The following is a 42,651-nucleotide window of genomic DNA, read 5'->3' on the forward strand; positions in this document are numbered from 1 at the left end:
TCTGGAAAAAAGAGCCCGAACGGTTCAGACTCGACCCGGTCCATCAAATGCCGGGACTAAACACCTAGGGTCTGCGCCGCGTCGCTGCGCTCCTTGCTTCGCCCTAGGATGACGAAGACAAAAACAGCCAAGCCAATCGCGGATGTTTTAAGTTTGGCGGTTGCATTTTGAAGACTTTGCAGATTGGCTGAAACAAACCTCACTTCGTCATCCTAGGGCGGAGCAGGAGCGGAGCTCCGTCGCGAAGACCCTAGGATCCATGCCGCGACATCAAAGCGTCTCGACTCTGAAGGCCACGCCGTCTCGAGCAGTTATGAGCCAAGTACCGTTGACCCCGGACGCCATTCGTCCGAATTGTGTCGTCCATGGCCACGCGCGACGCTTCAAAACCCACCGAGACCATCACCTTCGCGGTGCTGGTGTTTCCCGGCTTCCCGATGTTGGCGTTCAGCTCCGTCATCGAGCCGCTGCGCGCGGCCAACATTCTGGCGAAGAAGGAATGCTACCGCTGGATCATCGTCGGCGGCACGAAGGGTTCGGTCGAGGCCTCGAATGGCGTCGTCATCCAGCCGGGCTTTTATGCCGAGGATGCGCCGAAGGTCGACCGCGTGGTCGTCTGTTCGGGCGGCGATGCCGATCATCTCGTGGCCGAGGATGCGGCAAGCTGGATCCGCCGCAGCCTGCGCGGCGGCGCCCATATCGGCGCCGTTGCCGACGCGGCGTTCTTCCTCGCGCGCGCCGGCCTGCTCGACGGCCATGCCTGCACCTTGCACTGGACCAGCCAGGCCGCCTTCACCGAGGCCTTTCCCAACATCGAGCTCAGCCGCGATCTCTATGTCATCGACCGCAAGCGTTTCACTTCGGCCGGCGGTGTCGGCAGCCTCGACATGATGCTGGAGATCATCACCCGGGATTACGGCGCCGAGCTTGCCGCCGGCGTCGCCGAATGGTTCGTGCACAGCCAGCTGCGCTCCAGCGTCGACCGCAAGCTGATGCCGCTGCGGCTGCGCACCGGCGTTCGCAACGAGCTGGTGCTGTCGGCCATTGCGATCATGGAAGACGCCGTGGAGGAGCGGCTCGGCATGGCCGAACTGACCCAAAAACTCGGCGTTTCTTCTGACAAGCTCGAACGCTCCTTCCGTTCCGAACTCGCCATCTCGCCCAACGGTTACTATCGGCGGCTGCGGCTGAAGCGCGCCGCCGATCTTCTGGCGCATTCGACGCTCGCCGTGCGCGACGTGGCGCTGGCCTGCGGCTTTGCCTCGATGTCGAGCTTTGCCCGGGCATTTCGGGAAGAACATGGACATCCGCCGAAGCTGGCGAGGCGACATTAGGTGCCTTCGGATGCTGGCGGGACAGCGCGCCCCTCTGTCCTGCCGGACATCTCCCCCGCAAGGGGGGAGATTGGCCGTTACCTCCGCCTCCACCAACTCCGACCGTGAGGACATGAGCGCGGCTTCCGAAGCTGCCGATCTCCCCACCTGTGGGGGAGATGGCCGGCAGGTCAGAGGGGGGGCGCGTGAAGGATCTCGATGGAGCCGTTCGCCAGCGGCATCCCGCACAACACACGCGGTTTTTCGCACAATCCTTTCGTCGCTCCTGCGCCATGGTCTCGGCTAGCAACCCACCCAAGGCCAGGCACCATGAGCATCGTCGTTTTCGAACCGGACAGCACCGAGGACGTGGACTTCAAGGACCGCATGCGCCATCCGGCGGCGGCCGATCCTGCCGGCGGCATGTGGCTGTCCGACACCGAGCCGTCCTTCATCGATGCCGACGCGCTGCGCAAGGGCCGGCTTGCCAAGCTGCGCGGCTGGATGCGCGAGGCCGGCTATGGCGGCGTCGTGCTGTTCGACCCCTATAACCAGCGCTACGCCACCGGCTCGCGCAACATGTTCGGCTACTTCCTGCGCAACTCGACCCGTTATTTCTTCATCCCGACCGAAGGGCCGATCGTGCTGTTCGAGTATCCGCAGAGCTACCATGTCTCCATGGTGCTCGACACGATCGACGAGGCGCGTCCTTCCAAGCTCGTCTGGTCGTCGGTCTCGGGCCGCGACGACGAGACCGCCGGTCCGTTCGCCGACGAAATCGCCGAACTCCTGAAGAAGCATGGCGGCGGCTCGATGAAGCTCGGCCTCGACCGCTGCAGCCATCTGCAGGCGCTGGCGCTGGAAAAGCGCGGCTGCGAGGTCCGCGATTGTCAGGGCGAGATCCTGGCGGTGCGGGCGGTGAAGACGCCGGAGGAGGTGAAATGCCTGCAGGTGTCGATGGCCGGCGCCGAGGCGGCGGTGGCGGCGGTACGCGAGGCGATCAAACCCGGCGTTTCCGAAAATGACCTGTTCGCCATCATGTATGGCGAGGTGATCCGGCAGGGCGGCGAGTTCATCGAGACGCGGCTGCTGACCTCGGGCCAGCGCACCAATCCCTGGTTCAACGAGGCCAGCGGCCGCAAGATCCGGCCGGGCGAATTGCTGGCGCTCGATACCGACACGATCGGCTGCTACGGCTATTATTCCGACTTCTCCCGCACCTTCCGCTGCGGGCCGGGCAAGCCGAGCCCTTACCAGAAGTCGCTCTACCGCATGGCGCATGACCAGGTTCAGCACAACATCTCGATCGTCAAGCCGGGCATGGCCTTCCGCGAGATCGCCGAGAAGGCGTGGAAGATCCCGGACCGCTTCGTCGACCAGCGCTACACCTCGGTGATGCACGGCGTCGGCATGCATGGCGAGACGCCGTTCATCGCCCATGCCATGGACTACGAGACCTATGGCCGCGACGGCCATATCGTGCCAGGCATGGTGGTGAGCGTGGAAAGCTATATCGGCGAGAAGGGCGGCCGCGAGGGCGTCAAGCTGGAGGACGAAATCCTGATCACCGACACCGGCACCGAACTTCTGTCGCGCTTCCCCTATGAGGATGAGTTCCTGGAGAAACAGGTTTGATGCTGGGTCCGTCTCCGTTGGCAACCAGATGGAACGCCCCGCGCTTTCGTCATCCTAGGGCGAAGCAAGGAGCGCAGCGACGCGGCGCAGACCCTAGGATCCATGCCGTGACGCCAAAGCGATGCAACGGCTACGGAATTCTGCTCCGCTGCATTATTCGATCAACGTCACGGCATGGATCCCAGGGTCTCCGCGACGGAGTTGCGCTCCTGCTTCGCCCTGGGATGACGACATGGGGGGGGCGCCGGCCAATCGCAACGGCTTGCGCCAGATCGCTGGACAGGGCGACGCCGGCGTTGAGCCAAGGCTCCTCCGCATGAAAAGTCCCATCTCCATCAAGCGCGGTTCGGTGGCCGCCGTCTTCATCGACCTGCAGGAAGAGCACCGGCAGGACCGGCGCTACCTGGTCGAGGGCTTTGAAAAAATCCTCGCCAACGTCCGGCGACTGCAGGCGGCGGCACGCGAGAACCATGTGCCGCTCCATCACTGGGCCTATATCGTCGATCTCGACAAACAGGAGCGGCCGTTTCATCCGCTCGATGCCAACGGCAAATCGGCCTTTTCCGACAAGAGCGACCCGCTGACCGAGATCTGCCACGAGGTGGCACCGGCCAGTGGCGAGGCGTTGCTGATCAAGGCCGAGGCCAGCGCCTTCCGGTCCGGGCCAGCGGCCGATCAGCTCAAGGCTTCGGGCATCGAATGGCTGGTCATATCGGGCGTGTGGACCGAGGCCTGCATCGATGCCACCGTCAAGGATGCGGTGGCCAAGGGTTTTCGCGTGCTGCTGGTCAAGGATGCCTGCGGCAGCGGCAGCGCGGCCATGCACCAGACCGGCATCCTCAACCTTGCCAACCGGCTCTATGGCGGCGCGGTCACCGATACCGACGGCGCCTGCCGGCTGCTGGCCGGCGAGACGGTCACCGCCTGGCAGGTCGAAGGCTCGGTGCCGCTGCGCTTCAGCTTCGACAACGCGGCCGAGCTTTATGCCGAGCTCTGATGCGCCCGGCCGTGCAGACTGACATGACCAGCCGCGGCAAGTACGAGACCCGGCTAGACCCGGCCCTGTGGGCGTATATTGACAGCGTCAACGCCTGGTACCCGCAAGAGATCGTCGGCCTGCCTGTCGACAAGCAGCGCGCGGTCTATAACCGGATGTGCCGGGCCTTCCGCCAGGGGCGCCCGTTGGGGGTCAAGACCCGTGACGGCCTGATCGCCGCCGCCGATCATGGCATTCCCGTTCGGCGCTACCAACTCTCGGGCCAGGCCGCGCGAGCCCTGGTCGTCTACTATCATGGCGGTGGCTTCATCCTTGGCGGACTCGACAGCCATGACGACATCTGCGCCGAGATCTGCGCCGGCACCGGCTTCGACGTGCTGTCGGTCGACTATCGGCTGGCGCCGGAGCATGTCCACCCCGCTGCCTTCAACGATGCGCTGGCCGCCTTCGAATGGGCGGCCGGGACGGGCAGCCTGCCGATCGTGCTGTGCGGCGAGAGTGCCGGCGGCAATCTGACGGCGGCTGTTGCGCAGGCAACGCGCCGGCACGCCCGCGCAGCGATCGGCCAGGTGCTGATCTATCCCGGCCTCGGCGGCGACGAAAGCTCCGGCTCCTATATCGAGCATGCGGAGGCACCGCTGCTGTCGGTCGGCGATATCGCCTTTTACCGTGATGTCCGCTCCGTCAGGCGGCAATCGCCCGACGATCCGACCTTCTCGCCCTTGCGCGACACCAACTTTTCCGGCCTGCCGCCCACCGTGGTCATCACAGCCGAGTGCGATCCGCTGTCCTCGGATGGCGAGACCTATCGCGACCGTATCGTGGCCGCCGGCGGCAAGGCGTGGTGGCATGAGGAGAAGCGCCTGGTGCACAGTTTCCTGCGCGCCCGCACCACGGTGCCGGCCGCGGCCGAAGCTTTCGCGCGCATTATCGATGCGGTCGCGGCGCTGGGCCGGGGCGAATGGCCGTATTGAGGTTCGTCCTTGTTTCTTGACACAATTCCGGACGGAGGCCCGTCACTTCTCCCGGAATTGCTTACGACGCCGCCGCGGCACTTGCTTCGGATGAAGTGGCTTGCAGCCACAGTGCCTTTTCGCCGAGCGTGGCGACCATGGCGGCATGGGCGGCGCGATCGGCTTCGGTCAGGCGCGGCCGCAGCGGTGCCGGTCGTTCGGCGACAACGATCTCGATCTGGCGGACATTGTCGCCGCCCTGGGAAGGGCCGGCCACGCTGTCGAGGATGAGGGCGGCCTGCTTGCCGCCGATCAGCTCGATATAGACTTCGGCCAGCAGTTCGGAATCGAGCAGGGCGCCGTGCTTGGTGCGCTTCGTGTTGTCAATGCCGTAGCGCCGGCAGAGCGCGTCGAGCGAATTGGGGCCCATCGGGTGCTTGCGGCGCGCCAGAGCCAGCGTGTCGACGACAAGCCCATTGTCGACCGGCGGATGACCAAGCCGGGCGAACTCGACATTGAGGAAGCCGATATCGAAGGTGGCGTTGTGAGCGATCAGCTTGGCGCCTTCCGTGAACTTCAGCCACTCCTCGGCGATTTCGGCGAAGGTCGGCTTGCCGGCAAGATCCGCCGCGCTGATGCCGTGCACCGCCTGCGCCTCGGCGTGGATCGCGCGGCCCTGCGGGTTGATGTAGTGGTGGAAGGTCTTGCCTGTCGGGAAGCGATTGACCAGCTCGACGCCGCCAAGCTCGATCACGCGGTCATCGCGCGAATCAAGGCCGGTGGTTTCGGTGTCGAAGATGATCTCACGCATCGAATCAGTTGCTCCAAGGGGCAGAATCGCGAGACCGGAACAAAATGGCAATGGGCAATGCCGACAGCATGCCGTCAGGAGGGGGCATTGCCGGAGTTATCCCCGGAGAGTTCGGCAATGATGGCGGCGACGGCATCGCGGGCGGCATCCAGCCCCTGGCCAGTGTCGATGACGAAATCGGCCATGTCGCGTTTCTCCGCGTCCGGCACCTGCTTGGCCAGAATCGATGCCAGTTTTTCCTCCGTCATGCCCGGCCGCGCCAGCACGCGCTGACGCTGGATTTCGGCCGGCGCGGTGACGACCACGACCTTGTCGACGCGGTTGCGGCCACCGGTTTCGAACAGCAGCGGAATGTCGAGCACGGCGATCGATTCGCCGGCGTTACGATGCTTGGCCAGGAAGGTGTCGGCGTCGGCACGAACCAGCGGGTGGATGATGGCTTCAAGCCGCTTCAGCGCGGCGGCGTCGCCGAGCACACGGGCCGCCAGTTTCGCGCGGTCTACGCCTCCGGCGGATGTGGTTCCGGGGAAAGCGGCCTCGACCAAAGGCGCCGCCTTGCCGGCGTAGAGGCGATGCACGGTCTCGTCGGAGTCGTGAACCGGTACGCCCGCCTCGGCGAATATCCTGGCCGTCGTCGACTTGCCCATGCCGATCGAGCCGGTGAGACCGAGCACGATCATGCTTTCGGCACCAGATCGGCGACGATGATCGCGCGGAGCTCAGCCGTAACCTTTGGCCTCACCCCGAACCAGCGTTCGAAACCGGGCACGGCCTGGTTGAGCAGCATGCCGAGGCCGTCGACCGTCTTCAGCCCCCTGGCGCGGGCGGCAGCCAGCAGCGGCGTTTCAAGCGGCACATAGACGATATCGGTAACGATGGCGTGGTCCGGCAACAGGGCCGGATCGGCGGAGAGGCCTTCATTGCCGTGCATGCCGAGTGCCGTGGTGTTGACCAGCAGGCCGGCATCGGCAAGCAGCTCGTTGGTCGCAGCCATGCCGTGTGCCGAAATGCCGGTGTCGAAACGATCCCGTAGTTCCTGCGCCCGGGTAAGCGTGCGGTTGACGATGCGGATGTCGGCGATGCCGCGTTGCTTCAGCGCCTGGATGATGGCGCGCGACGCGCCGCCAGCGCCGAGCACGACCGCGGGTCCGTTGCTCGCCCAGCCCGGTGCGTAGTCGTCAAGATTGGCGGCAAAGCCGTGACCATCGGTGTTGCCGCCCCACAAGACGCCGTCCTCGAACCAAAGCGTGTTGACAGCGCCGATCTCTTCCGCCGCCTGGTCGTGGCGCTCGGCCAGCGCGAAGGCTGCCTCCTTGTGCGGAATGGTGACATTGCCGCCACGAAAGCCGGCCAGCCGCAAGGTCGCGACGAATTCGGCGAAGTCCTGCGGCGCGACGTCGATGGCCTCGTAACTGCCGTCGATGCCATGGGCGGCCAGCCAGTAACCATGGATCTTCGGCGAGCGCGAATGCTTGACCGGATGGCCGGTGACGAAGGCCTTCTTGGTCGCTTCAGCCATCGATCGCTCCCAGCGTGCGCAGTTCCGCCAGCAGCGGCAAAAGCGGCAGGCCGACAATGGTGAAATGGTCGCCCTCGATCTTTTCGAAGAGCTGGATGCCTTCACCCTCGACCTGGTAGGCGCCGACGCTGGCCAGCGCCTTGGCGCCGACACGGGCGAGATGGCGGCCGATGAAAGCGGGGTCGAGCTTGCGCATGGTCATCGAGGCGATGCCGACATGCCGCCACCGCACCTTGCCGTCACGCACCAGCACGGCGGCGCTGTTGAGCAGGTGGGTCTTGCCCGACAACGCCAGGAGATGGCGGCGCGCGCCTTCCATGTCGGCCGGCTTGTGGAACACCTCGTCGCCGAGCGACAGCGTCTGGTCGCAGCCGAGCACCAGAGCGCCGGGCCTGCGCTCGCTGACTTCGGTGGCCTTGGCCTCGGCGAGGATGAGGGCGACATCCTCCGGCGAAACGTCGCTGTCCTGCAAGGGCGCCTCGAGCGCCCGCTCGTCGACATCGGCGGGAACCGCTTCGACGTCGACGCCGGCGTTGAGAAGCATCGCCTTGCGGAACGGACTGCCTGAGGCAAGGATGATTTTTTCGGTCATTTTTCAACACAGGCGCGGACACAGGCGCGGTTGGAGTACGGGGCTTATTCAGTGAAGCCGGCGCCGCCCCTCATTGTCCTGCCGGACATTTCTCCCCGTATAGGGACGGGGAGAAAGGAGCGGTTTCAGCGCATGCGCTCTTTCCGGCCACGTTGACGATTGGCGAAACCATCAATGACAGCGCCCCTCTCCCCGTCCCTATACGGGGAGAGGATGCCGGCAGGCAGGTGAGGGGCAGAGCCGACTTCCGCAAAACCAACTCTTCGCTCATCTATCTGTTCTTCCCCCGCAGGGCAACGATCGCCGCCGCCGTTTCCTCGATCGAGCGGCGGCTGACGTCGATCATCGGCCAGCCGTGCCTGGTGCAGATCTGGCGGGCATAGGCGAGCTCCTCGTTGATGGCGGCGCGGTCGACGTAATCTGTCGGTACGTAAGAACTGCTGTTGCCGAGGATGCGGTTCTGCCGAACATGCGAGATGCGCTCGGCGGTGGCGATCAGCCCGACGACCAGCGGCGCCTTGGCGTTGACCAGGCTCTCGGGCACTGGCACGCCGAGCACGATCGGGATGTTGGCGGTCTTGATGCCGCGATTGGCGAGATAGATACTGGTCGGTGTCTTGGAGGTGCGCGAAATGCCGATCAGCACGATGTCGGCATCGTCCATATTGGCCGGCAGCTGGCCGTCATCATGCTCCATGGTGAAATTGAGGGCATCGATGCGGCGGAAATATTCGGCGTCGAGAACATGCTGGGCGCCGACGCGGCGGCCCGCCGGCGTGCCGAGATAGGACTGGAAGACGGTAAGCACCGGCTCCAGCACCGAGACACAGGGCAGACCCATGGCCGCGCAACGTTCGTCTATGCCGCGCGCCAGCTTCTGGTCGACGACCGTATAGAGAATGATGCCCGGCTCCTCCTCGATGTCCTCGAACACCTTGGCCACCTGTTTTTCGGTGCGGATGAGCGGGTAGATGTGCTCGATGGCGCGCGCATCCTTGTATTGCGCGGAAGCCGCGCGGCCGGCTGCGAGCAGCGTTTCGCCGGTCGCGTCGGAAATCAGGTGCAGGTGAAAGAAGCTCTGGGGTTTGTTCACAGGGATCACCTGGGGCTGTGGGCGGATGTGGATAAGGTCGGACAACGAGCCGGGCTCGTCGGAGGCGACTGTATCAGATGCCAGTTTGTCCACAATTCGATGTGCTGTCGGCTTCGTCGGGCGGCTGGGGACAAATCCGGGGAGGATGTCCTTTGCCTTTCGTCCGTCCACAGGGCCGGCTTTTCCAGTGGCGGCGTAACACTTTGACTCCGATGATGGATTCGTGATCTTCCCCAGAACCCTGCATTCGGGAGAAAGAAGCGCGCGACAATATGCTTGCTGGCTTTTTGCTTGATGAAGCGGGACAGGTGACAACCACCACAACCAACAGACTCTTAGAATCAGAAGAATCTTAGATATAAGAATATTTGATTAGAAAGAGGCTTGGAGAAGCGAGCGCTCGATGCCCCAGAACCGGATCATGCTGGATGTCCTGAAGGGCAAGGCTCATTTTCCTCCTCCGCTCTGGATGATGCGCCAGGCCGGGCGCTATCTGCCGGAGTATCGTGACACGCGCCGACGTGCCGGCTCATTCCTTGACCTCTGTTACGATCCCGACCTTGCCGTCGAAGTGACGCTGCAGCCGATCGAGCGCTTCGGCTTCGACGCCTCGATCCTGTTCTCCGACATCCTTGTCGTCCCGCACGCGCTTGGCCGCGATGTTCGCTTCGAAGAGGGGCGGGGCCCGCTGCTGACGCCGATCTCCGCCGCCGAGGTTGCGGCTCTGGAGAGCAGCATGTTTCACGTGAATCTCGAACCAGTCTACGAGACGGTTCGTCGGCTGCGGGCGAAACTGCCCGACGAGACGACCCTGATCGGCTTCTGCGGCGCGCCATGGACGGTGGCGACCTATATGATTGCCGGCCACGGTACGTCGGACCAGGCGCCGGCGCGGCTGTTCGCCTATCGCGAACCGGTCGCCTTTCAACAACTGCTGAAGGTACTCGCCGATCATTCGGCGGCCTACCTGATCCGTCAGATCGAAGCCGGCGCCGACGTGGTGCAGATTTTCGATTCCTGGTCCGGCGTGCTCGACGATGCCTCTTTTGAACGGTTCTGCGTTCAGCCGGTGGCCGAGATCGTCCGGCAGGTCAGGGTTGCCCATCCCGATGTGCCGATCATCGGCTTTCCCAAGGGCGCCGGTGCGCGCTACCAGACCTATCGGGAGAAGACCGGGGTAACCGGCCTGGGGATCGATTGGACGGTGCCGCTGGAGACGGCGAAGGACTTGCAGCGCTTGGGTGCCGTCCAGGGCAATCTCGATCCGTTGCGGCTGGTGGCCGGCGGCCAGGCGCTCGCCTATGGCGTCGAGGCGATCCTGAAGATGTTGGGCGAAGGCCCGCTGATCTTCAATCTCGGCCATGGCATCACGCCGGAGACCCCGGTCGCGCATGTCGAGGCGATGGTGAAACAGGTGAGGAGCGCGACACGCTGATGGCTCGGTCGGACAGCACCGGAAACACGAACAGCACCGGTCAGGCAATGATGCGCATGGTCGTCGGTATCGCGGCGCTTGTTGTCCTCACCGCACTGTTGTTTTTCGTCGCGCCTGAGAGTTTCTATCCCTGGGCAAAGGCGATCCATATCCTTGCCGTCATTTCGTGGATGGCCGGCATGCTCTATCTGCCGCGCTTGCTGGTCTATCATGCCGATGCCGAAAAGGGCTCGGTGCAATCGGAGACCTTCAAGGTGATGGAGCGGCGCCTGCTGCGCGGCATCATCAGTCCGGCAATGATCGTCACCTGGATGTTCGGCCTCTGGCTCGCCTGGAAAGGTTTTGGTTTCCAGGGCGGCTGGCTGCACGCCAAGATCGCCGCGGTGCTCCTGTTGTCTGCGGTTCACGGCTATCTCGCCGGCGCGGTGCGCAAATTCGCCGAGGATCGCAATGAAAAGCCGGCGCGGCACTGGCGGATCGTCAACGAGATCCCCACATTGTTGATGGTGGCAATTGTGATCCTGGTTGTCGTGAAGCCTTTCTGAGGCCTGTCAGGTCCGTAAAACGCGGCTTGCTCTTTCACCAGACCGACGATAAAAGACGGGTCTTCCTTCCCGTCATGCGCCGCCCCTCATTGTTTTCGGCCGCGCCCGGCATTTGTCGCATCCCGCCGATATTTTCCCAAAGCTCACCCAGAGTCCGTCTATGCAAGAAATGAAACTTACCGAGTTCAAGAACAAGAAACCGCCAGAGCTGATCGCCTATGCCGAATCGCTCGAGGTCGAGAACGCCAGCGTGATGCGCAAGCAGGAGCTGATGTTCGCGATCCTGAAGAAGCTGGCGGCACAGGACGTCGAGATCATCGGCGAAGGTGTGGTCGAGGTGCTGCAGGATGGTTTCGGTTTCCTGCGCTCCGCCAATGCCAACTATTTGCCAGGTCCCGACGATATCTACATCTCGCCGTCGCAGATCCGCCGCTTTTCGCTGAAGACCGGCGATACGGTCGAAGGGCCGATCCGCAGCCCGAAAGAGGGCGAGCGCTATTTCGCGCTGCTCAAGGTCAACACGATCAATTTCGACGATCCCGAAAAGATCCGCCACAAGATCCATTTCGACAATCTGACGCCGCTCTATCCGACCTCGCGGCTGAAGATGGAAGTCGAGAACCCGGCCACCAAGGACATATCGTCTCGTGTGATCGATCTGGTGGCGCCGATCGGCAAAGGGCAGCGTGCCTTGATCAACGCACAGCCGCGCACCGGCAAGACGGTGCTCCTGCAGAACATCGCGCACTCCATCACCGCCAACCATCCGGAGTGTTATCTGATCGTGCTTCTGATCGATGAGCGCCCGGAAGAGGTGACCGACATGCAGCGCTCGGTCAAGGGCGAAGTCATCTCCTCGACCTTCGACGAGCCGGCGGTGCGCCACGTGCAGGTCGCCGAAATGGTCATCGAGAAGGCCAAGCGCCTGGTCGAACATGGCCGCGACGTCGTCATCCTGCTCGATTCCATCACCCGCCTCGGCCGCGCCTACAACACCGTCGTGCCGTCCTCCGGCAAGGTGCTGACCGGCGGCGTCGACGCCAACGCGTTGCAGCGGCCGAAGCGTTTCTTCGGCGCGGCGCGCAACATCGAGGAAGGCGGTTCGCTGACCATCATCGCCACGGCGCTGATCGACACCGGCAGCCGTATGGACGAAGTCATTTTCGAGGAGTTCAAGGGCACCGGCAACTGCGAAATCCAGCTGGATCGCAAGGTGGCCGACAAGCGCATCTATCCGGCGATAGACATCCTCAAGTCCGGTACCCGCAAGGAAGACCTTCTGGTCGCGCGTTCGGATCTGCAGAAGATATTCGTGCTGCGCCGCATCCTGGCGCCGATGGGCACCACCGATGCGATCGAGTTCCTGATCGACAAGCTGAAGCAGACCAAGACCAATGCCGACTTCTTCGATTCGATGAACACGTAACGGGCTATCGGGAATTTCCCGGACCGCGCATCAGGCCCCATTCCGGCCAACCGGGATGGGGCTTTTTGTTGCCTCCAGATGGGTCGCATTCCGGATACCGCGTGGCTGTATGCGGCGGCGGACGGTGCCAGCCTTATGCGATGGTCCGCGTCTTGTTGAGGCATGATCCTGCCCGAGCCGGTTTGCTGTTTTGACCACATACGCGGTTGGAAGTGACGTGAAGAAGACCATCCCAACGCTTGTCGGCTTTTCAGCCATCCTGACCTGGTCGTTTCTGGCGCTGCTTTCCACGGCCGCGGGGCCGATACCGCCCTTTCAGCTGGCGGCGATGACGTTCTTTCTCGGTGCGCTTGTCGGAATGGGCAGCTGGACCTTCGGTCCAGGCGCGGTCCGTTCGCTGCGGCAGCCCTGGAAGGTCTGGGCGACAGGGGTTGCGGGATTGTGCATCTATCACTGCGCCTATTTCTTCGCGATCCAGTCGGCGCCGCCCGTCGAGGTCAGCCTGATCGCCTATCTCTGGCCCTTGCTGATCGTCGTCTTCGCCGCCTTCCTGCCGGGTGAGAGGCTCAAGGCTCACCACCTTGTCGGCGTCGTCCTTGGCCTTGCCGGGGCGATCGTGGTGATCACCAAGGGTGGCACCATCGGTTTGGCCAATGGTGTGATGAAGGGCCATGGCATCGCTCTGTTCTGCGCCTTCGTCTGGGCCGGCTATTCCGTCCTGTCGCGGCGCTTCGGCCAGGTGCCGACCGATGTCGTGGCCGGCTACTGCTTCATCACCGCCGTGGTTGCGCTGGTGTTGCATCTGACGCTGGAAATCACGGTCTGGCCGAAACGACGATGCAGTGGGCCGCGATCCTTGTTCTCGGCACGATCCCGCTCGGAGCCGGCTTCTACGCCTGGGACCATGGCTGCAAGCACGGGGACATAATGATCCTGGGTGCCTTGTCTTATGCCGCGCCGCTGTTTTCGGTGATCGTGCTGTAGTTGGCCGGGTTTGGCGTGTTCCACTGGTCCGTGGCGCTTGCCTGCGCGCTGATCATGGTCGGCGCGGTGATCGCGGCCAGGGATCTGCTGTTCAAGCCGCGGCCGGATGCAAAATCGGTCAGGACATTGCCTTCGGCTGTACAGGCGGAAGCGGACGCCGCCTGACGGAAAATCGCCTCACACATTTCCCGAGTTGCCTATTGGCGGCGCAGAAGAGGCTCGAGCTCTTGCGGGTCGCTTACAGCGGGAAGGCAAAGCTGGCCCGTACAAAGCCAGGCGCCCGCCCTGTTGGTCGGTGGGAAAATGCCGCCGGGCAGCAAGGGTCGATTCGCTTCCGAACCAATCGCCGCAATGATGTCGACGCGACGCGGGTCAGGACGTCGATTCGCAACCGTAACGAGCGTTGGATCCTCCAGCCTGTCCACCACGACCAACTTCAACGGCTCGATCGCGAGCGCACACGCATTGATGATGCCCGCCTGACCATAGGCCTGCTGCGCCGCCCGGCCGGCGGCGTGCTCGGCGATCTTCCACGCTCTCTCCTGCAGTTCGAGATCGCCGGTAACGGAAGCCAGCCGGACCAGCGCTTCGATGATCTGGCTGGTGGCTGACGGAATGGCCTCGTCGACATCGCCCCTGATGCGGATCGGCACGTCCGTGCTGTCGGAAGCGGTCAGGTAGTGGCCGGTGCCCTCGGCATCGACGTGCCAGCGGTCGAGCTGCTCGATGAACCGGCTGGCCTGATCGACATAGCGCCAATTGCCTGACGCCTCGAACAGCGAGATCGCCGCATTGGTCATGGCGGCATAGTCGCTGGACAAAGCAGGAAACAGCTTTCTGACGCCAAGCATGGAGTGCGGCAGGCGGCCGTCGCGGCTGGCGGCGCTGATATGGGCAAAGGCCTTGGCCGCCGCATCGATCCAGTCGGGTCGCGCCAGCGATCGGCCGGCCTCGGCGAGTGCCGCGATCATCAGGCCGTTCCAGTCGGTCAGGGCTTTCGCGTCGAGGCCTGGCCGGACCCGACCTTCGCGAGCGGCGAGGAGTTTTGTCTTGAGCGGTATCAGCCGTTCGCGATCGGCCACGCTTTGGGTTTGCTGGGCGCGGGTTTGATGGACAACCGGCTTGCCTTCCCAACCGTGCGGGCTGGACAGCATGAAGTATTTGAAAAACAAAGCTGAATCGTCGCCGAGGACGGCTTCGATCTCCTCCCTGATCCAAGTGTAGAAAAGGCCTTCCTCGCCATCGCTGTCGGCGTCCAGGCTGGCGGCAAAGGCACCGCCGTCGACGCGCATTTCGCGCAGCAGCCACTCCACGGTCTCTTCGATTCGCGTCCGGAACAAGTCGTTGCCGCTCGCCGCGTATGCCCAATTGCAGAAGCGGATGAGCTGGGCATTGTCGTAGAGCATCTTTTCGAAATGCGGCACCAGCCATTCCGCGTCGGTCGAGTAACGGCTGAGCCCGCCGCCGATGTGATCATAGATGCCGCCGCCCAGCATCTGTTCCAGGCTGATGAGCACGTCGTCGCGATGCGCAGCATTGCCGTCGCGCAGCCAGGACAGCCACAGCGTGAGCATGAACGGCGCATTCGGGAATTTGGGCGCGCCGCGCAGGCCGCCAAGGTCACGGTCGATCATGCCGGAGATGCGGCCGGCAAGGTCGGACAATGTATCGCGATCGAGAAGCGCCTTGGCATGAGCCGCCGAGAGCCGCGCCTCGACATGGGTGGTCAGGCCGTCGGCGCTCTGGTTCAGGCTGGCCCTTTTCTCGCGCCAGGCCCTGTCCACGGCCTCCATCACCTGGATGAAGCCCGGGCGGCCAAAGCGCGGCTCCCTGGGAAAATAGGTGCCGCCCCAGAACGGCTTGCCGTCTGGCGTCAGGAACATGGTCAGCGGCCAACCGCCCTGCTCGCCCATGGAGGAGAGCGCGGCCATGTAGATCTGATCGATGTCGGGCCGCTCCTCGCGGTCCACCTTGATATTGACGAACAGACGGTTCATGACGGCGGCAACGTCGTGGTTCTCGAAGCTTTCATGGGCCATGACATGGCACCAGTGGCAGGCGGCGTAGCCGACGGAGAGCAGGATAGGCCTGTCCAGCGCTTTTGCCTCCTCAAGCGAAGCCGGCGACCAGGCCCGCCAATGCACCGGATTGCCGCTGTGTTGCTGCAAATAGGGGCTGGCTTCGTCGGCAAGCAGGTTTTGCGCGGGCAATGTCACAATGGCAACTCGGTAACGATGGCAGTTCGGCGGCAACTTGGTTAGCTGTGGCGGAAGCTAGGGCGGTTCAACAGGACGGGCAAATGATTTCAGCCGATTCGATCGTTGCGCTGTCGAGTGGCCGGCTTCCAGCCGGCGTCGCCGTCATCCGCATTTCCGGCCCGCAGACTCGATTCGTGGTCGAAACGATCGTCGGCGGCATGGTTAAGGACCGGGTGGCGCTCTTGCGCACGTTCAGGGCACCGGATGGAACGGTGCTGGACAGCGGGTTGGTCATCTTCTTCCCAGGCCCGGCCAGCTTCACCGGTGAGGATGTCGCCGAATTTCATGTCCATGGCGGGCGCGCGGTGGTGGCCAGGATGCTGGAGACGGTCACCGGTTTTGCGGGCGTCAGGCATGCCGAAGCTGGCGAATTCACGCGCCGCGCCTTTCTCAATGGCAAGGTCGATCTGGTCGAGACCGAGGCGCTGGCGGATCTAGTCAACGCCGAGACCGAAGCGCAGCGGCGCTTTGCCCTCCGGAATGCCGAGGGGGTCCAGAGTGAGCTCTATCTTGGCTGGCGTCGCAGGCTTGTCCATGCACGCGCCATGATCGAGGCCGAGATCGACTTTGCCGATGAAGACGACGTGCCCGGTGCCGTTTCGGAGACGGTCTGGCCCGACGTCGGAATGATGATCGGCGAGATCGCCCGCCACATCGCCGGTTTCCGCACCGCCGAGATCATCCGCGACGGCTTCGAGGTTGTGATCCTCGGCGCGCCGAACGCCGGCAAGTCGAGTCTGTTCAACGCCTTGGCGCAAAGGGATGCAGCTATTGTAACGGATGAGCCTGGCACGACGCGGGATCTGCTCGAGGTGGCGCTGGATCTCGGGGGGTTGCGCATCCGATTGACGGACACAGCGGGATTGCGTGAGGCGGCAGGCAAGGTCGAAGCGATCGGTATCGAGAAAGCGCGAGCCAAGGCCGATCTCGCCGATCTCGTGTTGCTGTTGGAGGACGTGGCGAAACCCGGCGATGTCGGTTCTCTGCCCGGTTCGGTACCGGTGCTGCGGGTCGGGACCAAGCTCGATCTGCTCGACGAGCAGGCGGCAGTGGCAGCGCGCCGTCATTATGATCTTGTCATTTCGATCCTGAATGGGGCGGGCGTGGACGCGCTGCTCGCGGAGATCGGTCAGCGCGCGGCGGAGGCGGCCGGCAACCTTGGTGATATCTTGCCGTCACGTCTGCGCCACGTCGAATTGCTTGGCGAAGCGAACCGCCATCTGCTTCGGGCGACCGACGGCCGTGCCATAGGCCAGGAACTGCGTGCGGAGGAATTGCGGCTGGCGGCGGATCGGCTCGGCCGAATTGTCGGCGCCATTGATGTCGAGGACATGCTGGATGTGATCTTCGCGCAGTTCTGCATTGGGAAATGACTCACGTGAAACACGCACCGAGCGCGAAGACGCTTAAGGATTCACGTGAAACGGCGTTGCCGGACCCTGCCGCTCTGTTTCACGTGAAACTTGCCGCGAAGTTTTCTTGACAGCTTCGCCCCGCGGGGACATGTGTCCTCTATCTCTTTCGAGTCCAGGATTTGGAAATGACCGATCACTATGATGTGGTTGTGGTGGGCGGCGGCCATGCGGGTTGCGAGGCTGCAAGCGCCGCCGCGCGCGCCGGCGCCAGGACCGCGCTGGTGACGTTGCGCTTCGACACGATCGGCGTGATGTCGTGCAACCCGGCTATCGGCGGGCTTGGCAAAGGGCATCTGGTGCGCGAGATCGACGCCATGGACGGCCTGATGGGCCGTGTGGCGGATGCTGCGGGCATCCAGTTCCGCCTGCTCAACCGACGCAAGGGCCCAGCGGTACGCGGCCCGCGCACGCAAGCCGACAGGAAGCTCTATCGCTTGGCGATGCAGGAAGCGATTCGGCAGCAGAACGATCTCGACGTAGTCGATGCCGAGGTGCTGGACTTCGAAATCGTGGACGGGCGGATCTCAGCCGTCCTGCTGGCCGATGGCCGCAGGCTTGCTTGCAGCGCGGTGGTGCTCACGACCGGAACTTTCCTGCGCGGCCTCATTCATATCGGCGAGAAGAAGATTGTCGCCGGCCGCATGAACGAGCAGGCGAGCCTTGGCCTGTCGGCGACGATGTCCCGCGCCGGGTTTCAACTCGGCCGCTTGAAGACTGGTACGCCGCCGCGGCTGGACGGGCGGACCATCGACTGGGCGTCGCTCGAAAGCCAGGCGGCCGACGAGGATCCGGTGCCGTTCTCGCTGATGACCGATCATATCTCGACGCCGCAGATCGAGTGCGGCATCACGCGCACGACTGCAGCCACTCATGAGCTGATCCGTGTCAATCTTGGCCGCTCCGCCATGTATTCCGGCTCGATCGAAGGCGTCGGGCCACGTTACTGCCCGTCGATCGAGGACAAGATCGTCAAGTTCGGCGACCGGGATGGGCATCAGATCTTTCTCGAGCCGGAAGGCTTGGACGACCACACTGTCTATCCGAACGGGATCTCGACCTCGCTGCCCGAAGATGTCCAGCTCGATATTCTGAAGACCATTCCGGGTCTGGAGCGGGCTGTGATGCTGCAGCCCGGCTATGCGATCGAATATGATCATGTCGATCCGCGCGAGCTTGATCAGACACTCGAGACCAAGCGCGTCGCCGGGCTCTTCCTCGCCGGGCAGATCAACGGCACGACCGGTTATGAGGAGGCGGCCGGACAGGGCTTGCTGGCCGGCATCAACGCGGCGCGCCGGGCGTCGGGCGGCGAGCAGGTCGTGCTCAGCCGCACCGAGGCCTATATCGGTGTGATGGTCGACGACCTGACCAGTCGCGGCATCAGCGAACCGTACCGGATGTTCACCTCGCGCGCCGAATTCCGGCTGTCGCTGCGCGCGGACAATGCGGACGAGCGGTTGACGCCGCTGGCGGAGAAGCTGGGGATCGCTTCCGCGCGACGCATGCAGCGTTATGGCAATGTCATGCGGCGACTCGACGAAGCACGAGAACTGGCTACCGCGCTGACGATGACGCCCAATGAGGCGGCGCGGCACGGACTGGAGATCAATCGCGATGGCGTTCGCCGGTCGGGCTATGAGCTGCTGGCCTATCCTGGCGTCGACGTTGCCTGGCTGGCGATGATTGAACCGCGCTTTGCGGCAATTGATGCCAAGACGGCGGAGCGCCTTGAAACGGAGGCGAAATATTCTGTTTACCTCGACCGTCAGAAGACCGACGTCGCACAGATCCGGCATGAGGAGAGCCGGCTGATCCCGGAAAGCGTCGATTTTGCCGGCGTGCCTGGCCTGTCCAATGAGTTGAAGCAGAAGATGCAGGCGCGGCGGCCGCGCTCCATCGCTGACGCCCAGCGCATGGAGGGCATGACACCTGCTGCATTGGCGATCATTGTCGCGCATGTCCGCCACCATGAGAGCGCCCAGAGGGATGTTGCGTGAGCTCTGTCTCCTGGAAGAGCCTGCAGGACGCGGCCGGCCCCGTTTCACGTGAAACATTCGATCGCCTGACGGCGTTCGAGCGGATGTTCCAGAAATGGAACCGCAGCATCAATCTGGTGGCGCAGTCGACCTCGGGCGATGTCTGGCACCGCCACATCCTCGACAGCGCACAGCTTGGACGCATAGAGCCCAATGCCACGCGCTGGGTCGACATCGGTTCGGGCGGCGGATTTCCGGGCCTGGTCATGGCCTTCCTGCTCGCCGAGCGCGATGGGGCCAGCATCGATCTGGTGGAAAGCAACCGTAAGAAGGCGTCGTTCCTGCAGACCGTCATCGGCCAGTTCAACCTGCCGGCACGGGTCGTGGCGCGGCGCATCGAAGACAGCCATGCACTTGTTTCGACGCCGCAAATCGTCACGGCGCGGGCTCTGGCCTCGCTCTCGGTGTTGCTGGACCTGTCGGCGCCTTGGCTGACGTCAGGCGCGCGCGGGCTATTCCACAAAGGCCGGGATTATCGCGTGGAAGTGCAAGAAAGCGTTAACCGATGGTCCTTCGATCTGGTAGAACATCCCAGTGTGACCGACCCCCAAGGCGTCATCCTTGCACTGTCTGACCTGCGACCTGTCTGACCTGCGACCTGTCTGATCTTCGCCTTGTCGGGCTATTTTGGCGACCCAAAAATGAATTTCTGGCATAAACCCATGATGAAGAATGGCCCTCGAATCATCACCGTAGCCAACCAGAAGGGCGGCGTCGGCAAGACGACCACCGCCATCAATCTGGCCACGGCGCTCGCGGCCATCGGCGAAAAAGTGCTGATCGTCGATCTCGATCCGCAAGGCAACGCCAGCACCGGTCTCGGCATCGACCGCAAGGACCGCACGGTGTCGTCCTATGACGTGCTGACGGGCGAGCTGGATCTCGAAGCCGCGGCGGTTCCGACCGCCGTGCCGGGCCTGTCGATCGTGCCGTCGACGCTCGATCTGCTCGGCATCGAAATGGAAATCGCCTCGGCGCCGGACCGGGTGCTGCGGCTGCGCAACGCCTTGCGCGCCGCCGCCGGGCGTTCCGCCAATTTCGGCTATGTGCTGATCGACTGCCCGCCCTCGCTCAATCTGCTCACGCTCAATTCGATGGCGGCCGCCGATTCGGTGCTGGTGCCGCTGCAATGCGAGTTCTTCGCGCTTGAAGGCCTCAGCCAGCTGCTGGAAACGGTCGAGCAGGTGCGCCGCTCGATCAATCCGGAGCTCACCATCCAGGGCATCGTGCTGACCATGTATGACGGCCGCAACAATCTGGCCAACCAAGTAGTGCAGGACGTGCGGGAGCACATGGGCGACAAGGTCTACGAGACCATCATTCCGCGCAATGTGCGGGTGTCCGAGGCGCCGTCCTATGGCAAGCCGGCGATTCTGTACGATCTGAAGTGCTCGGGCAGCCAAGCCTACCTGCAATTGGCGTCGGAAGTCATCCGCCGCGAGCGCAAATTGCGCGCCGCTTGATGAGTTCCTGTGCATAATCAACAGCGATTCGATACCGAAACGATCTGAAGACCAACGATCTGAAGCCTGGAATAAAGATGAGCGAAGACCTTTCGAGAAAAAGACTGGGGCGGGGACTGGCAGCGCTGATCGGCGAGATCGATCGCCCGGCGGCGCCGGAAAAGCCCGGAATGAGCGCCGATGGCAAGGTGCCGATCGAGTTTCTCAGTCCCAACCCGAAGAATCCACGCCGGCATTTTGGTGACGCCGAACTTACCGATCTCGCCCAGTCGATCCGCGAACATGGCGTCGTGCAGCCGGTCGTGGCGCGGCCATCGCCGACACAGGCCGGCCGCTACGAGATCATCGCCGGCGAGCGCCGCTGGCGGGCGGCGCAGCGCGCCGGGCTGACCGAAATCCCGGTCATCATTCGCGATGTCAATGACCGCACCGCGCTCGAGCTGGCGATCATAGAGAACGTCCAGCGTGCCGACCTCAACGCGGTCGAGGAAGCGCAGGGCTACCAGCAGCTGATCGACGATCATGGCTATACGCAGGCCGATCTCGGCCAGGTGATCGGCAAGAGCCGCAGCCACGTTGCCAACACGCTGCGGCTGCTGAAATTGCCTGACGTGATCCGCGACATGCTGGTCGACGGCGCGCTGTCGGCTGGCCATGCCCGCACGCTGGTGACGGCGGAGGATCCGGCCGGCCTCGCCAAGCGCATCGTCGAGGAGGGGCTTTCCGTGCGCCAGGCCGAGGCGCTGGCGCAGATGCCGGCCGGCAGCGCCGCGAAAGAAGCTCGGCCCGCGGCCACGCCGGAACAGAAAGACGCGGATACGCTGGCGCTCGAAAAGCTGCTGACCGACACGCTCGGCATGATCGTGACCGTCGACCACAAGGGCAAAGGCGGCGGCCTGCTTCGGGTCGCCTATCGCAGCCTTGAGCAACTGGACGAGGTTTGCCGCAGGTTGAAGCGAGACTGATAGCCGGCGAACTTTGCGAATCGCTTGGCTCTTTTTTCGCTATCGGTTGTTTTCATGCCCGTACTTGCCGAACGTTGGCGCTGCCCCTCACCTGCCTGCCGGCATCCTCTCCCCGCATAGAGACGGGGAGAGGGAGGCCTTCGCCGATGTTTTCGCCAATCGTCTGCGTTTCGGAACAAGCGCCAAGGCTGCAACTGCCCTTTCTCCCCGTCGCTATACGGGGAGAAATGCCCGGCAGGGCAATGAGTTGGCTATCCGCCCACAGCTAACTACCGCTGTGCCAGCCTCGCGCTCTCAACCGCTATCCCCAGCAGAGCCTGTCTTGCCAGTGCAACGGAGAGGTCTGGTCTGCGCCGTGTCTGCAGCACCGCCGTCTGCAGCCGGGTCAGCGCGCGGCCAAGCGCTTCGCTGCTCCAGCGTTCCAGCGCCTTCTCCACCAGCTTGCGTCGCGAGAAGAAAACCGGCGGGCGCGCGCCGGCAACGACCGAGGCCGCGTTGCGGCCGCTCGATTCCATCTGGCCGCGCATGACCTGGATCTGCTGCAATTGCCGCATGGCGGAGGACAGAACGAGAAAAGGCGGGCCGCCGGACTGGCAGTGGCGGGTGAAAGCGGTGTCGAAGTCGCCGATCTTGCCTTCGAGAAGCGCATCCACGGCGTCGTCGAACGAGGCGCCGGACACGTCGCCGGACATCGCCTTGACCTCCTCCAGACCGATCTCCTTCTGCCCGTGAGCGTAGAGGACGAGCTTCTCGATCTCGCCACGCGAAGCCAGCCGGTCACCGCCGAGATTGCGGCGCAGCGCCTGTCTTGCCTCCAGCGTCATCGACATGCCGGCCTTGCGCAGCTCGTCGTCGATGACCGCGTCGATGTCGCGGGCCTCGTCGGCGTAGCAGGGCAGCGCCATGGCATTGTCGGCGCCTTCGACCACGGCGCGCAGGCCAACGCCCTTCTTGAGATCGCCGGCCTCGATCAGGATGATGGCGTCCCGCGCGGGCTCCGCTGTCAACGCCTTGACGTCGTCGGCCAGCGCCTTCTGCCCGGTGGCGTTGCGCACCCACAGCAGCCGCCGGTCGGAAAACATCGGCACGGTGCGGGCTTCGTCGAGCAGCCGGCCCTCGTCGCGGTCGACCTCGGAGCCCTCAAGCCGGACCACGGAGAACGGATCATCCAGCGGCAGCCCGGTCTTTTCGGCAAAGGCCTTCGCCCGCTCGGAAACGAGCCCCCGATCAGGACCATAGAGCAGGACGATCGAGGTGCGCGGATCGGGCCGCGACAGCCAGGAATCGACCTCGAAAGCTTTCTTCTGTGCCATGAAGGGTGGTTAGCATGACTGGAGCTAGTGGTGGTAGCTCGAGATTTGGCGGGGGTGCCTCCTCGCCCTCTTCGCTCCTTGGGGTGGCCTGACGACAGGCTAAAGCGCGTAGCGTCGAAACGGATTCATGCGACGCGCCTTAGGTCTTTGCTTTCACGGCATGTCGTTCTCCCAAAACCGAGGCCACTTTTGGGCGACATGCATAGGGACGACGTCGAGGCGGATTTTGCCGGATCGGATCACCGGCGTTTAGCCGCGTCCTACTTCAGCCTTGGCTGATTCGGTGCCACAGGGGGCGCGCAGACGCCCTTGTCCTCGACGACCGTGAAGCCGAGCCTGACATAGAGCTGCCGCGCCGGATTGTTCTTTTCGACATGGATCGAGGCTGATTTGCCGGCTAACCATGCCTCCTTGACCAGGTCGCGCAACAGGGCGAACCATAGCCGTTGCGGCGGTATGCCGGCAGGAAAGCGATGTCGATGATGCGATGCTGGCTCGGCCAGCGTTCGATATAGAGACGCCCTATATTCTGCCCGACGCGGTTCACCACCAGCCACTCTGCCTCGGGATAGTGCCTGATATAGTGGGCGCGCTGCGCCTGGAACTGCATGTCGAGGAAGGCAGCCTTCTGCGCCTCGCTCCAATCCGTCACGGCGAGTTCTTCGACGCGGGTCGAGGCGTAGAGCCGCGACAGAAACGGTATGTCGGCCTCCTCGGCCGGGCGAAAATTCAGCCCGGCCTGCCCGGAGCACCGGTTGCACCCAAGGCCAGGCGCATGGAACGACAGCGTGCAAACATGGTAAGAGGTGAGGTCGAAAAGACAGGGAAGACCGACTTGATGACCGAAGCTGACAGCCAGGAAGTGAGCAGCGATCTGGAAGGGCGCGACCTCAGGCGCATCCCTGACATCATCTCGCTGGTCAAGGATTCCTATGCCGAGCTGCGCCCGGCCGAGCGCCGCGTCGCCGATGTCGTGTTGGACGACGTCAAATACGCCGTCGACGCCTCCAATGCGGCCCTTGCCCAGCGCGCCGGGGTCAGCGAACCGACGGTCACCCGGTTCTGCCGCGCCATCGGCTGCGAGGGCGTGCGCGATTTCAAGCTGAAGCTGGCGCAGAGCCTTGTCGTCGGCGCGCTTTATCTGGCCAAGCCGCCGGCGACCAGCGGCGACAACGGCATGCCGTTCTGGAACGCCGTGTTCGGCGAAGCACGCCGGGCCCTGCAGGAGGCCGAGCGCCAACTCGACCCGGCGCAGCTGCAAAAAGCCGCCGAACTCATTGCCAAGGCGCGCCAGGTTACCGTCTTCGGCCTCGGCGGCAGTTCCTCGGCGCTGGCGCAGGAAACGCAATACCGGCTGTTTCGCTACGGCATATCGATCAGCGCTCAATGCGACCCCTATCTGATGCGCATGACCGCCTCGACGCTGAAACCCGGCGATCTGGTGATCGCCATTTCGGCGACCGGGCGCACGCGCGAGGTGATCGAGGCCGTCGAACTCGCCAAGCACTACCGCGCCAACGCCATCGCCGTGACCGCGCCCGACACCGAGCTTGCGCGTGCCTGCGATGTCAGGCTGACGGTTGCCGTGCCCGAATATCCCGACACGCTGAAGCCGACCGCATCGCGCTTCGCCTTCTTGGCGATGATCGACCTCTTGGCGGTGGCCTCGGCTTATAAGCTCGACGGCCCGGCGCGAGACGGTGCGCCGCATCAAGTACAACGCCCAGATCCACCGCACCGGCAAGGAGATGGAGCCGCTGGGGGATTGACGGCCAGTTTATGCCGCGTCAGCGCTGCCCCTCACTCTTACCCTCTCCCCGTTCTCACGGGGAGAAGGTGCCGGCAGGCGGATGAGGGGCAGCGCCGGGTTCGACAATTTACCGCCCCTGCATGGGGCGCATTGGAGGAAGAGGGAAGACATGCTCGAAATGGCACCAACGAAACAGGCCGCCGCATGGCTCGGCTCCTTTGCGCAGACGCTTGACGCCGGCGACGTGGCGGCGGCCGGCAATCTGTTCGTCGACGATTGCTACTGGCGCGATCTTCTGACCTTCACCTGGAATGTGAAGACCATGGAAGGCCGCGAGGCCATCGGCGATATGCTCAAGGCGACGCTGGCGACGACGAAGCCCACCGCATGGCAGCTCAGCGGCGAGGCGACCTCGGACGAAGGCACGATCGAAGCCTGGTTCACATTCGAGACCGCGGTCGCCTCGGGACAAGGCATCATGCGCCTTCGCGACGGGCGCTGCCGGACATTGTTCACCGCCATGACGGATCTGAAAGGCTTCGAGGAGCGCAAGGGCGCGGCGCGGCCGCTGGGCGTGCGTCACAAGGCCGACCCTGAGCGCGAGACCTGGTCGGAGGCGCGGGCGCGCGAGACGCGCGAACTCGGCGCCTCCGAGCAGCCCTATTGCCTGGTCATCGGCGGCGGCCAGGGCGGCATCATGCTCGGCGCGCGTCTCAGGCAGCTCGGCGTGCCGACCATCGTCATCGAGAAGAACGCGAAGCCAGGCGATTCCTGGCGCAACCGCTACCGCACGCTCGTGCTGCACGATCCGGTCTGGTACGACCATCTGCCCTACATTCCGTTTCCCGATAACTGGCCCGTCTTCACGCCCAAGGACAAGATGGGCGACTGGCTGGAAATGTACACGCGCGTCATGGAGCTCAATTACTGGGCCGCCACCAAGTGTCTCAGCGCGAGCTATGACGGGGCGGAGAAGGTCTGGACGGTAGTGGTCGATCGCGTCGGCAGGCAGGTCACGCTGAAGCCGAAGCACATCGTCTTCGCCACCGGCGCCTACGGGCCGCCGCGAAAGATCGACCTGGCCGGCGCGGACCAGTTCAAGGGCGAGTTGCTGCATTCCAGCCAGTATTCGAGCGGCGAGAAATTCCGTGGCAGGAAGGTCGCGGTCATCGGCGCGGCAAGCTCCGGGCATGACGTCTGCGTCGACCTCTGGGAAAGCGGCGCCGAGGCCACCATGATCCAGCGCTCGCCGACCACCGTGGTCAAGTCGGACACGCTTATGGAAGTAGGCTTCGAAATCTTCTCGGAAGACGCGCTGGCGCGCGGCATCACCACCGAGAAGGCCGACATGATCGTCGCCTCGACGCCGTTCGCGCTGGTACCCCAGGAGCAACGCGCGCTCTACGATGTCATCCGGGCGCGCGACGCAGGCTTCTACGAGCGCCTCAGCGCTTCCGGCTTCGCCATCGATTTCGGCGACGACGAGACCGGCCTGCTGATGAAGGCCTACCGCACCGGCTCCGGCTACTACATCGACGTCGGAGCCTCGGATCTGATCATCGACGGCAAGATCGGCATCCGCAGCGGCGTGGCGATCAAGTCGCTGACGCCGAAGGGCATCCTGTTCGAGGACGGCACCGAACTCGAGGCTGACGCCATAATCGCTTGCACCGGCTACCAGTCGATGAACGAGAACGTGGCCGCGCTCGTCTCGCGCGAGGTAGCCGACAAGGTCGGTCCCTGCTGGGGCCTTGGCTCCGGCGTCAAGGGCGACCCCGGCCCGTGGCAAGGCGAATTGCGCAACATGTGGAAGCCGACGGCACAGGAAGCGCTATGGTTCCATGGCGGTAACCTGGCGCTGTCGCGCTTCTATTCGAAATATGTGGCGCTGCAGATCAAGGCGCGCATGGAAGGCATCGCCACGCCGGTTTATGGGCCGCCGAGCAATTCCTCACGCCGGAATTGAAAGAAGCTGGGGCCACCAGGCCAGCCCGGACGAAAAATCGTCCGCGAAGGTTTCAGATGCCGTGAGGATTCCCGCTATAGTGCCCGGCGACTCGGGGGAGGACGCCGATGGGATTTCTAAGAGGGCTTCGCATCAAGCTTGGACTGAAAAAGGACCCGTTGCCGCCACTGCCAGGTGTCGAGATCGGGCGTCATACTTACGGCCTCAGCAAGAAATCGTTCTTCGTTCCGCGTGAAACCGTGCCGGTGCGGATAGGATCGTTCTGTTCGATCGGCCCGGATGTTCTCTTTATCTGCGCGGCTGAACACCGCCTCGACAGCGCGACCACCTATCCGATCCAATCCGTGGACGGGAAGATCCGCAACGGAAATGGAACCGTCGGCAAGGGTCCGATTACGGTCGGCCATGACGTCTGGATCGGTGCCCGCAGTGTCATTCTCAGCGGCGTCACGATCGGCAATGGAGCGGTGATCGGTGCCGGCAGCATCGTCACCAGAGAGATTCCGCCCTATGCCATCGCGGTCGGCAATCCGGCTCGTGTCATGCGCTACCGGTTCGCGCCCGATGTCATCGAGCGCCTGCAATCGTTGAAATGGTGGGACTGGAGCGATGACCTGATCCGCACGCGTATCGAGCTTTTGACGACGATGGATGCCGCGAGTTTCCTGAACACGCTCGGCTTGGCATGACTGCCCCGACAGTCGCCTGACCGCTGACAGAGCCCCGACCTCGCTGGCAAGGCTCACTCCTGCCGATGTCCGAAGTGCCGGGCCGCGACTTCGACATGGGTGTGATGCGCATGCGCCTCGAAACGCTCGGTCTCGCCGAGGTCGTTCACCGCCTCGTTCGGCCACCAGGTGCCGCCGATGACGATGCCTTCCGACACCAGCCGCTGGTCGGCGACCAACGAGGCGCCGACAGCGTCGACGAAAGTGAAGCGGCCCGACCGCTGGCGAAGCACGGCGACGTCGCCGACAGCGCCGACAGCCAGCGTGCCGAGATCGGGCCGCGCGATCGCCCGCGCCGGGGCCTGCGTCGCGGCGCGCAGCACCTCGACCAGCGGCATGCCGAGCGCGATCAGCTTCGACATGCAGACCAGTATGTCGAAGGCCGGGCCGTCGACGCAGTAGAGATGCACGTCGCTCGAGATGACGTCGGGCGCCAGCCCTTCGGCGAGCATGGCGCGGGCGACGTCGAAGTCGAACGAGCCCATGCCATGGCCCAGATCGAAGATGACGCCGCGCTCGCGCGCCAGCCGCATATCGGGCCGCACCGCGCCGGAAGCAAAGACCGGCGCGTTGGGGAACGGCCGGAAGCAATGGGTGAGGATATCGCCCCGGCGCAGGCGCGGCAGCACTTCCGAGCGCCCGGGCGGCGGCTCGTCGATATGCGCCATCAGCGGCAGGCCGGCCTTGTCGGCGGCCTCCAGCGCAAGATCGACCGGCGCGATGCCGCTGTTGCCGCCGGCATGCTTGCCGGAACGGACCTTGACGCCGACGACGGCGTCGGCGTGCTCACGCACCGCCGCGACCACCTCGCGCGGTTCGCACAGCCTGAGATCGCTGCACTCGCCGACCGACACCGTCTGCGAGAAGCCGAAGATGCCGGCAAAGGAAATGTTGACATAGGCCAGGATGCGCACCTTCGAGCGCTCCATGACGTGGCGGCGGAAGCCAAGGAAATTGCCGGCGCCTGCGCTGCCCGCATCGATGAAGGTGGTGGTGCCGCTCTTGGCGGCAAGCCGGTCGGCATCGACGCCGAGCGAGGTGCCGCCCCAATAGACGTGGCTGTGCAGGTCGATCAGGCCTGGCGCGACGATGCACCCCGTTGCATCGACGACCTGATTGGCGCGGTCCGCCGGGATGTCAGGGGCGAGCGCCGCGACACGGCCATTGGCGATGGCGACATCGCGTGGCGCGTCGAGCCCGGATGCCGGATCGATTAGCCGTCCGCCCTTCAGCAGGAGGTCGAATTGCATTGGGAGAACCTCCGCTTCTTCAGGGCTTTTTGTCAGACCGGCCGGTAGGCGACCGCCTCGACCTCGATCTTGATATCGATCATCAGCCGCGATTCGACCGTGGTGCGGGCCGGCGGGTTCTTGGGAAAGTGCCTGGCATAGACGGCATTGAAGGCGCCGAAATCGCGCGCGTCCTCGAGCCAGACGGTGGTTTTGACCACATCGTCCAGGGTGCAGCCGGCCAAGGCGAGCGCGGCCTTCACATTGGCGAGCACCTGCTCGGTCTGTTCGGTAATGCCGCCTTTCACCACGATGCCATCGCCGCCGACCGGGACCTGGCCCGAGACATAGACGAAATCGCCGGCCCGCACGGCGGGCGACAGCGGCACATGGGATGTTCCAAAAGTCTGCTTGGGCAAGGGATGCTCCTCCGAATGACGCGACGCGGCGCCAGGACGGCGCCCGCTTGGCGCAGATTTACCCCGATCGGGGCGATCCCGATAGAGGGCTTGTTGGAAAGCAACATTCTTCGAAATCCGTGTTGCTTTATTACAGAAGCGCTTGCATCGTGGGCGCTTGCCGGACAGCCGAAAAGCGCGACGAACAGATGCCTTTGCGAGACCGGAGAACCCGACAATGACCTTCGACAAGAACCCGTTTCCATCGGGCGACGCCGACCGCCACGCGCTGTGGGAGATGCTGGTGCGGCGCGATATCGACGCCTTCATCGGCCAGGACTGGTCGATGGTGGAGAATGATTTCGTCGCTGAAAGCTTTTTCGGCATGCACGCGCATTTCCTCGCCAATGCCGACGCCTGGCGGCTGCAGTTCCCGAGGCTGGAAGTCTATCGCGACGAGTGGCTGCGCCAGGCCAAGGAGACGGCGGCGACCAAGTTCGCGGAACCGCTGCGCGAGGCGCTGTTCCGTGTCACCAATCTGCGCGACATCGATGTCGATGGCGACCGCGCCGTGCTGCACAAGAAGTTCGACGGCTCCGTCGCCAAGGCGGATGGCGGCGTCGACAGGCTGAAATGGCAGACGCTGTATTTCTGCAGGAAGGTCGGCGGAAGCTGGAAGATCGCGGGCTTCGTCGGCTACATGCCTTATCCGCTGGGAGCATAGCGTATTCCTGGACCGCGCATCGCGGCTTCGTCCGGAATTGCATGAACACAGAGGCTTGAAGCAGCCAACGATCCTGGCGCCGAACCGCACTGGTCGAAGCGCCGCACGACCTGAAACGATTTTCCTGATGATTGCTGGGCGGGCGCGGATGTCAGTAGAGCGTGACGAAGGCCGGGAACAGCAGGCCCGTCTCCCGGAAATATTCGATCAGCTCGATGACCGGGAAGATGGCGAGGAAATAAAGCCCGTCGAGGAAGGTGCGCTTGAGCGCGCGCGTCGAGAACTGCAGCTCGTCATGGTCGCGGTAGAGCAGCGGGTTCGGCCAGAACCGGGGCGTCGCCTCGATATAGGCGCTATAGGCCGGCCCGAACTTGCCCAGCAGGAATCCGGCTTCCTTGCGAGCGGTGACGCGAAAGATGAAGAAGGAGGCGGCGCCCAGCAGCAGCGCCGCCATCAGGGAGCCATAGATCAACCCGATGCCGACCGCGCCCACTGTCGAAAAGAAATAGAGCGGGTTCTGGGTCATCGAAAACGGTCCGGTCGAGACCAGTTCCTGGTTCTTCTTGCCTCCGACATAGAGGATGCTCCACAGCCGCCCGACGATACAGACGAGCACCAGGCTGAGGCCAAGATGCTCGAGCGTCTCATGGCCGCTCGAACCCTCGCTCAAGGCTGGCTTGGCGAAAAACAGAAGCAGCACGGCGAATACCGCCGCGACCCGCACGAAGATCAGTCGCTTGCGCTGGACAAAGGCATCGGAAACCGGCTTGAGGGGCGCGTAGGTCATCGGTGTTTTCCTTGGGCGCTGACAGGCCCGGGAGCACTGGGGCACGCCATTGATGGCGGATGCAAGGCAGTGGCCTTCTATCAGCGCACCTCGAGGGTTTCGTAAAGGCCTTTTGGCCGATCGGCGCCCATTCTTACGAAATTGTATGGCGGCGGACAGGCGAGCGTGAATTCGCGTCCCTACTGTCGAGATGCCGGCTTGCTCCTCCTGCGAGCCATAATCAACCGACAGCCGGGCAACCGGCACCAGACAGGAAAACATCTCATGAGAAGATACGCGCTCGCCATCGCACTGGGCATCGTCGCCGTTTCCGGTCCGGTCTCCTCCGTTTTCGCGGCCACGGCGCCTTGCGAAGAGACGCTGAAGGCGCTGCGCGCGGCGGAGGCGACGGCAAAGCTTGGCGACGCGGACAAGAACAAGGTCTCGGAACTGGAGACCAAGGGCATCGAACGCTGCAACGCGGATGACGACAAGCGCGCCGACGACTTCTTCGCCCAGGCCATGAAAGTCATGGGCAAGTAATTTTCGCGAACCATCAGGACGGTCGCCATGCTTTCTTCCAACACGCAAAACATCGCCGCACCGAGCCAGAACAGGGTCCCCGAGGTCACTGTCGATTTCTGGCTGATCAAGCTCATGGCGGTGACCATGGGCGAAACGGCGGCCGACTATCTCACCGTCAACCTCGGGCTCGGGCTGACCGTCACGTCGTTGATCATGACCGGTGTCCTGATCGTCGCCCTTGTCCTCCAATTCGCCCAGAAACGTTACGTGCCCTGGGCCTACTGGCTGGCGGTGGTGCTGATCAGCGTCGTCGGCACGCTGATCACCGACAACCTCGTCGACAATTTCGGCGTGCGGCTGCAGACCACGACGATTGCGTTCAGCGTGGTGCTCGTGGCGACCTTCGCGGTCTGGTACGCGAGCGAACGGACGCTTTCGATCCACACCATCTTCACGACCAGACGCGAGGTCTTCTACTGGCTGGCGATCCTCTTCACCTTCTCGCTCGGCACGGCCGCGGGCGACCTTGTCGCCGAGAGCTTCAACATGGGCTATCTGACCACGGGCCTGCTGTTCGGCGGCGTGATCGCGCTCATCGCGCTCGCCTATTACCTGTTCGTTCTGGACGCCATCCTGGCCTTCTGGCTGGCCTATATCCTGACGCGGCCGCTTGGCGCCTCCTTCGGCGATCTGCTGTCGCAGCCGGTCGAATATGGCGGCCTTGGCTTCGGCACCACCTTCACCAGCCTGATCTTCCTCGGCTGCATCGTCGCCCTTGTCCTCTACATGACGCTCAGGAAGAAGGCCGATGAGCTGGACGAGATCCTGCTGGAGTCGGAATAAACCCACGGCGGGCGCGTGCCGCGCCTGGCAGGCGTCACGGCCATCCTAGGAACGAACCCGCGCCGGTGGTAGCCTGTTCGCGGTATCGGCATTCAACCGGAACAGCGATGCGACTTCTTCTCGTCGAGGACGATCAAAGGACCGCCGATTACATCGTCAGGGGGCTGACAGAGGCCGGCCATGTCTGCGACCTCCTGCGCAACGGACATGACGCGCTTTTCGCCGCGACCAGCGGCGCCTATGACGTGATCATAGCCGATCGCATGATCCCGGGTCTCGACGGCCTGTCGATGGTCAAGGCGGTCCGTGCCGCCGGCGTGCGCACGCCGGCTATCTTTCTCACCTCCGTCGGCGGCGTCGACGACCGCGTCGAGGGCCTGGAGGCGGGCGGCGACGATTATCTGGTCAAGCCCTTCGCCTTTTCCGAGCTGCTTGCCCGAATCAATGCGCTTGGCCGGCGGCCGGCGGCGCAGGAACAGAAGACGGTTCTGCGGGTTGGCGATCTCGAAATGGACCTCATCATGCGCCGCGTCACGCGGCAAGGCCAGCCGATCGACCTGCAGCCACGCGAGTTCAGCCTGCTGGAAGTGCTGATGCGCGGCGAGGGCCGCGTGATCACCCGCACAATGCTTCTGGAACGCGTCTGGGACTTTCACTTCGACCCCAAGACCAGCGTCGTCGAAACCCATATCAGCCGGCTACGGGCCAAGATCGACAAGCCGTTCGAAACCCAGCTGATCCACACAGTCCGTAACACCGGCTACAGCCTGCACGCACCGCTCGCGCCATGATGGAAGGATGGGCCCGCCTGCCGCGCAGCACGCCGTTCCGGCTCGCCCTGACATTCGCCTTCCTGTTCATGCTGGCTTTCGTGCTGTCGGGCGCCATCGTCTACCAGATGATGAGCGCCGATCTTGCCGAACAGCTCGACGAGAGCATCAAGGAAACCTATTCCGTCGTCGCCGCGACCTATTCCGACAGCGATCTCAAGGAATTGATGGAGACCGTTGAAAGCCACTCCATGCGCAACCCGAAGAAGGAACAGCTTTTTTCGCTGACCGACGCGGCCGGCAACCGTCTGGCCGGCAATTTCACCGCGGCGGGTCTTCCTGACGGCTTTTCGTTGTTCGGCGCCGAAATGCCCGGCATTCCTCCGGATACCGAATACCGCGCCTATTCCGGCGCGGTCGGCGGCAACACCCTGACGATCGCATTCAGCCTGTCCGAGACGGACGAACTGGAAACGATCATGCTGATGAGCTTCGGCTGGGCAACCCTGATCATCACCGGGCTGGCGGTCGCCGGCGGCGCGCTGCTCGCCTCGCGCGTCCAGCGCCGTCTCGACGGCATTGCCGCCACCATGGTCGATGTCTCGCATGGCCGGCTGGATACACGCATTCCGCTGACCGGCAATGGCGACGACATCGACATCGTCTCCAGCCAAGTCAATGCGGCGCTCGACCGGCTGTCGAGCCTGGTTGACGGCATGAAACAGGTCAGCACCAACATCGCGCACGATCTGAAGACACCGCTCAATCGCCTGCAGATGATCCTGGAAGGCGCCGCCGACAAGGCAGCGCAGGATCAGGACGTATCGGACGATCTCGCCGATGCGCGGGCCGAGGGCCATCAGATCAACGAGACCTTCGACGCGCTGTTGCGGATCGCACAGATCGAGGCCGGCGCGCGCAAGGCGCGCTTCACCGATGTCGACCTCGACGAGATCCTGCAAATCATAGCGGAGATCTATACCGATGTCGCCGAGGACGATGGCAAGCTGCTGTCATCCAGGCAACTGAAGGAGGCCGCGGACCGAATCCATGGCGACCGCGAACTGTTGACCCAGATGTTCGCCAATCTGGTGGAGAACGCGCTTCGCCATTGCCCGTCCGGCACGACCATCAAACTGTCGGTGACGCGTCAGGGCGATCGTGTTCTTGCCAGCGTCGCCGACAACGGACCCGGCATTCCGATGGGCGAACGCGAAAGGGTGTTTCAGCGGCTGTACCGGCTGGACCACAGCCGCTCGACACCGGGCAGCGGCCTTGGGCTGAGCCTTGTCAGGGCCATTGCCGATCTACACGGCGCATCCATTACGTTGGAGGACTGCCGGCCCGGGCTCGCCGTGGTGGTGAGCTTTCCGCTGGTAAAATCGCCGGCGCCATAGAGCCGGAAGCCGAAGCCGAAAGCTTGCCAACGCGCCGATAGCTTACAAAAGCGTATGAGACCGGCGACCCGCCCGTAAGCTTGCAGCGCCATACTGGATGGACTTCACCTTCCATCGAAAGGCTGCGGAAAATGAGAACCCATTTTCGGAAAACCATCGGCGTCCTGCCGGTTCTCGCCTTCACAGCATGCCTGGGAACGACAGCTGTCCTGGCTCCGGTGCTTGGCTGCCTGCCGGCCTCGGCTGCCGAGAAACCCGTCCAACCGGAGAAAAATCCTCCGGGCGACATCCCCGATACGCAGGTTTTCATCGACTATACTTCACCAGAAGGGTTCACCCTGAAGGTGCCGGAGGGTTGGGCACGGTCGGATCGTGCCGACGGCGCCAGCTTCGTCGACAAGCTGGATGGCGTCGTCGTCTCGGTTTCCAAGGCGGATACCGCGCCGACCGTCGACAGCGTCAAGGCGAACGATGTCGTCAAGCTCGAGGCCGCCGGGCGCGCTGTGCGGGTGAGCGCCGTCAAACAGGTCAAGCTGCCGGCCGGGGCCGCGATCCGCATTGTCTACACCTCGAACTCCGAACCGAACGCGGTAACCAACCGGCAGGTTCGCCTCGAGAACGAGCGTTATCTCTATTTCAAGGACGGCAAGCTCGTCGTGCTCGAACTCTACGCGCCCAAGGGCGCCGACAATGTCGATCAGTGGCAGCTGATGTCCAGCTCGTTCCGGTGGAAATGAGATGCACGCGTTGGACGCGCATGAGATCTATCGGTTCTTCCACATAGGCGATGACGAGACAGCCGCGTTGCGGGGCGTCAGTTTCCACGTCGCCGCCGGCGAGATCGTTGCCCTGGTCGGGCCCTCCGGCAGCGGCAAATCCACCTTGCTGGCCTGCGTAACCGGCCTCGATGAACCGGATGGCGGCTACGTCGAGGTGTCCGGCGTCCGGCTGACCCGGCGACCGGAGGCCCATCGCACGCGTGTTCGCGCCGCCAGCTTCGGCATTCTGCTGCAATCGGGAAACCTGTTCGGCCATCTGAATGTCGAGCAGAATCTTCGATTGCAGATGCTTCTGGCGAAGAAGCCGGATGACCGGCGAATGGCCGGCCTGCTGGAAAGCGTCGGCCTTGCGCATCGCGCACATGCCTTTCCGACCGAGCTGTCCGGCGGCGAGACGGCGCGGGCGGGCCTTGCGGTGGCCCTGGCCGCCGACCCGCTGATCCTGGTTGCAGACGAGCCGACCGCCGAGGTCGATAGCGATACCGAATCCAGGCTGATCGCTCATTTCGAGGCGAGGCGCGACACCGGACGGGCGACGCTGCTGGCCACCCATAGCAAGGCGCTGGCGCAGCGGGCGGATCGCATCATCAGGCTGAAGGATGGGAGGATCGATCGTGGGTGAAACGCTTGTCGTCGCAAAAGGCCTCGGGCGGCACTTCCGGGATGGCAACGCCGGTCGGATCGAGGTGCTGTGCAATGTCGGCTGCGAGATCGTGTCGGGCGCGCGCATCGCGCTCGTCGGACCTTCCGGCAGCGGCAAGACGACGCTGCTGCATATCCTCGGCGGCCTCGACAGGCCGACCGCCGGCATTGTCGAATGGCCCGGCCTCGGCACATTCGAGGCCCTGAGGCCGCGCCAGATCGGCTTCGTGTTCCAGTCGCCCAGCCTGTTTCCCGCCCTGACCGCAGTCCAGAATGTCGGCTTGCCCTTGCTGCTGGCCGGCGAGAATGCCGGCGCCGAGGACATTGGGGCATCGCTTCTGCAATCGTTCGGCCTCGGCGAACTCGGCGACAAACTGCCGGAGGAACTGTCCGGCGGCCAGGCTCAGCGTATTGCCATGGCGCGCGCCCTGGTCATGGGTCCGAAGCTTGTGCTGGCCGACGAACCAACCGGGCAGCTGGACAGCCGAACGGCGCTGCGTTTTTTCGACGCCGTGCTCGACCGCCTGGAAGGAACCGACGTCGCCCTGGTCGTCGCCACGCATGACGAAGCCATGGCCAACCGCATGGCGACGCGCTGGACGATGGACCATGGCCGGCTCACCACCGGGCTTCGGCCGGGGACCGCGGCGGCATGATGTTCCTGCTGTGGATTCGTGGTGTGCTCGCTCGCCGTTTCATGCGCGTGGCGGGCGCCGCAGCCGGCATCGCGCTGACGGTCGCCCTGCTTGCGGCGATGGCGCTCTTCCTCGCCAATGCCAATGCATCGATGACCGCCCGCGCCGTGTCGGCGGTCCCGATCGATTGGCAGGTGCAAGTGATTTCCGGTGCCGATCCGGGTCTCGTCGGCAAGGCCCTGACTGAAGCTGCTCCGGTCAGGGCCGTGCATCAGGTCCGCTATGCCGATGTCGCCGGCTTCGAGGCTCGAACCGGCGGCACGACCCAGACCACGGGGCCTGGCCAGGTGGTTGCTTTCGATAGCGGGTATTCGAGCGATTTCCCGGCGGAGACCCGGTTGCTTTCCGGTAGTCCCGACGGCGCACTGATTGCCCAGCAGACCGCTGCCAACCTCCATGTCGCCCCCGGCGACACGGTCTCGATCCAGCGGATGGGTTTGCCGCCGGCGGAGGTCAGGATTGCCGGCGTGGTCGACCTGCCCGACGCCGACGCCCTGTTCCAGGCTGTCGGTCTGCCGCCGCAGGCAGCGCCACAGGCCCCGCCCGACAACGTCCTCATCCTGCCGCAGGAGACCTGGCGGCAATCGTTCGACCCGCAGGGCAAGGCGCGCCCCGACACCGCCCGGCTGCAATTGCATGTGCGGCTCGCGCACGGGGCGCTGCCGCCGGATCCGGTCGCGGCCTATACCTTTGTCACTGCCGCGCAGCGCAATCTCGAGGCAAGAGTCGCCGGCCAGGCCCTGGTGGCCGATAATCTCGGCTCGCGCCTCGGAGCGGTTCGCGAGGATGCGTTGTACGCCTCCGTGCTGTTTCTGTTCCTCGGACTGCCAGGCATCGCATTGGCGATCGCGCTTACCTTTGCCGTTACCTCGTCCGGCGCGGAACGCCGGCGCACCGAGCAGGCGCTGCTTCGCGTCCGCGGCGCGACGGCGAAGGACATATTGCTTCTGTCCGCGACAGAGGCCGCCGTCGCCGCCATTGGCGGAACCGCCTTCGGCATGGCCGTGGTATTCCTCCTTGGCATGGCCGCCCCAGGCCTTGACGCTGCGCCTGGCGTGAACCAGCCGAAGCTGCTTCTTGTCGCCTTCTTCGGACTGCTGGTCGGGCTCATGGCCTTTCTCTACCCGGCTTGGCGGGACGCGCGCTGGGCGACCGTGATGGCGGCGCGGCGCACCGTGAGCCGGCCACATCCACCGCTGTGGCAGCGCCTGTGGCTGGACGGCCTGCTGCTCGCCGCGGCGGGATTGGTCTTCTGGCAATCGGCGAGCACCGGATATCAGATCGTGCTTGCGCCCGAAGGCGTGGCCGCGACAGCCGTGGACTACAAGGCGTTCGTCGCCCCCGCCCTGTTCTGGCTCGGCATGGCGCTGCTGACCATCAGGCTGTCGGCCACGGTCATCGCCCGCAACGGCACGCTCCTGAGATTGATTGTCGCGCCGGTATCGGGAGCCTTGGCGCCCATCGTATCGGCCGCGCTGTCGCGGCAATCGGGCCGCCTGACGATCGGCATTGCCATGACCGCGCTGGCCATCTCCTTCGCAACCTCGACGGCCGTCTTCAACACCACCTACAATGCCCAGGCACGCATCGACGCCGAGCTCACCAACGGCTCCGACGTCACCGTCTTCGGCACGACGGACAAGCCCGCCGGAGCCCACCTCGCGGCGCTCGCCTCGCTGCCCGATGCGACGGCGGCCGAACCCATGCAACATCGTTTCGCCTATGTCGGCGCCGACCTGCAGGATCTTTATGGCATCGACCCCAATCGCATCGGACGCGCGACCGGTCTTTCCGACGCCTATTTCAGCGGCGCCAGCGCCGCCGGCACGCTTGCCCTGCTCGCCGCGACGCCGGACGGTGTCCTGGTGTCGGAAGAGACCGTGCAGGATTTCCAGCTCCAGCAAGGCGATACGATCAACCTGCGGCTCGTCGATGCCAGGGATCACCAGTATCATCCCGTGGCCTTCAAGTTCATCGGCGTCGCACGCGAATTTCCGACCGCGCCAAAGGATTCATTCCTTGTCGCCAATTCGGCCTATGTCGCCCGCATGACCGGCTCCGATGCATCCGAATACGTGCTTATGCGGGCCAAGGCGGATCCCGCCGAGCTGGCGCGACAGGCTTCTTCGGTGCTGGATTTCGATCAGACGCTGAAGGTGGCCGACATCGGCCAGGCGGCACATCTCATCGGCTCGAGCCTGACCGCGGTCGACCTTGGCGGTTTGACGGCAATCGAACTGGGCTTCGCGGTCGTCATGGCCGCGGCCGCCGCCGGGCTGATGCTGGCACTGGGGTTCTTCGAGCGTCGCCGGCCTTTCGCCATCCTTGCCGCGATCGGCGCCAAACCCCGCCAGCTCGCTGCCTTCCTTTGGGGCGAAGGTCTGCTGATCCTTGTCGGCGGCATGGCGTTCGGCCTCCTTTCGGGGCTGCTGACAGCCTGGATGCTGGTGAAGCTGCTGACCGGTATATTCGATCCGCCACCCGAGGCCTTGTCGATCCCCTGGCTCTATCTGGCAGCCGTGCTCGGCCTCGTCGCCGCTTCGGTAGCTGCCGCCGTTTTGTCCGCCAGGCCATCGGCGGGACAGGCAACGGAACTGCTGCGCGACCTGTGAAGCCGGACGTCGATTTACCTATTTGTAAATTTGCGGCCAGCCCACCGAAAACTCCACGGTCTAGGCTCGATCCGTCTCTCGTCAGGAGAGACGAATCCGGCGACCAAACGGCCCGGATACGGGAGCCGCTCAACGGCCAACAGCCGGCGGCTCCGCAACCAAGCCAACGGAAAAAACAACATGAAGAAATCAGCTATCGCAGCCGCAATGGTACTCGCCGCCTTGTCCTCAACCGGCGCTTTCGCCAAGGCGGCCACCGGCATAATCGCCAGTGTCGACAAGAAGGGCGACTCGATCACGCTTTCCGACGGCAAGACCTTCGTCCTGCCGGAAGGCATCGAAGCCGAGACGCTGAAGGCAGGCGAGAAGGTGGTGGTGACCTATTCCACCAAGGCCGGCAAGCTGGCGGCATCGAGCATCCAGCCGGCTAAATAGGTGCCGCCACCCGGAGCAATTGCGGGAAAGATGCGTAGCGTCTTTCCGTGAGACCATGAACCGCTCCGGGCCGGAAACCCCGCCGGCGGCGATCTTGGTTGCTGCCGGCGGGGCCGGCTTTCTAGCCCCGATACATCCGGGCTAGGGGTAACGCGGTGATCAGGCGATCGAGCCGGGTGTTTTCCGGTACGCAAGGCGAACCAGGGCCGGCGGGCCATGTGGCAGCACCGGTCTCGGCATCCGCCGACTACCAGAACCAGAGAGGATGGAAGCCGTAGTCCGGCACCGAGCCTTTTCCGGACATGACGATCAGGACCAGGGCGATGGCCAGCAGGACGGCGCCGATCGTGATCCAGATCCATCGGCTCGACCAGCCGGGAGCACTGCGCGGTATGGTCAAAGCCACCTCTCGGAACACGACAGGTCTTCGGCTTGGGACGATTTCAGCCGCAGCGGTTCAGACGTGACACTGACCTGTCAATCATACCGGCGTTTTGCGGCGTTCTTACAAATCGGTAAGAGGGTAGAGCCGTTCACGACCGGCCCGGAGCCGCACAGCCTCGGACCGCCGTTCAGCGGTCGATCCGCGTCGACAGGATGATCGACGACGAGGTCCGCTCGACCCCGTCCATGGCGCCGATCTGGTCGAGCAGCGCGTCGAGGTCGCGGATCGATGGCGCGTCGACGATGACGATCATGTCGAAATTGCCACTCACCGAGTGCAGCGTCCTGACCGGTGGCAGCGCCTGCAGAGCCCGCACCACCTTGTCGGCGAGCTTTGGCGTGACGGTGAGCAGCACATGCGCCCGGACCAGCCCCTGCTCATAGTCCGGCGACAGCCGGACGCCGTAGCCGGTAATGATGCCACGTTGTTCCAGCCGCTCGATCCGGCTCTGCACCGTCGTGCGCGATACGCCGAGCTGCCGCGCCAGTTCGGCTGTCGAGGTGCGTGCGTTGGCGCGCAGCAGAGAGAGCAGGGCCAGTTCGGCTTCACTGAGCATTTCAACGAATTCCTTCGGCAGATCGGCTAAAGATAGGTTTCACTTTGCCATAATCCACGCTTCCTTTCGACAGGCAAGCTGCGATGATTCCGGTAAACGCAGATTGGCAGGGGTATTTGACCATGAACAACATCGTTATCGTCGGCGCCGGCAAGATCGGCTCGACCATCGCCGAAATGCTGGCCGCGACGGGCGACTACCACGTCACCCTCGTCGACCGCTCGGCGGCGCAGCTCGCCGCTGCCGAAGTACCTGAGGGTGTCGAGACGCTCGAACTCGATATCGCAGCACTCGGCGCGTTGGAGGCGGCGCTCGCCGGCAAGTTCGCGGTGTTGAGCGCCGCGCCCTTCCACCTCACCACGCGCATAGCCGAGGCGGCGGCCAGCGCCGGCGTGCACTATCTCGATCTCACCGAGGATGTCGTCTCGACCAGGCGGGTCAAGGAGCTTGCCCGTTCCGCCAAGAGCGCCTTCATCCCGCAATGCGGGCTGGCGCCGGGCTTCATCTCGATCGTCGCCAACGATCTCGCCAGCCGCTTCGATACGCTGGAAAGCGTGCGCATGCGCGTCGGCGCCTTGCCGCAGTACCCGTCCAACGCCTTGAATTACAATCTGACCTGGAGCACCGACGGCGTCATCAACGAATATTGCGAGCCCTGCGAGGCGATCGTCGAGGGCGAGCTGGTCGAGGTGCCGCCGCTGGAAGAGCGCGAGGAGTTCTCGCTCGACGGCGTCACCTACGAGGCCTTCAACACCTCCGGCGGGCTCGGCACCCTGGCCGAGACGCTGAAGGGCAAGGTGCGCACGCTGAACTACCGCACCATCCGCTATCCGGGCCACGCCGCGATCATGAAGGCGCTGCTCAACGACCTTGGGCTCCGTCACCGTCGCGATGTGCTGAAGGACATTTTCGAGAGCGCCCTGCCGGCAACGCTGCAGGACGTGGTCATCGTCTTCGTCACCGTTTCGGGCCGCAAGAACGGCCGCCTGCTGCAGGAGACCTACGCCAACAAGATCTATTCCAGGCGCGTCGGCCAGACGGTGCGCAGCGCCATCCAGATCACCACGGCTTCCGGCATCTGCGCCGTGCTCGATATGCTGGCCGACGGCAGCCTGCCGGCGACCGGCTTCGTCAAGCAGGAAGAGATCGCGCTGGACGCCTTCCTCGCCAACCGCTTCGGCCGCGCCTACGCCCAGCACGAAATGGTGAGCCGGCTGGCGAGCTGAGGCTCCCACCCTCCCCCTTGTGGGGAGGGTCGGCTCGCGGTCGGAGCGAAGCGGAGATTGCGGGACGGGGTGGGGGTGCGCCCTACGAGACCCCCACCCCGCTTCGCAAAAGCCGCCCGAGCGGCATTTGCTGCGCGACCCTCCCCACAAGGGGGAGGGTAAAGTCCATCAAAACCTCTCCAGCCTCATCCGCACCTTCGCCAGGAACGCAGCTCGTGTCCGCGGCGTCGAGGCATCCATCAGATAGTGTGCCAGGAAAAACGTCCGGCAGCGCGTCGCACACAGTGCCCGCATGCCACGCAGCAGGGTCTTGCGCCCCGGTTGGCCGACGACGACGCTCCACCAGGTCGGCGCGCCGCAGGTGGTGATGACGCCGACCTTGGTGACATGCGTCATCAGCGACTTGATCCCGCCCTTGCCGGCCGGCAGCTTGAAGGCGATGTCGGTGGCCCACACCCGGTCGAGCCAGCCCTTCAGCATCGCCGGCAGCCCGTACCACCAGGTCGGATAGACGAACAGGAGCGCCTCGGCCCAGTTGAGCAGTTCGAAATGCGGTTTCAGCGCCGGATCCTGCGGCGCTCGCTCATTATAGGTCCGCCGCTCCTCGCAGCCCATCACCGGATCGAATTTCTCGGCATAGAGGTCGAGCAGCCGCACCTCCCAGCCTCTGCGCCTCAGCACGTCGATGGCGGTGTCACGGATGGCGGCGCAAAAGCTTTCCGGCACCGGATGGCAGTAGACCACGAGGACCCGCATCAGAACGCATCCATCCTGTCCGCGACCTTGGTCATGAAGGCCTTCCGCGTTTGGTCGGTCGACAGGTTCATCGCGTAGTGCGCGAGGTAAGTCACCGAGGCGCCGGGCTTTACCGTGGCGCGCAGCATGCGCTTGATCAGTCTGCGCGGCGGATCGCCCATCAAGATGGCGCGAAACCGGCTGCCGCCATAGGTGGTGACAGCTGCGACCTTCTTGATGTTGTGCAGCGAAGGCTGCACCTTGCCGTCGACCAGCTTGAACGACACGCCGGGCAGGAAGACGCGATCGAAGAAGCCCTTCAGGATCGCCGGGAAGCCGTAGTTCCAGACCGGGTAGGAAAGCACCAGCGCATCGGCCCGCAACAGACGCTCGACATAGGGCGCAACAGCTTCCCCGGGACCGCGCTGGTTGTGATAGTCCAGCCTCTCCTTACGCGTCAGCCTCGGGTCGAAATTCTCGGCGTAGAGGTCACAGTCGTCGACCGAATGGCCCGCCGCCCTCAGCTGCTCGATGATCATGCGGTGCAGGCCGGCATTGAAGCTGGTCTCGACCGGATGGGCAAAGAGGACGAGGATATTCACTGGAGAAGATCCCGCAGGTCACCGCGAGGCACCCCCCTCTGCCCTACCGGGCATCTCCCCCTCAAGGGGGGAGAT

41 protein-coding genes and 2 pseudogenes are annotated in these 42,651 nt (G+C 64.1%); 27 read left to right on the top strand and 16 right to left on the bottom strand.

Going from position 1 to position 42,651, the window contains the following annotated elements; translation table 11 throughout:
• The first annotated feature begins 365 nt into the window (after positions 1 to 365).
• From FJ934_RS23570 to FJ934_RS23590, 4 genes are all read left to right on the top strand, one after another.
• Positions 366 to 1,334, top strand: coding sequence for a GlxA family transcriptional regulator (locus FJ934_RS23570; protein ID WP_140612837.1), 969 nt, complete (start codon positions 366 to 368; stop codon positions 1,332 to 1,334).
• A gap of 309 nt (positions 1,335 to 1,643) precedes the next feature.
• Positions 1,644 to 2,948 (top strand): Xaa-Pro peptidase family protein, encoded by a 1,305-nt coding sequence (locus FJ934_RS23580; RefSeq protein WP_140612838.1) that lies wholly within the window; start codon positions 1,644 to 1,646, stop codon positions 2,946 to 2,948.
• A 316-nt stretch (positions 2,949 to 3,264) separates the two neighbouring features.
• Complete coding sequence (locus tag FJ934_RS23585; RefSeq protein WP_140612839.1) at positions 3,265 to 3,945, top strand: isochorismatase family protein; 681 nt, start codon at positions 3,265 to 3,267, stop codon at positions 3,943 to 3,945.
• A gap of 23 nt (positions 3,946 to 3,968) precedes the next feature.
• Positions 3,969 to 4,919: an alpha/beta hydrolase gene (locus tag FJ934_RS23590; protein ID WP_140612840.1), complete on the top strand. Its 951-nt coding sequence runs from the start codon at positions 3,969 to 3,971 to the stop codon at positions 4,917 to 4,919.
• A 61-nt stretch (positions 4,920 to 4,980) separates the two neighbouring features.
• Here FJ934_RS23590 and dnaQ read toward each other — a convergent pair whose 3' ends face one another.
• The 5 genes from dnaQ to FJ934_RS23615 form a co-directional block, all read right to left on the bottom strand.
• Entirely contained in the window at positions 4,981 to 5,709 is a 729-nt protein-coding gene (gene dnaQ, locus FJ934_RS23595; protein WP_140612841.1) for a DNA polymerase III subunit epsilon, read from the bottom strand.
• A 74-nt stretch (positions 5,710 to 5,783) separates the two neighbouring features.
• Entirely contained in the window at positions 5,784 to 6,389 is a 606-nt protein-coding gene (gene coaE / locus FJ934_RS23600) for a dephospho-CoA kinase (protein WP_140612842.1), read from the bottom strand.
• Positions 6,386 to 7,228: a shikimate dehydrogenase gene (locus tag FJ934_RS23605; protein WP_140612843.1), complete on the bottom strand. Its 843-nt coding sequence runs from the start codon at positions 7,226 to 7,228 to the stop codon at positions 6,386 to 6,388. Before FJ934_RS23605 ends, coaE begins: the two co-directional genes overlap by 4 nt.
• Positions 7,221 to 7,820: a Maf-like protein gene (locus FJ934_RS23610; protein WP_140612844.1), complete on the bottom strand. Its 600-nt coding sequence runs from the start codon at positions 7,818 to 7,820 to the stop codon at positions 7,221 to 7,223. The genes FJ934_RS23605 and FJ934_RS23610 overlap by 8 nt, the downstream gene beginning before the upstream one ends.
• Before the next feature lie 271 nt (positions 7,821 to 8,091).
• Positions 8,092 to 8,913, bottom strand: coding sequence for a pyruvate, water dikinase regulatory protein (locus FJ934_RS23615; RefSeq protein WP_140612845.1), 822 nt, complete (start codon positions 8,911 to 8,913; stop codon positions 8,092 to 8,094).
• A gap of 403 nt (positions 8,914 to 9,316) precedes the next feature.
• On the opposite strand from FJ934_RS23615, the gene hemE reads away from it, so the two are divergent.
• The 4 genes and pseudogenes from hemE to FJ934_RS23635 all read left to right on the top strand — a co-directional run bounded on the left by hemE (position 9,317) and on the right by FJ934_RS23635 (position 13,468).
• Positions 9,317 to 10,348: a uroporphyrinogen decarboxylase gene (gene hemE / locus FJ934_RS23620; RefSeq protein ID WP_140612846.1), complete on the top strand. Its 1,032-nt coding sequence runs from the start codon at positions 9,317 to 9,319 to the stop codon at positions 10,346 to 10,348.
• Complete coding sequence (gene hemJ, locus FJ934_RS23625) at positions 10,348 to 10,893, top strand: protoporphyrinogen oxidase HemJ (RefSeq protein WP_140612847.1); 546 nt, start codon at positions 10,348 to 10,350, stop codon at positions 10,891 to 10,893. The genes hemE and hemJ overlap by 1 nt, the downstream gene beginning before the upstream one ends.
• Before the next feature lie 160 nt (positions 10,894 to 11,053).
• Positions 11,054 to 12,319, top strand: coding sequence for a transcription termination factor Rho (gene rho / locus FJ934_RS23630; RefSeq protein ID WP_140612848.1), 1,266 nt, complete (start codon positions 11,054 to 11,056; stop codon positions 12,317 to 12,319).
• Between the two features lie 217 nt (positions 12,320 to 12,536).
• Positions 12,537 to 13,468: pseudogene (locus FJ934_RS23635) on the top strand (EamA family transporter).
• Between the two features lie 32 nt (positions 13,469 to 13,500).
• Here the strand turns inward: FJ934_RS23635 and FJ934_RS23640 are convergent.
• Positions 13,501 to 15,519 carry a thioredoxin domain-containing protein gene (locus FJ934_RS23640; RefSeq protein ID WP_140612849.1) on the bottom strand — a complete coding sequence of 673 codons (2,019 nt, stop codon included), beginning with the start codon at positions 15,517 to 15,519 and terminating at the stop codon, positions 13,501 to 13,503.
• A gap of 83 nt (positions 15,520 to 15,602) precedes the next feature.
• Here FJ934_RS23640 and mnmE point away from each other — a divergent pair, with 83 nt between their 5' ends.
• From mnmE to FJ934_RS23665, 5 genes are all read left to right on the top strand, one after another.
• The gene (gene mnmE, locus FJ934_RS23645) at positions 15,603 to 16,934 is read left to right on the top strand and encodes a tRNA uridine-5-carboxymethylaminomethyl(34) synthesis GTPase MnmE (protein WP_140612850.1); all 1,332 of its coding nucleotides are present in this window, start codon (positions 15,603 to 15,605) and stop codon (positions 16,932 to 16,934) included.
• A gap of 167 nt (positions 16,935 to 17,101) precedes the next feature.
• Positions 17,102 to 18,973 (top strand): tRNA uridine-5-carboxymethylaminomethyl(34) synthesis enzyme MnmG, encoded by a 1,872-nt coding sequence (gene mnmG, locus FJ934_RS23650; RefSeq protein ID WP_140612851.1) that lies wholly within the window; start codon positions 17,102 to 17,104, stop codon positions 18,971 to 18,973.
• Positions 18,970 to 19,602, top strand: coding sequence for a 16S rRNA (guanine(527)-N(7))-methyltransferase RsmG (gene rsmG / locus FJ934_RS23655; RefSeq protein WP_140612852.1), 633 nt, complete (start codon positions 18,970 to 18,972; stop codon positions 19,600 to 19,602). The genes mnmG and rsmG overlap by 4 nt, the downstream gene beginning before the upstream one ends.
• Positions 19,603 to 19,674: 72 nt before the next feature.
• Positions 19,675 to 20,475 carry a ParA family protein gene (locus FJ934_RS23660; RefSeq protein ID WP_140612853.1) on the top strand — a complete coding sequence of 267 codons (801 nt, stop codon included), beginning with the start codon at positions 19,675 to 19,677 and terminating at the stop codon, positions 20,473 to 20,475.
• 77 nt (positions 20,476 to 20,552) lie between these two features.
• Positions 20,553 to 21,440, top strand: a complete 888-nt coding sequence (locus tag FJ934_RS23665; RefSeq protein WP_140612854.1) for a ParB/RepB/Spo0J family partition protein — start codon at positions 20,553 to 20,555, stop codon at positions 21,438 to 21,440.
• A gap of 269 nt (positions 21,441 to 21,709) precedes the next feature.
• On the opposite strand, the gene holA is transcribed toward FJ934_RS23665, so the two are convergent.
• The 3 genes from holA to FJ934_RS28530 form a co-directional block, all read right to left on the bottom strand.
• On the bottom strand, positions 21,710 to 22,753 hold the full coding sequence (gene holA, locus FJ934_RS23675; RefSeq protein ID WP_140612855.1) for a DNA polymerase III subunit delta: 1,044 nt from the start codon (positions 22,751 to 22,753) through the stop codon (positions 21,710 to 21,712).
• Between the two features lie 260 nt (positions 22,754 to 23,013).
• Positions 23,014 to 23,181, bottom strand: coding sequence for a hypothetical protein (locus FJ934_RS28525; protein ID WP_246671611.1), 168 nt, complete (start codon positions 23,179 to 23,181; stop codon positions 23,014 to 23,016).
• Complete coding sequence (locus FJ934_RS28530) at positions 23,151 to 23,405, bottom strand: GNAT family N-acetyltransferase (protein WP_246671612.1); 255 nt, start codon at positions 23,403 to 23,405, stop codon at positions 23,151 to 23,153. The genes FJ934_RS28525 and FJ934_RS28530 overlap by 31 nt, the downstream gene beginning before the upstream one ends.
• Positions 23,406 to 23,591: 186 nt before the next feature.
• Between FJ934_RS28530 and FJ934_RS23685 the strand changes: the two genes are divergently transcribed.
• The 3 genes from FJ934_RS23685 to FJ934_RS23695 all read left to right on the top strand — a co-directional run bounded on the left by FJ934_RS23685 (position 23,592) and on the right by FJ934_RS23695 (position 27,158).
• Entirely contained in the window at positions 23,592 to 24,737 is a 1,146-nt protein-coding gene (locus FJ934_RS23685; protein ID WP_246671613.1) for a MurR/RpiR family transcriptional regulator, read from the top strand.
• Complete coding sequence (locus FJ934_RS23690) at positions 24,673 to 26,469, top strand: NAD(P)/FAD-dependent oxidoreductase (RefSeq protein ID WP_140612856.1); 1,797 nt, start codon at positions 24,673 to 24,675, stop codon at positions 26,467 to 26,469. Before FJ934_RS23685 ends, FJ934_RS23690 begins: the two co-directional genes overlap by 65 nt.
• A gap of 107 nt (positions 26,470 to 26,576) precedes the next feature.
• On the top strand, positions 26,577 to 27,158 hold the full coding sequence (locus tag FJ934_RS23695) for a CatB-related O-acetyltransferase (RefSeq protein ID WP_140612857.1): 582 nt from the start codon (positions 26,577 to 26,579) through the stop codon (positions 27,156 to 27,158).
• A gap of 53 nt (positions 27,159 to 27,211) precedes the next feature.
• On the opposite strand, the gene FJ934_RS23700 is transcribed toward FJ934_RS23695, so the two are convergent.
• Positions 27,212 to 28,447 carry an amidohydrolase/deacetylase family metallohydrolase gene (locus FJ934_RS23700; RefSeq protein ID WP_140612858.1) on the bottom strand — a complete coding sequence of 412 codons (1,236 nt, stop codon included), beginning with the start codon at positions 28,445 to 28,447 and terminating at the stop codon, positions 27,212 to 27,214.
• Positions 28,448 to 28,479: 32 nt separating this feature from the next.
• Positions 28,480 to 28,845 carry a RidA family protein gene (locus FJ934_RS23705; RefSeq protein WP_140612859.1) on the bottom strand — a complete coding sequence of 122 codons (366 nt, stop codon included), beginning with the start codon at positions 28,843 to 28,845 and terminating at the stop codon, positions 28,480 to 28,482.
• A gap of 217 nt (positions 28,846 to 29,062) precedes the next feature.
• Here FJ934_RS23705 and FJ934_RS23710 point away from each other — a divergent pair, with 217 nt between their 5' ends.
• Positions 29,063 to 29,548 carry a hypothetical protein gene (locus FJ934_RS23710; protein ID WP_140612860.1) on the top strand — a complete coding sequence of 162 codons (486 nt, stop codon included), beginning with the start codon at positions 29,063 to 29,065 and terminating at the stop codon, positions 29,546 to 29,548.
• A 151-nt stretch (positions 29,549 to 29,699) separates the two neighbouring features.
• Here the strand turns inward: FJ934_RS23710 and FJ934_RS23715 are convergent, their stop codons facing one another.
• Entirely contained in the window at positions 29,700 to 30,335 is a 636-nt protein-coding gene (locus FJ934_RS23715; RefSeq protein WP_140612861.1) for an isoprenylcysteine carboxylmethyltransferase family protein, read from the bottom strand.
• 264 nt (positions 30,336 to 30,599) lie between these two features.
• Here FJ934_RS23715 and FJ934_RS23720 point away from each other — a divergent pair, with 264 nt between their 5' ends.
• The 9 genes from FJ934_RS23720 to FJ934_RS23760 all read left to right on the top strand — a co-directional run bounded on the left by FJ934_RS23720 (position 30,600) and on the right by FJ934_RS23760 (position 39,012).
• Positions 30,600 to 30,857 (top strand): hypothetical protein, encoded by a 258-nt coding sequence (locus FJ934_RS23720; protein WP_140612862.1) that lies wholly within the window; start codon positions 30,600 to 30,602, stop codon positions 30,855 to 30,857.
• Between the two features lie 27 nt (positions 30,858 to 30,884).
• The gene (locus FJ934_RS23725; RefSeq protein ID WP_140612863.1) at positions 30,885 to 31,682 is read left to right on the top strand and encodes a hypothetical protein; all 798 of its coding nucleotides are present in this window, start codon (positions 30,885 to 30,887) and stop codon (positions 31,680 to 31,682) included.
• 107 nt (positions 31,683 to 31,789) lie between these two features.
• Positions 31,790 to 32,473, top strand: a complete 684-nt coding sequence (locus FJ934_RS23730) for a winged helix-turn-helix domain-containing protein (protein WP_140612864.1) — start codon at positions 31,790 to 31,792, stop codon at positions 32,471 to 32,473.
• Positions 32,470 to 33,849: a HAMP domain-containing sensor histidine kinase gene (locus FJ934_RS23735; protein ID WP_140612865.1), complete on the top strand. Its 1,380-nt coding sequence runs from the start codon at positions 32,470 to 32,472 to the stop codon at positions 33,847 to 33,849. Before FJ934_RS23730 ends, FJ934_RS23735 begins: the two co-directional genes overlap by 4 nt.
• 131 nt (positions 33,850 to 33,980) lie before the next feature.
• Entirely contained in the window at positions 33,981 to 34,586 is a 606-nt protein-coding gene (locus FJ934_RS23740) for a hypothetical protein (protein WP_140612866.1), read from the top strand.
• A gap of 1 nt (position 34,587) precedes the next feature.
• Positions 34,588 to 35,250, top strand: coding sequence for an ABC transporter ATP-binding protein (locus FJ934_RS23745; RefSeq protein WP_140612867.1), 663 nt, complete (start codon positions 34,588 to 34,590; stop codon positions 35,248 to 35,250).
• The gene (locus tag FJ934_RS23750; protein ID WP_246671614.1) at positions 35,243 to 35,926 is read left to right on the top strand and encodes an ABC transporter ATP-binding protein; all 684 of its coding nucleotides are present in this window, start codon (positions 35,243 to 35,245) and stop codon (positions 35,924 to 35,926) included. The genes FJ934_RS23745 and FJ934_RS23750 overlap by 8 nt, the downstream gene beginning before the upstream one ends.
• The gene (locus FJ934_RS23755) at positions 35,923 to 38,577 is read left to right on the top strand and encodes an ABC transporter permease (protein WP_140612869.1); all 2,655 of its coding nucleotides are present in this window, start codon (positions 35,923 to 35,925) and stop codon (positions 38,575 to 38,577) included. Before FJ934_RS23750 ends, FJ934_RS23755 begins: the two co-directional genes overlap by 4 nt.
• A 180-nt stretch (positions 38,578 to 38,757) precedes the next feature.
• Complete coding sequence (locus FJ934_RS23760) at positions 38,758 to 39,012, top strand: DUF1344 domain-containing protein (RefSeq protein WP_140612870.1); 255 nt, start codon at positions 38,758 to 38,760, stop codon at positions 39,010 to 39,012.
• Between the two features lie 247 nt (positions 39,013 to 39,259).
• On the opposite strand, the gene FJ934_RS28120 is transcribed toward FJ934_RS23760, so the two are convergent.
• Together FJ934_RS28120 and FJ934_RS23765 are read right to left on the bottom strand one after the other, a co-directional pair.
• Positions 39,260 to 39,412 carry a hypothetical protein gene (locus FJ934_RS28120; RefSeq protein WP_181165742.1) on the bottom strand — a complete coding sequence of 51 codons (153 nt, stop codon included), beginning with the start codon at positions 39,410 to 39,412 and terminating at the stop codon, positions 39,260 to 39,262.
• A gap of 172 nt (positions 39,413 to 39,584) precedes the next feature.
• Entirely contained in the window at positions 39,585 to 40,013 is a 429-nt protein-coding gene (locus FJ934_RS23765) for an Lrp/AsnC family transcriptional regulator (protein WP_140612871.1), read from the bottom strand.
• 80 nt (positions 40,014 to 40,093) lie between these two features.
• On the opposite strand from FJ934_RS23765, the pseudogene FJ934_RS23770 reads away from it, so the two are divergent.
• Positions 40,094 to 41,239 (top strand): annotated as a pseudogene (locus FJ934_RS23770) (saccharopine dehydrogenase family protein); the annotation flags it as partial.
• A gap of 168 nt (positions 41,240 to 41,407) precedes the next feature.
• Here the strand turns inward: FJ934_RS23770 and FJ934_RS23775 are convergent.
• Positions 41,408 to 41,995 (bottom strand): NAD(P)H-dependent oxidoreductase, encoded by a 588-nt coding sequence (locus FJ934_RS23775; protein ID WP_140612873.1) that lies wholly within the window; start codon positions 41,993 to 41,995, stop codon positions 41,408 to 41,410.
• The gene (locus FJ934_RS23780; RefSeq protein ID WP_140612874.1) at positions 41,995 to 42,576 is read right to left on the bottom strand and encodes an NAD(P)H-dependent oxidoreductase; all 582 of its coding nucleotides are present in this window, start codon (positions 42,574 to 42,576) and stop codon (positions 41,995 to 41,997) included. The genes FJ934_RS23775 and FJ934_RS23780 overlap by 1 nt, the downstream gene beginning before the upstream one ends.
• Positions 42,577 to 42,651: the final 75 nt, after the last annotated feature.

Origin of the sequence: Mesorhizobium sp. B2-4-12 (assembly GCF_006441575.1) — a bacterium.
Lineage (GTDB): Bacteria > Pseudomonadota > Alphaproteobacteria > Rhizobiales > Rhizobiaceae > Mesorhizobium.

What these genes read in the sequence shown, in the direction of transcription:
- FJ934_RS23725 (WP_140612863.1), top strand. Translation starts at nt 30,885, where the DNA reads ATGCTTTCTTCCAACACGCAAAACATCGCCGCACCGAGCCAGAACAGG.
- FJ934_RS23745 (WP_140612867.1), top strand. Translation starts at nt 34,588, where the DNA reads ATGCACGCGTTGGACGCGCATGAGATCTATCGGTTCTTCCACATAGGC.
- coaE (WP_140612842.1), bottom strand. Translation starts at nt 6,389, where the DNA reads ATGATCGTGCTCGGTCTCACCGGCTCGATCGGCATGGGCAAGTCGACG.
- hemE (WP_140612846.1), top strand. Translation starts at nt 9,317, where the DNA reads ATGCCCCAGAACCGGATCATGCTGGATGTCCTGAAGGGCAAGGCTCAT.
- FJ934_RS23775 (WP_140612873.1), bottom strand. Translation starts at nt 41,995, where the DNA reads ATGCGGGTCCTCGTGGTCTACTGCCATCCGGTGCCGGAAAGCTTTTGC.
- mnmG (WP_140612851.1), top strand. Translation starts at nt 17,102, where the DNA reads ATGACCGATCACTATGATGTGGTTGTGGTGGGCGGCGGCCATGCGGGT.
- FJ934_RS23755 (WP_140612869.1), top strand. Translation starts at nt 35,923, where the DNA reads ATGATGTTCCTGCTGTGGATTCGTGGTGTGCTCGCTCGCCGTTTCATG.
- FJ934_RS23715 (WP_140612861.1), bottom strand. Translation starts at nt 30,335, where the DNA reads ATGACCTACGCGCCCCTCAAGCCGGTTTCCGATGCCTTTGTCCAGCGC.
- FJ934_RS23585 (WP_140612839.1), top strand. Translation starts at nt 3,265, where the DNA reads ATGAAAAGTCCCATCTCCATCAAGCGCGGTTCGGTGGCCGCCGTCTTC.
- FJ934_RS23605 (WP_140612843.1), bottom strand. Translation starts at nt 7,228, where the DNA reads ATGGCTGAAGCGACCAAGAAGGCCTTCGTCACCGGCCATCCGGTCAAG.
- holA (WP_140612855.1), bottom strand. Translation starts at nt 22,753, where the DNA reads ATGGCACAGAAGAAAGCTTTCGAGGTCGATTCCTGGCTGTCGCGGCCC.
- FJ934_RS23665 (WP_140612854.1), top strand. Translation starts at nt 20,553, where the DNA reads ATGAGCGAAGACCTTTCGAGAAAAAGACTGGGGCGGGGACTGGCAGCG.
- FJ934_RS23765 (WP_140612871.1), bottom strand. Translation starts at nt 40,013, where the DNA reads ATGCTCAGTGAAGCCGAACTGGCCCTGCTCTCTCTGCTGCGCGCCAAC.
- rho (WP_140612848.1), top strand. Translation starts at nt 11,054, where the DNA reads ATGCAAGAAATGAAACTTACCGAGTTCAAGAACAAGAAACCGCCAGAG.
- FJ934_RS23590 (WP_140612840.1), top strand. Translation starts at nt 3,969, where the DNA reads ATGACCAGCCGCGGCAAGTACGAGACCCGGCTAGACCCGGCCCTGTGG.
- hemJ (WP_140612847.1), top strand. Translation starts at nt 10,348, where the DNA reads ATGGCTCGGTCGGACAGCACCGGAAACACGAACAGCACCGGTCAGGCA.
- FJ934_RS23610 (WP_140612844.1), bottom strand. Translation starts at nt 7,820, where the DNA reads ATGACCGAAAAAATCATCCTTGCCTCAGGCAGTCCGTTCCGCAAGGCG.
- FJ934_RS23570 (WP_140612837.1), top strand. Translation starts at nt 366, where the DNA reads ATGGCCACGCGCGACGCTTCAAAACCCACCGAGACCATCACCTTCGCG.
- FJ934_RS23700 (WP_140612858.1), bottom strand. Translation starts at nt 28,447, where the DNA reads ATGCAATTCGACCTCCTGCTGAAGGGCGGACGGCTAATCGATCCGGCA.
- dnaQ (WP_140612841.1), bottom strand. Translation starts at nt 5,709, where the DNA reads ATGCGTGAGATCATCTTCGACACCGAAACCACCGGCCTTGATTCGCGC.
- FJ934_RS23580 (WP_140612838.1), top strand. Translation starts at nt 1,644, where the DNA reads ATGAGCATCGTCGTTTTCGAACCGGACAGCACCGAGGACGTGGACTTC.
- FJ934_RS23685 (WP_246671613.1), top strand. Translation starts at nt 23,592, where the DNA reads ATGACCGAAGCTGACAGCCAGGAAGTGAGCAGCGATCTGGAAGGGCGC.
- FJ934_RS23735 (WP_140612865.1), top strand. Translation starts at nt 32,470, where the DNA reads ATGATGGAAGGATGGGCCCGCCTGCCGCGCAGCACGCCGTTCCGGCTC.
- FJ934_RS23740 (WP_140612866.1), top strand. Translation starts at nt 33,981, where the DNA reads ATGAGAACCCATTTTCGGAAAACCATCGGCGTCCTGCCGGTTCTCGCC.
- FJ934_RS23760 (WP_140612870.1), top strand. Translation starts at nt 38,758, where the DNA reads ATGAAGAAATCAGCTATCGCAGCCGCAATGGTACTCGCCGCCTTGTCC.
- FJ934_RS23730 (WP_140612864.1), top strand. Translation starts at nt 31,790, where the DNA reads ATGCGACTTCTTCTCGTCGAGGACGATCAAAGGACCGCCGATTACATC.
- FJ934_RS23710 (WP_140612860.1), top strand. Translation starts at nt 29,063, where the DNA reads ATGACCTTCGACAAGAACCCGTTTCCATCGGGCGACGCCGACCGCCAC.
- FJ934_RS23720 (WP_140612862.1), top strand. Translation starts at nt 30,600, where the DNA reads ATGAGAAGATACGCGCTCGCCATCGCACTGGGCATCGTCGCCGTTTCC.
- FJ934_RS23695 (WP_140612857.1), top strand. Translation starts at nt 26,577, where the DNA reads ATGGGATTTCTAAGAGGGCTTCGCATCAAGCTTGGACTGAAAAAGGAC.
- mnmE (WP_140612850.1), top strand. Translation starts at nt 15,603, where the DNA reads ATGATTTCAGCCGATTCGATCGTTGCGCTGTCGAGTGGCCGGCTTCCA.
- FJ934_RS23660 (WP_140612853.1), top strand. Translation starts at nt 19,675, where the DNA reads ATGATGAAGAATGGCCCTCGAATCATCACCGTAGCCAACCAGAAGGGC.
- FJ934_RS23690 (WP_140612856.1), top strand. Translation starts at nt 24,673, where the DNA reads ATGCTCGAAATGGCACCAACGAAACAGGCCGCCGCATGGCTCGGCTCC.